Annotated in this window: 53 protein-coding genes (1 of these 53 cut by a window edge); 40 read left to right on the top strand and 13 right to left on the bottom strand. The window is 57.7% G+C overall.

Translation table 11 applies throughout. The features are described from left to right. The 3 genes in view from dxs to ACIGG6_RS10865 are tightly spaced (at most 3 nt apart) and all read right to left on the bottom strand, a layout consistent with a single transcriptional unit that may run on beyond the window. A protein-coding gene (gene dxs / locus ACIGG6_RS10875; RefSeq protein ID WP_399844448.1) for a 1-deoxy-D-xylulose-5-phosphate synthase crosses the window boundary here: on the bottom strand, positions 1-1,865 show its 5' portion. Its footprint begins 52 nt before the window's first position; only the first 1,865 of its 1,917 coding nucleotides appear in the window; the start codon lies at positions 1,863-1,865; the stop codon falls past the left edge of the window. Between the two features lie 3 nt (positions 1,866-1,868). After that, positions 1,869-2,762 (bottom strand): (2E,6E)-farnesyl diphosphate synthase, encoded by an 894-nt coding sequence (ispA, locus tag ACIGG6_RS10870; protein WP_399844447.1) that lies wholly within the window; start codon positions 2,760-2,762, stop codon positions 1,869-1,871. Beyond that, positions 2,756-3,031, bottom strand: a complete 276-nt coding sequence (locus ACIGG6_RS10865) for an exodeoxyribonuclease VII small subunit (protein WP_399844445.1) — start codon at positions 3,029-3,031, stop codon at positions 2,756-2,758. The genes ispA and ACIGG6_RS10865 overlap by 7 nt, the downstream gene beginning before the upstream one ends. Before the next feature lie 277 nt (positions 3,032-3,308). On the opposite strand from ACIGG6_RS10865, the gene serA reads away from it, so the two are divergent. Beyond that, the gene (serA, locus tag ACIGG6_RS10860) at positions 3,309-4,553 is read left to right on the top strand and encodes a phosphoglycerate dehydrogenase (RefSeq protein ID WP_253503211.1); all 1,245 of its coding nucleotides are present in this window, start codon (positions 3,309-3,311) and stop codon (positions 4,551-4,553) included. A gap of 81 nt (positions 4,554-4,634) precedes the next feature. On the opposite strand, the gene ACIGG6_RS10855 is transcribed toward serA, so the two are convergent. Then, positions 4,635-5,324, bottom strand: coding sequence for a pirin family protein (locus tag ACIGG6_RS10855; RefSeq protein ID WP_399844444.1), 690 nt, complete (start codon positions 5,322-5,324; stop codon positions 4,635-4,637). Between the two features lie 224 nt (positions 5,325-5,548). On the opposite strand from ACIGG6_RS10855, the gene trhO reads away from it, so the two are divergent. The 5 genes from trhO (at position 5,549) to ybiO (ending at position 11,350) form a co-directional block, all read left to right on the top strand. Then, positions 5,549-6,505: an oxygen-dependent tRNA uridine(34) hydroxylase TrhO gene (trhO, locus tag ACIGG6_RS10850; RefSeq protein ID WP_399844442.1), complete on the top strand. Its 957-nt coding sequence runs from the start codon at positions 5,549-5,551 to the stop codon at positions 6,503-6,505. A gap of 106 nt (positions 6,506-6,611) precedes the next feature. After that, the gene (locus tag ACIGG6_RS10845; RefSeq protein ID WP_399844440.1) at positions 6,612-7,412 is read left to right on the top strand and encodes an enoyl-CoA hydratase; all 801 of its coding nucleotides are present in this window, start codon (positions 6,612-6,614) and stop codon (positions 7,410-7,412) included. Between the two features lie 102 nt (positions 7,413-7,514). Beyond that, a complete protein-coding gene (locus ACIGG6_RS10840; RefSeq protein WP_058579788.1) occupies positions 7,515-8,339 on the top strand; it encodes an IclR family transcriptional regulator domain-containing protein in 825 nt (274 codons plus the stop codon). A 19-nt stretch (positions 8,340-8,358) separates the two neighbouring features. Then, positions 8,359-8,790 carry a YqaA family protein gene (locus ACIGG6_RS10835; RefSeq protein WP_058579789.1) on the top strand — a complete coding sequence of 144 codons (432 nt, stop codon included), beginning with the start codon at positions 8,359-8,361 and terminating at the stop codon, positions 8,788-8,790. Positions 8,791-8,986: 196 nt separating this feature from the next. Beyond that, complete coding sequence (ybiO, locus tag ACIGG6_RS10830) at positions 8,987-11,350, top strand: mechanosensitive channel protein (RefSeq protein WP_253503220.1); 2,364 nt, start codon at positions 8,987-8,989, stop codon at positions 11,348-11,350. A gap of 55 nt (positions 11,351-11,405) precedes the next feature. On the opposite strand, the gene ACIGG6_RS10825 is transcribed toward ybiO, so the two are convergent. After that, positions 11,406-12,164, bottom strand: coding sequence for an SDR family oxidoreductase (locus tag ACIGG6_RS10825; protein ID WP_399844437.1), 759 nt, complete (start codon positions 12,162-12,164; stop codon positions 11,406-11,408). A gap of 231 nt (positions 12,165-12,395) precedes the next feature. Between ACIGG6_RS10825 and folK the strand changes: the two genes are divergently transcribed. Both folK and ACIGG6_RS10815 read left to right on the top strand, forming a co-directional pair. Then, complete coding sequence (gene folK / locus ACIGG6_RS10820) at positions 12,396-12,836, top strand: 2-amino-4-hydroxy-6-hydroxymethyldihydropteridine diphosphokinase (RefSeq protein ID WP_273423638.1); 441 nt, start codon at positions 12,396-12,398, stop codon at positions 12,834-12,836. A 112-nt stretch (positions 12,837-12,948) separates the two neighbouring features. Beyond that, positions 12,949-13,770, top strand: a complete 822-nt coding sequence (locus ACIGG6_RS10815; RefSeq protein WP_399844435.1) for a flagellin N-terminal helical domain-containing protein — start codon at positions 12,949-12,951, stop codon at positions 13,768-13,770. Positions 13,771-13,790: 20 nt separating this feature from the next. Here ACIGG6_RS10815 and ACIGG6_RS10810 read toward each other — a convergent pair whose 3' ends face one another. After that, positions 13,791-15,344 carry a BCCT family transporter gene (locus ACIGG6_RS10810; protein ID WP_399844434.1) on the bottom strand — a complete coding sequence of 518 codons (1,554 nt, stop codon included), beginning with the start codon at positions 15,342-15,344 and terminating at the stop codon, positions 13,791-13,793. Between the two features lie 397 nt (positions 15,345-15,741). Here ACIGG6_RS10810 and ACIGG6_RS10805 point away from each other — a divergent pair, with 397 nt between their 5' ends. From ACIGG6_RS10805 to ACIGG6_RS10790, 4 genes are all read left to right on the top strand, one after another. Then, positions 15,742-16,797 carry an ABC transporter substrate-binding protein gene (locus ACIGG6_RS10805; RefSeq protein ID WP_062359196.1) on the top strand — a complete coding sequence of 352 codons (1,056 nt, stop codon included), beginning with the start codon at positions 15,742-15,744 and terminating at the stop codon, positions 16,795-16,797. After that, positions 16,797-17,579 (top strand): ABC transporter ATP-binding protein, encoded by a 783-nt coding sequence (locus ACIGG6_RS10800; protein WP_253503227.1) that lies wholly within the window; start codon positions 16,797-16,799, stop codon positions 17,577-17,579. Before ACIGG6_RS10805 ends, ACIGG6_RS10800 begins: the two co-directional genes overlap by 1 nt. A gap of 40 nt (positions 17,580-17,619) precedes the next feature. After that, positions 17,620-18,381, top strand: coding sequence for an ABC transporter permease (locus ACIGG6_RS10795; protein WP_399844431.1), 762 nt, complete (start codon positions 17,620-17,622; stop codon positions 18,379-18,381). An 85-nt stretch (positions 18,382-18,466) separates the two neighbouring features. Continuing rightward, positions 18,467-19,213 carry an outer membrane protein OmpK gene (locus tag ACIGG6_RS10790; RefSeq protein WP_083022995.1) on the top strand — a complete coding sequence of 249 codons (747 nt, stop codon included), beginning with the start codon at positions 18,467-18,469 and terminating at the stop codon, positions 19,211-19,213. A gap of 26 nt (positions 19,214-19,239) precedes the next feature. Here the strand turns inward: ACIGG6_RS10790 and ACIGG6_RS10785 are convergent, their stop codons facing one another. Beyond that, the gene (locus ACIGG6_RS10785; RefSeq protein WP_399844477.1) at positions 19,240-19,977 is read right to left on the bottom strand and encodes a YdiY family protein; all 738 of its coding nucleotides are present in this window, start codon (positions 19,975-19,977) and stop codon (positions 19,240-19,242) included. A gap of 137 nt (positions 19,978-20,114) precedes the next feature. Between ACIGG6_RS10785 and ACIGG6_RS10780 the strand changes: the two genes are divergently transcribed. From ACIGG6_RS10780 to urtE, 10 genes are all read left to right on the top strand, one after another. After that, on the top strand, positions 20,115-21,809 hold the full coding sequence (locus ACIGG6_RS10780; RefSeq protein ID WP_399844430.1) for an ATP-binding protein: 1,695 nt from the start codon (positions 20,115-20,117) through the stop codon (positions 21,807-21,809). A 42-nt stretch (positions 21,810-21,851) separates the two neighbouring features. Next, complete coding sequence (locus ACIGG6_RS10775; protein ID WP_399844428.1) at positions 21,852-22,583, top strand: response regulator; 732 nt, start codon at positions 21,852-21,854, stop codon at positions 22,581-22,583. A 230-nt stretch (positions 22,584-22,813) separates the two neighbouring features. Continuing rightward, complete coding sequence (locus ACIGG6_RS10770; protein ID WP_399844426.1) at positions 22,814-23,809, top strand: Bug family tripartite tricarboxylate transporter substrate binding protein; 996 nt, start codon at positions 22,814-22,816, stop codon at positions 23,807-23,809. A gap of 107 nt (positions 23,810-23,916) precedes the next feature. Next, positions 23,917-24,399 carry a tripartite tricarboxylate transporter TctB family protein gene (locus tag ACIGG6_RS10765; RefSeq protein WP_054644893.1) on the top strand — a complete coding sequence of 161 codons (483 nt, stop codon included), beginning with the start codon at positions 23,917-23,919 and terminating at the stop codon, positions 24,397-24,399. Between the two features lie 49 nt (positions 24,400-24,448). Then, positions 24,449-25,948, top strand: a complete 1,500-nt coding sequence (locus ACIGG6_RS10760; RefSeq protein WP_399844425.1) for a tripartite tricarboxylate transporter permease — start codon at positions 24,449-24,451, stop codon at positions 25,946-25,948. A gap of 381 nt (positions 25,949-26,329) precedes the next feature. Next, positions 26,330-27,682 (top strand): urea ABC transporter substrate-binding protein, encoded by a 1,353-nt coding sequence (urtA, locus tag ACIGG6_RS10755; RefSeq protein ID WP_305947328.1) that lies wholly within the window; start codon positions 26,330-26,332, stop codon positions 27,680-27,682. 83 nt (positions 27,683-27,765) lie between these two features. Beyond that, complete coding sequence (gene urtB, locus ACIGG6_RS10750) at positions 27,766-29,376, top strand: urea ABC transporter permease subunit UrtB (protein ID WP_399844423.1); 1,611 nt, start codon at positions 27,766-27,768, stop codon at positions 29,374-29,376. 3 nt (positions 29,377-29,379) lie between these two features. Next, entirely contained in the window at positions 29,380-30,525 is a 1,146-nt protein-coding gene (urtC, locus tag ACIGG6_RS10745; protein ID WP_399844421.1) for an urea ABC transporter permease subunit UrtC, read from the top strand. Continuing rightward, complete coding sequence (gene urtD, locus ACIGG6_RS10740) at positions 30,522-31,358, top strand: urea ABC transporter ATP-binding protein UrtD (RefSeq protein WP_159343467.1); 837 nt, start codon at positions 30,522-30,524, stop codon at positions 31,356-31,358. The genes urtC and urtD overlap by 4 nt, the downstream gene beginning before the upstream one ends. Continuing rightward, positions 31,358-32,065, top strand: coding sequence for an urea ABC transporter ATP-binding subunit UrtE (gene urtE, locus ACIGG6_RS10735; protein ID WP_139525965.1), 708 nt, complete (start codon positions 31,358-31,360; stop codon positions 32,063-32,065). Before urtD ends, urtE begins: the two co-directional genes overlap by 1 nt. A 16-nt stretch (positions 32,066-32,081) precedes the next feature. Here the strand turns inward: urtE and ACIGG6_RS10730 are convergent, their stop codons facing one another. Together ACIGG6_RS10730 and parS are read right to left on the bottom strand one after the other, a co-directional pair. Continuing rightward, positions 32,082-32,546, bottom strand: a complete 465-nt coding sequence (locus ACIGG6_RS10730) for an RES family NAD+ phosphorylase (RefSeq protein WP_399844419.1) — start codon at positions 32,544-32,546, stop codon at positions 32,082-32,084. Further along, complete coding sequence (gene parS, locus ACIGG6_RS10725) at positions 32,543-32,992, bottom strand: type II RES/Xre toxin-antitoxin system antitoxin (RefSeq protein ID WP_399844418.1); 450 nt, start codon at positions 32,990-32,992, stop codon at positions 32,543-32,545. The genes ACIGG6_RS10730 and parS overlap by 4 nt, the downstream gene beginning before the upstream one ends. Positions 32,993-33,252: 260 nt before the next feature. Here parS and ACIGG6_RS10720 point away from each other — a divergent pair, with 260 nt between their 5' ends. Together ACIGG6_RS10720 and ACIGG6_RS10715 are read left to right on the top strand one after the other, a co-directional pair. Next, complete coding sequence (locus ACIGG6_RS10720) at positions 33,253-34,626, top strand: diguanylate cyclase (RefSeq protein ID WP_399844417.1); 1,374 nt, start codon at positions 33,253-33,255, stop codon at positions 34,624-34,626. A 48-nt stretch (positions 34,627-34,674) separates the two neighbouring features. Next, positions 34,675-35,199: a copper chaperone PCu(A)C gene (locus ACIGG6_RS10715; RefSeq protein WP_399844415.1), complete on the top strand. Its 525-nt coding sequence runs from the start codon at positions 34,675-34,677 to the stop codon at positions 35,197-35,199. 17 nt (positions 35,200-35,216) lie between these two features. On the opposite strand, the gene ACIGG6_RS10710 is transcribed toward ACIGG6_RS10715, so the two are convergent. Then, entirely contained in the window at positions 35,217-36,572 is a 1,356-nt protein-coding gene (locus ACIGG6_RS10710; protein WP_399844413.1) for a PepSY-associated TM helix domain-containing protein, read from the bottom strand. A gap of 290 nt (positions 36,573-36,862) precedes the next feature. Here ACIGG6_RS10710 and ACIGG6_RS10705 point away from each other — a divergent pair, with 290 nt between their 5' ends. The 8 genes from ACIGG6_RS10705 (at position 36,863) to ACIGG6_RS10670 (ending at position 44,470) form a co-directional block, all read left to right on the top strand. Next, positions 36,863-37,747 carry an urease accessory protein UreD gene (locus ACIGG6_RS10705; RefSeq protein WP_399844412.1) on the top strand — a complete coding sequence of 295 codons (885 nt, stop codon included), beginning with the start codon at positions 36,863-36,865 and terminating at the stop codon, positions 37,745-37,747. Positions 37,748-37,780: 33 nt separating this feature from the next. Further along, on the top strand, positions 37,781-38,083 hold the full coding sequence (ureA, locus tag ACIGG6_RS10700; protein ID WP_016915359.1) for an urease subunit gamma: 303 nt from the start codon (positions 37,781-37,783) through the stop codon (positions 38,081-38,083). 24 nt (positions 38,084-38,107) lie between these two features. Beyond that, positions 38,108-38,416: an urease subunit beta gene (locus tag ACIGG6_RS10695; RefSeq protein ID WP_089674735.1), complete on the top strand. Its 309-nt coding sequence runs from the start codon at positions 38,108-38,110 to the stop codon at positions 38,414-38,416. Between the two features lie 161 nt (positions 38,417-38,577). After that, on the top strand, positions 38,578-40,293 hold the full coding sequence (ureC, locus tag ACIGG6_RS10690; protein ID WP_213262662.1) for an urease subunit alpha: 1,716 nt from the start codon (positions 38,578-38,580) through the stop codon (positions 40,291-40,293). A 157-nt stretch (positions 40,294-40,450) separates the two neighbouring features. After that, positions 40,451-41,014: an urease accessory protein UreE gene (gene ureE, locus ACIGG6_RS10685; RefSeq protein ID WP_339117905.1), complete on the top strand. Its 564-nt coding sequence runs from the start codon at positions 40,451-40,453 to the stop codon at positions 41,012-41,014. Next, a complete protein-coding gene (locus ACIGG6_RS10680) occupies positions 40,992-41,717 on the top strand; it encodes an urease accessory protein UreF (RefSeq protein WP_399844410.1) in 726 nt (241 codons plus the stop codon). Before ureE ends, ACIGG6_RS10680 begins: the two co-directional genes overlap by 23 nt. A 26-nt stretch (positions 41,718-41,743) precedes the next feature. Next, a complete protein-coding gene (gene ureG, locus ACIGG6_RS10675; RefSeq protein WP_399844409.1) occupies positions 41,744-42,376 on the top strand; it encodes an urease accessory protein UreG in 633 nt (210 codons plus the stop codon). A gap of 309 nt (positions 42,377-42,685) precedes the next feature. Continuing rightward, positions 42,686-44,470, top strand: a complete 1,785-nt coding sequence (locus ACIGG6_RS10670; protein ID WP_399844476.1) for a methyl-accepting chemotaxis protein — start codon at positions 42,686-42,688, stop codon at positions 44,468-44,470. Here the strand turns inward: ACIGG6_RS10670 and ACIGG6_RS10665 are convergent. Genes ACIGG6_RS10665 through ACIGG6_RS10655 form a run of 3 tightly spaced genes read right to left on the bottom strand, consistent with a single transcriptional unit; the run spans position 44,467 to position 48,608 of the window. Then, on the bottom strand, positions 44,467-46,431 hold the full coding sequence (locus tag ACIGG6_RS10665) for an aconitate hydratase (protein ID WP_399844408.1): 1,965 nt from the start codon (positions 46,429-46,431) through the stop codon (positions 44,467-44,469). The two genes, ACIGG6_RS10670 and ACIGG6_RS10665, sit on opposite strands and share 4 nt — an antisense overlap. A gap of 59 nt (positions 46,432-46,490) precedes the next feature. Further along, positions 46,491-47,399: a hydroxymethylglutaryl-CoA lyase gene (locus ACIGG6_RS10660; protein WP_399844407.1), complete on the bottom strand. Its 909-nt coding sequence runs from the start codon at positions 47,397-47,399 to the stop codon at positions 46,491-46,493. Between the two features lie 12 nt (positions 47,400-47,411). Continuing rightward, positions 47,412-48,608: a CaiB/BaiF CoA transferase family protein gene (locus ACIGG6_RS10655; RefSeq protein WP_253506243.1), complete on the bottom strand. Its 1,197-nt coding sequence runs from the start codon at positions 48,606-48,608 to the stop codon at positions 47,412-47,414. Positions 48,609-48,801: 193 nt separating this feature from the next. On the opposite strand from ACIGG6_RS10655, the gene ACIGG6_RS10650 reads away from it, so the two are divergent. From ACIGG6_RS10650 to ACIGG6_RS10615, 8 genes are all read left to right on the top strand, one after another. Next, complete coding sequence (locus ACIGG6_RS10650; protein ID WP_399844405.1) at positions 48,802-49,713, top strand: LysR family transcriptional regulator; 912 nt, start codon at positions 48,802-48,804, stop codon at positions 49,711-49,713. Then, on the top strand, positions 49,710-50,432 hold the full coding sequence (locus ACIGG6_RS10645) for a haloacid dehalogenase type II (RefSeq protein ID WP_253506241.1): 723 nt from the start codon (positions 49,710-49,712) through the stop codon (positions 50,430-50,432). Before ACIGG6_RS10650 ends, ACIGG6_RS10645 begins: the two co-directional genes overlap by 4 nt. After that, positions 50,429-51,385: a LysR family transcriptional regulator gene (locus ACIGG6_RS10640; protein WP_399844404.1), complete on the top strand. Its 957-nt coding sequence runs from the start codon at positions 50,429-50,431 to the stop codon at positions 51,383-51,385. Before ACIGG6_RS10645 ends, ACIGG6_RS10640 begins: the two co-directional genes overlap by 4 nt. A gap of 319 nt (positions 51,386-51,704) precedes the next feature. Next, a complete protein-coding gene (gene dctP, locus ACIGG6_RS10635) occupies positions 51,705-52,715 on the top strand; it encodes a TRAP transporter substrate-binding protein DctP (RefSeq protein ID WP_399844402.1) in 1,011 nt (336 codons plus the stop codon). Between the two features lie 15 nt (positions 52,716-52,730). Further along, on the top strand, positions 52,731-53,363 hold the full coding sequence (locus tag ACIGG6_RS10630) for an isochorismatase family protein (protein ID WP_399844401.1): 633 nt from the start codon (positions 52,731-52,733) through the stop codon (positions 53,361-53,363). 12 nt (positions 53,364-53,375) lie between these two features. Then, a complete protein-coding gene (dctP, locus tag ACIGG6_RS10625) occupies positions 53,376-54,389 on the top strand; it encodes a TRAP transporter substrate-binding protein DctP (protein ID WP_399844400.1) in 1,014 nt (337 codons plus the stop codon). A 46-nt stretch (positions 54,390-54,435) separates the two neighbouring features. Beyond that, complete coding sequence (locus ACIGG6_RS10620) at positions 54,436-54,924, top strand: TRAP transporter small permease (protein WP_399844398.1); 489 nt, start codon at positions 54,436-54,438, stop codon at positions 54,922-54,924. Positions 54,925-54,934: 10 nt separating this feature from the next. Next, entirely contained in the window at positions 54,935-56,236 is a 1,302-nt protein-coding gene (locus ACIGG6_RS10615) for a TRAP transporter large permease (RefSeq protein WP_399844397.1), read from the top strand. The last annotated feature ends 600 nt before the right edge of the window (positions 56,237-56,836 follow it).

The following is a 56,836-nucleotide window of genomic DNA, read 5'->3' as shown; positions in this document are numbered from 1 at the left end:
CAGTCGCGCAATAGCTCGGCGGGGGTGCCGTGTTCCACAAAGGCGTCCGGCAGGCCTAAGTTCAGCACTTCCACCTGAACGCCTTCCGCGTTGAGCAGCTCGTTCACCGCGCTACCCGCGCCGCCCGCAATGACGTTCTCTTCCAGGGTGACCAGCAGCTCATGCTCGTCCGCTGCGTGGAGCACAGCATCGCGGTCCAGTGGTTTCACCGAACGCATGTTGATGTGGGTGGCGTTGAGCTTCTCAGCCACTTCGGCGGCGGCGCTATTGACGCTACCAAACGCCAGCAGGGCAATGCGCACACCGTCGCTGGTGCTCTCGCGGCGCACCTGGGCTTCGCCAATGGTCAGCGGCTCCAGGTGCTCAGGAATGGCGACGCCGGGGCCGGTGCCACGGGGGTAGCGCACGGCAGCCGGGCCAGAATGGTGGTAGGCAGCGCTGAGCATGGCGCGGCATTCGGCTTCATCCGATGGAGCGAGAATCACCATGCCCGGCACACAGCGCAGGAACGAAAGATCCATGCTGCCGTGGTGGGTGGGACCGTCTTCGCCCACTAGGCCTGCCCGGTCGATGGCGAAGGTGACATCTAACTCCTGTACCGCCACGTCGTGAATCAACTGGTCGTAGCCGCGCTGCAAGAAGGTGGAGTAGATCGCCACCACTGGCTTCATGCCTTCACAGGCCATACCGGCGGCCAGGGTGACCGCGTGCTGCTCGGCAATGGCGACGTCGAAGTAGCGCTCGGGATAGGTTTGCGAGAAGCGAATCAGATCCGAGCCTTCGCCCATGGCGGGGGTAATGCCCATTAGCCGTGGGTCGGCGGCGGCCATATCGCATAGCCAGTCGCCAAACACGTTGCAATACTTCTTTTTTGGGACACTGGCAGGTTTCTTCACCAGCGGTGCGCTTACCGTGACGCTGGTTTTTTCCAGCTTAGTAATCGCGTGGTAGCCAATCTGGTCGGCTTCGGCGGGCAGGAAGCCTTTCCCTTTGACCGTTTTGATATGCAGGAACTGCGGGCCTTTCTGGTCGCGCAGGTTACGCAGCGTTTGAGTCAGCGCCTCTAAGTCGTGGCCGTCGATGGGACCAACGTAGTGAAAGCCCATCTCCTCAAACAGCGTGGCGGGGCTGACCATGCCCTTCATGTGCTCTTCGGTACGCTTGGCAAGCTCCAGGGCGCCGGGCAGGTGGGAGAGCACCTTTTTGCCCTCTTCACGCATTTTTAGGTAGGGCTGGCTGGAGAGCACCCGTGCTAAATACGTAGCAATACCGCCGACGTTTTCGGAGATCGACATCTCGTTGTCGTTCAGCACTACCAGCATATTGGCGTTGACGTGGCCCGCGTGGGCCAGCGCTTCAAACGCCATCCCTGCGGTGAGCGCGCCGTCGCCAATAATGGCGCAGACCTTGCGCGGGTCGTTTTGTGCTTGCGCAGCCAGGGCCATGCCTAGCGCCGCAGAGATGGAAGTGCTGGAGTGGCCAACGCCAAAGGTGTCGTATTCGGACTCTGCCCGGCGGGGAAACGCCGCCAAGCCGCCGTGCTGGCGAATGCTGAGCATGGCATCGCGCCGCCCGGTGAGGATTTTATGCGGGTAGGCTTGATGACCCACGTCCCACACCAAGCGGTCTTTCGGCGTGTGAAAGGCGTGGTGCAGCGCGACACTGAGCTCAACAACGCCCAGGCCTGCGCCAAAGTGGCCGCCCGTCACGCCAACGCTGTAGAGCAGGTAGGCGCGCAGCTCATCCGCTAGCTGGGCGAGCTGTTTAGCATTCATGGCCCGCAGCGCGGCGGGATGATCAAAAGAGTCGAGCAGTGGCGTCGCCGGGCGCTCGCGGGGTATCTCGTCGAACAGCTTCATAGGCATGTGTTAGTGGTCGCGCTCGATCATATAGTGGGCAAGATCGGCCAGGGGTGCGGCCTGCTCGCCTAACGGGGCGAGGGCGGCAATGGCCTCGTCAATAAGCGTGTTCGCTTTGCACTGCGCCTCCGCCAGCCCCAGTAAGCTTGGGTAAGTAGGCTTGGCACGGGCGGCGTCAGCACCGGAAATTTTGCCCAGCGTGGCGGTGTCACCCGTCACATCCAGGATGTCGTCATGAATCTGGAAGGCTAGACCAATGGCGCGGGCGTAGCGAATTAGCGCTGCCAGACGCGGGTCGTCCTCTTCCACCGCGACCAGGCCGCCCAAACGCACGGCCGCCACGATCAGCGCGCCGGTTTTATGGGCGTGCATGTGTGCCATTGCCTCGGCATCTGGATGTCCGCCCACGGCGGCTAAATCCAGCGCCTGGCCAGCCACCATACCGTCGCGGCCAGAGGCGACCGCCAGCGTGGTGACTAGCTGGCCCAAGCGAGGGTAAGGGTGACTGGCCAGCACTTCGAACGCTAGCGCCTGCAGGGCGTCGCCCGCCAAGATGGCGGTGGCCTCGTCAAAGGCTTTATGCACCGTAGGCTGGCCGCGCCGCAGGTCGTCGTCGTCCATGGCGGGCAGGTCATCGTGAATCAGCGAGTAGGCGTGAATCAGCTCGATGGCCGCCGCCGGAGCATCCAGGTCGTCGTCACTCGCCCCGAGTGCTTGACCCGCTAAATAGACCAGCAGCGGGCGCAAACGTTTTCCGCCGACCAAAAGCCCGTGGCGCATGGCCGCTTCTAAACGCTCATCTACCGCTGGGCGTGCATCGAACAGCGCGGCTAGCGTGGCATCTACTCGGGTGCTGCTGGCATGGCGCAGCGTGGCTAGTCGGGAGGCGTGGGCGCTCACCATGGCGGCGTCTCCTCGCTGTCATTGCCAGCATCCGGGGCACCTGCGAACGGGGCGACTTCCAGTTTGCCGTCGGGGTCTTCGCTCAGTGCCCGTACTTTTAGCTCAGCCCTATCGAGACGCTGCTGGGCATCGCGGGTCAGTCGAACGCCCTGTTCAAAAGCGGTCAGCGCATCTTCCAATGAGAGTTCGCCGGACTCCAGGCGTTCCACAATGGTTTCTAGCTGGGCAACCGTTGCGGCAAAATCTTGTGGGGGTGTGGTGTCGCTCATTGGGCAATGCCTACCGTTTTCCGGGCGCCCTGGTATCAGCAAGGGCGACGAGTGTGGCTGCGGATGCTGTTAAATAAACGCACAGTATACACCGAGGCGAGGGGGTGGCGTCTGCCCTCCCTATGGGTTGATTGTTCGTCTTGCACTCAGTTCATCTTGAAAGCGCACACTTTTCATCACGCCAAGCCACCGAGAGCGCAAGTGGCTGTGCTACCATACGGGCCTCCCGTGAACCGATACACGGCGCATGCCGCCGACCATAGAGGTTGATTCAGCCATGGCCAAAACGTCCCTGGAAAAGAGCAAGATCAAGATCCTGCTACTCGAGGGCGTCCACCAAAGCGCGGTGGACAATTTTCACAACGCAGGTTACGAGAACATCGAACATCTGCCGACTTCGCTAGATGAAGAGTCGCTGATCGAGAAGATTCGCGATGTTCACTTTATCGGCATCCGTTCCCGTACTCAGCTAACTGAGCGCGTGTTTGAGGCGGCCGAGAAGTTAGTAAGCGTTGGCTGTTTCTGTATCGGTACCAACCAAGTTGACCTGGATGCGGCGCTCAAGCGCGGTATCGCGGTATTTAATGCGCCTTACTCCAACACCCGCTCGGTGGCGGAGCTGGTACTGGCAGAAGCCATTATGCTGCTGCGCGGTATTCCCGAAAAGAACGCCCGTGCGCACCAGGGCGGCTGGCTGAAGTCGGCGAAAAACTCCCACGAAGCGCGTGGTAAAACCCTCGGTATCGTGGGCTACGGCAGCATCGGCGCGCAGCTCTCTGTCTTGGCGGAATCACTCGGCTTCAACGTGATTTACTACGATGTGATCACCAAGCTGGGCATGGGGAACGCCAACCAGGTCAGCAGCCTGGAGGAGTTGTTGGGCCGCGCGGATGTGGTCAGCCTGCACGTACCGGATATGGCCTCTACCCGCTGGATGATTGGCGCGAAAGAGATCGCCGCCATGAAGGATGGCGCTATCCTGATCAACGCCGCCCGTGGCAGCGTGGTGGAAATCGAGCCGCTAGCGGATGCCATTAAAGCGGGCAAGCTGAACGGCGCTGCTATTGATGTCTTCCCGGTCGAGCCGAAAGGCAACGATGAAGAGTTCCAAAGCCCGCTGCGCGGCCTGGATAACGTGATTCTGACGCCGCATATCGGTGGTTCTACCCTGGAAGCCCAGGAGAACATCGGTATCGAGGTATCCGAGAAGCTAATCACTTATTCAGACAACGGCACCACGGTCACGTCGGTCAACTTCCCCGAAGTGGCGCTTCCCGCGCACCCGGACAAGCACCGTTTGCTGCATATTCACGACAACGTGCCCGGCGTGCTTTCTCAGATCAACCGCGTGCTGTCTGAAAACGGCATCAACATTTCGGGCCAGTATCTGCAGACCAACGATAAGGTCGGCTACGTGGTGATCGATGTCGACAAAGCCTACGGCCCGCAGGCGCTGGAAGCGCTGAAGCAAGTAGAGCACACGCTGAAGATTCGCGTGCTCTACTCGGCGCAGAATAGCTAAGCAAATAGCTAGCCAGCGCTTGTTACCAAAACGGCCCCAACGGGGCCGTTTTGCGTTATATCACTTGCTAGTTAGGTGCTGTTAGGCCAAATCAAACAGCAGCACTTCGCTGGCGTCGTGGCTAGTCAGCTCAACGTGCTCGTCCGGCGTAAAAGCGGCGGCATCGCCAGTGGCGAGCGCCTCACCGTTGACCTCGACAGCCCCCTTCACCACATGCAGCCATGCATAGCGAGAAGGCGGAGCCGTCACCTGATCACCTGCACCCAGCAGGCTGGCGTAAAGATTGACATCCTGATTCACGCTCACCGAGCCATCGCGGCCATCTGGGGAGAGCACCAAGCGCCACTGGCCCTGCCGCTCGGCAGTGGGGAAGTGCTTCTGCTCGTAGCTGGGCTGAATGCCACGCTGGGCGGTTTCGATCCAGATTTGCAGAAAGTGCAGCCCGTTCTCTTGGGAGTGGTTGAACTCGCTGTGCAGTACGCCCGTGCCTGCGGACATGCGCTGCACATCGCCTGGGCGCATCACTTCGCCATTGCCCATGTTGTCCTTGTGCTCCATCTCTCCATCGAGCACGTAGGAGATGATCTCCATATCCCGGTGGGGGTGGGCGCCAAAGCCGTGGCCGGGGGCCACGCGGTCTTCGTTGATCACCCGCAGCGCGCGGAAGCCCATATGGTTGGGATCCATGTAATTGGCGAACGAAAACGTGTGGTAAGAGCGCAGCCAGCCGTGGTCCGCGTAGCCCCGCTCGTTGGAACGACGAATCTTCATGAAAGGCACCTCATCACTGAGTTAAGTTGCCGCCTACTATACGACCGAGTGCGCTCAACGTGGGGTGAAGCTTTCTCAATGATGTCGTCGAAATAATCGACGATTGGCGCCCCTTTGATCTGCGTCAAACGCGCCGAGATGCACCGAGGGCGCGCTTTTTGCTATCATGCGCGCCTTTATTGACCCGGTCCGCCCTTTGCGAGGGCGACTACCAGGAGCACTCCATGACCCCGACCCCAACACCGCCCATCGTGGTGGCGGCGCTGTACAAATTTGTCACCCTGAACGATTTCGAAGCGCTGCGCGAGCCGCTGCGCCAAACCATGCTGGATAACGGCGTGAAAGGCACGCTGCTGCTGGCCAAAGAGGGCATCAACGGCACCGTGGCCGGTAGCCGCGAAGGTATCGACGCGCTGCTGGCTTGGCTCACCGCCGACCCGCGTTTGGCCGATATCGACCACAAAGAGTCATTTTGCGACGAGCCGCCGTTCTACCGCACCAAGGTCAAACTGAAAAAAGAGATCGTCACGCTGGGCGTGCCGGGCATCGACCCCAACGACACCGTGGGCACCTACGTAGAGCCAGAGAATTGGAACGACGTGATCTCCGACCCCGAAGTGCTGGTGATCGATACTCGCAATGACTACGAAGTGGCGATTGGCAGCTTTGAAGGCGCGGTGGACCCGAAAACCACCACCTTCCGGGAGTTTCCAGAGTACGTGCGCGAGCACTACAACCCGGAGCAGCATAAAAAAGTCGCCATGTTCTGTACCGGCGGCATCCGCTGCGAGAAAGCCTCCAGCTTTATGCTGAAAGAGGGCTTTGAAGAGGTGTACCACCTAAAGGGTGGCGTGCTGAACTACCTGGAAAAAGTGCCAGAAGAGAAGTCGCTGTGGCGCGGCGAGTGCTTCGTGTTTGATAACCGGGTCACCGTGCGCCACGACCTTACCGAAGGCGAGCACGAGCAGTGCCACGCCTGCCGAATGCCGATCTCCCAGGAAGATATGCAGTCGTCGGCTTATGAACCAGGTATCAGCTGCCCCCACTGCATCGACTCACTGCCTGAGAAAACCCGCGCCGCCGCCCGCGAGCGTCAGCGCCAGATTGAGCTGGCCAAAGCCCGTGGTGAGCCTCATCCGCTGGGCTATAACCATCGCCAAGGCACTCGCGAGAAAGCGTAATCATCAGTGGCCTTCTGTTTTGCAGGAGGCCACTTTGGTCTTAGCTTGCGCTCAATGTGCCAAGCAAGCGCTAGACTGGGTAGCAACGTCTGCTCAGGAGCCTGCCATGTCGTCCCCTCATGCGTCCCCTTCCCACGACTGCCTGCTGCGCACCGCGCAGGGGGGCGTCGTGACGCTTACTCTCAATCAGCCCGAGCGCTTCAATGCGCTGTCGGAAACGATGTTGGAAGCGCTGCAAGCTGCGTTGGATAACATTATCCAAGATGAGCACGTGCGCTGCGTGGTTTTGGCAGCCAACGGTAAAGCCTTCTGCGCAGGCCACGACTTAAAGCAGATGCGCGCGAACCCGGATAAAGCCTACTACCAAGCGCTGTTCGCGCGCTGCGGCAAGGTGATGCAAAGCCTCGTCCATTTTCCCGTGCCGGTGATTGCCAAGGTGCAGGGCATTGCCACCGCTGCGGGCTGCCAGCTCGTCGCTAGCTGCGATTTGGCCGTGGCCGCCAGCAGCGCCCGCTTTGCGGTCTCTGGTATTAACGTGGGCCTGTTTTGCTCGACCCCGGCCGTGGCGCTTTCGCGCAACGTGCCCCGAAAGCGGGCCATGGAGATGCTGTTGACCGGCGAGTTTATCAGCGCAGACACCGCCGCCGAGTGGGGGCTGATCAATCGTGTCGCCGCAGAAGGCGAGCTTGATGCCGAGGTTGAAGCGCTCACCGCGAGCCTCTGCGCGAAAAGCGCGGTGGCCGTGCGTACCGGCAAAGCCATGTTTGCCCGTCAGTTGGCGATGCCACTGGATGAGGCCTACGTCTTTGCTGGCGACACCATGGCGTGCAACATGCTGGCCGACGACGTGGCCGAAGGGATCGATGCGTTTATCGAGAAACGCCCGCCCCAGTGGCAACACCGCTAGCCATCCAATGGTGGAATTTGTTTCCGTAAACGCGACAGCGCCCGCGCAGCGCGTTATCCTGCTGGCTTTTTACGTCATTCAGCGCCTTCAGGAGAGTCTCAGGTGAGTGAAGCCAAGCGCAGGTCAGTCGGACGTCCGGCAGGAGCCACCAAAGCCAGCGGTGGGCATAGCCAATCGTTAGTACGCGGCCTCACGCTACTCGAGTATTTGTCCGCCAGCCCCCTGGGCCTTGCGCTTTCAGAGCTGGCGGAGATGGCCGACCTTGCCCCTTCCACCACCCACCGCCTGCTTCAGGCGCTGCAAAGCCAGGGCTTTGTCACCCAAGAGAGCGAACAGGGCCTGTGGCGCATCGACGTCAAAACCTTCCGCATTGGTAACAGTTTCCTTGAAGCTCGCGACGTGGTGGCCAAAAGCCGCCCGTTTTTGCGCCGCTTAACCGCAGAAACCGGCGAAACGGCGAACCTGGGTATCCGCGATGGCGCCACGGCGGTCTTCCTGGCGCAAAACGAATCCCCGCAGATGATGCGCATGATCACGCGGCTGGGGTCTCGTGCGCCGCTTCACGCCTCCGGCGTGGGCAAGGCGCTGCTGGCGTGGATGAGCGAGGAGGAGCGCAGCGCGCTGTTAGAAGGCGGCTACGAGCTGGCCCGTGTCACTGAAAATACCCTCTATCAAACGGATTCACTGCAGGCGGAAATGGCCGCCATTCGCGCCCAAGGCTTTGCCTGCGACCGAGAAGAGCATGCCATTGGCCTGCACTGCGTGGCGGCCTGCATTTTCGACGAGCACGCCACGCCGTTGGCGGCTATTTCCGTCTCGGGCCCCATGGCGCGTATTCCCGAAGAGCGCCTGCTGGTACTGGGGGCGCTGGTGCGTCAAATAGCCGACGAAATTACCCAGCAGCTCGGTGGCCAGTTGCCCCGTTAAACGTTAGAGGGCGCGTATCGTGTTCAGCCTGTTTTGGGTGGCGCTAGCCAGCGCCACCCTGCTGCCTGGTGGCTCGGAAGTGTGGCTGGCGCGGCTATGGTGTGTTGGTGAGCCTGCGCTGGTGCTGTGGGTTGTGGCGACGGCTGGCAACACGCTGGGCAGTTTGATCAACGTGGCTCTTGGTCGCTACGCTCGCCAATTTCAACATCGCCGCTGGTTTCCTGCATCTCCCCAAGGACTTGCCCGTGCCGAGCGCTGGTATCACCGCTTTGGCGAGGCGAGCCTATTACTCTCCTGGTTACCTGTGATTGGCGACCCGCTCACCGTGCTGGCTGGGGTGATGCGCCTTGCCTGGTGGCGGGCGCTACTGTGGATTGTGCTGGCAAAAGGTGCCCGCTATGGGCTGCTGATTGCGCTGGCCCATCAATGGTTGGCGCCTTACTGCCAATAAGTGGCGGCTGTTTTCATTGGTGCGCAAAAAACGGGTGCGTTAACGTCTCTTTCATTGAGGCATGTTACGCTAGCCAACGTTATACAAAGCTTGCACTCTTAGCGGATGCACTATTCTGTGTTTAACTTTAATACGTTAGATCTTAGCGTTAGCGAGTCGCAGGATTGCAAATATTCACCCAAAGGGAGGTTATGGTGTGTCGTCACTACGTTTACTACCCTGGCTAAGCGTCTGGATGCTGACGCTGTTCGCCATGCTGGCAGGGCCAGCCATGGCGCAAACCACGCTGGGCGCTGAGAGTGAAGCGCCTGCCACGGAAGAGCAGCCCTCTTATACGGCACTGGCGGATCTGCTGGAAGATGAGCAGGCCCGCCAGGAGCTGATTGAGCTGTTGCGCAATCAGGCCTCAGAACTGCCAGCTGGCGTTGCTGCCGAGCTCTCGCCGGAAGCGGCCGCAGCAGGTGGCAATGTGGCCCCGGAAGATGTCTCGTTGCCCCGACAGTTGGCTGAGCTTACCAGCCGTGTCGTCGGTGATGTGGGCGGCCAGATTGAGCAGGCAGCGGCGATTGTCGGCAACATGTTCACTGGCCAGGGCACAGGCAGCAGCTTTGATATGGCAGCGTTTATCAGTGCTGCCATTAATCTTGGCATCGTGATTGTGGCCACCTTTGCGCTCTTTATGGTGTTCCGCCGCTTGGCGAAGTCGCTGTTTACCAAGATTAGCAGCTGGTCGCAGCAGGGCAGTGGCTTAACGCCGGTGCTGCGTTTAGTGCTCTGCGTGGCGATTGCCGCGGTGCTGGACGTGCTGCTGGTGGCGCTGGCATACGTAGGCGGTAACCTGATTGCGACCTTTGCGGTGGGAGAGACCGGTGAGCTATCCACCCGCGCATCGCTGTTTTTAAATGCTTTCCTGATCATTGAGCTATTGAAAGCTGGCGTGCGGATGCTATTCTCTTCGCGCTATGAAGGCCTGCGCCTGCTGCCGATCTCGGCCCAAGAAGCCTCCTACTGGAACCGCTGGCTGGCACGCCTAATTGGTATGGTGGGCTATGGCCTGATGGTGGTGGTGCCATTGGTCAACTTCTATATCGCGGCCTCTCTGGGGCAAGCGGTCGGCACGCTGATTATGCTGCTGGCGTTTATTTATGCGGTGGGCGTGGTGCTCAAAAACCGTGTGCGGCTGCGCGATAACCTGAATCAGATGGGCACGCGCTCTACGCTGACCGCCAGCCGTGTATCGCTGCAGCTGTTTGCCCGCACGTGGCACCTGTTCGCGCTGATCTATTTCTTAATGGTGTTTGTGCTGACGCTTACCCGTCCGGGTGATGCGCTGCCCTTTGTCCTCTTTGCGACGTTGAAGACGCTCGGCGCCGTGGTCGTGGGCCTGCTGCTGTCTGCGTTCCTGACACAGACCATTGGTCGTCGTATTCAACTCTCCGATGACCTGCGCCGTAAGCTGCCGCTGCTGGAAGTCCGGTTGAACAGCTACGTGCCCAACGCGCTTCGCGTGCTGCGCACGGTGATCGTCGTTGCGGTGATCATGGTGGTGCTGGATGCTTGGGGCGCCTTTGACCTGGCCGCCTGGTACGCCTCCGAGCGCGGTGCCAATCTGGTGGGTAACCTGATCAGCGTAGCAGTGATCCTGATTGTGTCGCTGGGCATATGGCTGGGCTTGGCAAGCCTGATCGAGCACAAGCTCAACCCGGAAACCGGTCACGGCGAACCCTCTGCCCGTGCCAAAACGCTGCTGAGCCTGTTCCGTAATGCGCTGGCCATTGCCATGGTGACCATCACCGGCATGATCGTGCTCTCGGAAATCGGCATCAATATTGGGCCGCTAATTGCTGGTGCCGGTGTGCTGGGTCTGGCGATTGGTTTTGGTGCCCAGAAGCTGGTGCAGGATGTGATTACCGGGGTATTCATTCAGGTGGAAAACGCGATGAATACCGGCGATGTGGTGACCGTAGGGGGTATTACCGGTACCGCAGAGCGCTTGAGTATTCGCTCGGTGGGTATCCGCGACCTCTCCGGTACTTATCACATTGTGCCGTTCTCCAGTGTGGATACCGTCTCTAACTACATGCGCGAGTACGGTAACCATGTAGGCGAGTATGGCATTGGCTACAACGAGAGCATCGATGATGCCATCGAGCAGCTGCAGCTCGCCTTTGAAGATCTCAAGGCCAGTGAAGAGCATGGCAAACAGCTGCTGGCAGATCTGACCGTGGCAGGGGTTACCGCCCTGGCCGACAGCTCGGTGAACATTCGTGTGGTCATTAAAACCACGCCGGGCGACCAGTGGGCTGTAGGCCGTGCCTACAACCGCCTAGTGAAACTGCGCTTTGACGCGGCGGGTATCGAGATTCCGTTCCCGCATACCACGCTCTACTTTGGCGAAACCAAAGGCGGCAAGACACCGCCTGCCAACGTGCGCATTCTGGAAGCGAAAGCCGAACGGAAGCGTACCGACACGGCACCGCTTGCAGAGCGTAGCGAAGCCTCGCTTGAGCATGAACCGGATCACCATAAGCCGGACCATGATGATGTGGATGAAACCTAAGCGTACGCTTAGGTAAGCCAATGAGGCCGCCTTCGGGCGGCCTCATTGCGTTGGGTCAGTCGCGCCGCTCGCCAGGGTAGTTTTCGGAGTGGCGACCCTCTAGGTTGATCGATTCGCCGCCGTCTACAAATAGCACTTGCCCGGCCACAAAGGCATTATCCAGCAAATAGTGCAATGCTTGTACAAGGTGTGCTGGGTTGCCCTGGTGATTGACCGGAATGCCTTCGATGCGCCACTGGATATAGTCGCTGGTACGCTGGGAGGCGGGCAGCACTACCCCGGGGGCGATACCGTTAATCCGTAGGCGCGGAGCAAACTCCAGCGCTGCCATACGGGTCATCTCAGCTAGGCTTTTCTTGGAGAGCAGGTACGCCGCATACGGATATTGGTGATAGGCCACTTTGTTGTCGATGATGTTGATCACCTGACCGTGCTCTACCGCCTCGGCAAAATGGCGTGTGAGTAGCAGCGGGGTGAACATATTGACTCGGAACTGAGTCTCCAGCATGGCCATATCGGTACGGGCGATCGGCGCTGGTTCATAAGCTGAGGCGCTATTGAGCAGCACGTTCAACCCAGGAAAACGCGTTTTAGCTTGGGTGATTAATTCTTCTAGCGAATCCTCTAAAAAGTTGCAGGGCAGAATCTCGCACTCACGATCCTTGCCGCGAATTGCGTCTGCCACTTCCTCTGCTTCCCCCCGGGAGCTATTCACGTGTAGCGCGATATCAAAGCCCTTATCGGCTAGCGCTTCAGCAAAATAGCGGCCCAGGCGCGTGGCGCCGCCGGTTACAAGTGCAGCAGGTGTATCCATTGCTTTATCCCTCGCAGCAGGTAGTGTTTGTTAACTAACGTTGTCATGGTAATCAAAAAGACTTTCTGCGTGAGCGCAGCGTTTGTCAATAACTTGTACAGAGCTTGAACAGAATGGTTAACCGTCTACTCTATTGGGGCGCCGATTGATTCCTATACGCTAAAACGGTGTGGGCTAGGTCATCGGCTCACCAGCCGTTAGTCATCCAGCCTCTTATATTGGGATATAGTTATGTCATTAAGGTCGTCACCCGTAACGTCAACTCCCTCGCCCGCGTCGGCTCAACACGAGTGCGTTATCTCGCTAGGAACCAATATTGAGCCAGAGCATCACTTTGCCAAAGCCCTTGAGATTTTGAGCAGTGAGTGCGAACTGCTGGCCCGCTCCGAAGCGGTGCGCACTGCCCCGGTAGGCTTTCAGCAGCAGCCAGACTTCTTAAATGCCGCCCTGGTGGTGCGCACTACGCTTGAGCTGGGCGACTTTAAAGCCTACCTAAAAGAGGTTGAGCATCGCTTAGGCCGTGTTCGCGGGCCGATCAAATCTGGCCCCCGGACCATGGACTTAGACATTGTGGCCTGGGATGGCGAGGTGGTCGACGATGGCTACTTTCATCACGACTATGTTCGGGGGCCGGTGGACGAAGTGCTAGCCGTACTGAAGAGACCGAACTGAAAAAATAGTAGCGACTGGGAAAGTTTTACGGGGCAGGGCTCACGTTTTCTAAAGATAGGCCGATATTCACGCTACCTCCGCACTGTTTGCGTTCACTTCCGAGGTCACGCCCGTGATCAGCCTTGCGACTAATATCACGTCGCTACTGGTGATGAATAATCTACGCAGTAGCCAGCAAGCAATGCAGACCTCCATGGAGCGTCTGTCGTCTGGGCTGCGTATTAATAGCGCCAAGGATGATCCGGCAGGCCAGGCGATTGCCAATCGCATGGGCGCACAAATTCGCGGTATGAACCAGGCGATCCGCAATACCAACGACGGTATCTCTATGGTGCAAACCGCAGAAGGCTCGTTGGACCTGATCAACGATAGCCTTCAGCGCATCCGCGAACTCAGCGTTCAGGCGCTCAACGGCACCAATTCCTCAGAAGATCGGGCGTCTATTCAGTTAGAGATCGACCAATGGCTGGAAGAGATTGACCGCGTCGCTGAGCAGAGCAACTTTAACGGCATTAAGCTGATCGAGAGCGATAAAACGCTCAATATTCAGGTAGGGGCCAACGCCGGTGATGTGATTGGCGTGAGCTTTTCGGCGATGGGGCGTCAGGCGCTGGGGTTGGATAATTTCAGCGTATTAGATAATGGCTCGGCCACGCCCAAACCAATGGATGTTGTGGATGAAGCCATTAAACAGGTCGACCGCCAGCGCAGCTATTTAGGGGCGGTGCAGAACCGCTTCGAGAGCGTCATTGACGGGCTTAACACCAACATCATTAACACCTCCGCTGCCCAGTCGCGTATTCAAGACGCCGACTACGCGCAAGAAGTCTCCAACCTTATTCGCGCCCAACTGCTTCAGCAGGTGGGTATCGCGATGCTGACCCGGGTGAACCAACAGCCGCAGATGATTCTGCGGCTGTTGGAAGGGCTGTAGTTAGAAGTGGCCGATCACCGTTAGTCGATGATGCCCTGTTCACGCGCCATGGCGTAAGCCGCCTGCGGGCCGTTCCACAGCGAGGGCAGCAGAATCAGCGACACTGGGATCGCAGTAATCACGATAAACTGCTGCAGCGCGCCAATTTGACCTGCACCCATATACAGCAGCACGGCCGCCATCAGAGCCATCGCAATGCCCCAAAAAGCGCGCATGTAAGGGCTAGGGTCATCATGGCCTGCGCCGACAACGGCAATCGCGTAGCTCATGGAGTCGCCGGTGGTGGCCACAAAAATCGTGGTCAGCAGCAGAATCGCCAGCGCCATCCAGGTTCCGCCGGGCAGCGCTTGCGCCACCGTGAGGGTCGCCACGTCAAACTGGAAATTGTTGAGCGCTTCGGTCAGGTCAATTACCCCGGTCAACTGGTAGTAAATGCCGGAGCCGCCCAGTAGCGTAAACCATACGGTGGTGGCAATCGGGGCGAGTACGGCAACCGCCAGAATCATTTCACGAATGCTGCGGCCCCGTGAAATGCGCGCCACGAAAATCGCCATCAGCGGTGCATAGCCGATAAACCAAGCAAAGAAGAACACCGTCCACCACTGCATCCACCACGCCGGGGCGGTTTCAGCGGTCATCGTGGCCATGGTGAAAAACTCGCTGACATACGCGCCCATGCTGGAAACGTAGGTGTTCACCAAAAACAGCGTGGGGCCGAACACGATAATCACGGCGCCGATCGCTAACGCCAGCAGTACGTTGAAACGGCTCAGCAGTTGGATGCCTTTATGCACCCCGCTCATCGAAGAGAGCACATAAATAGTGCCCAGTACGGCCAGAATCATCAGTTGCCCGGTGTAGCCTTCCGGCAGGCCAAACAGCTCATGCAGGCCAAAGCTCACCTGAGTTGCCAAAAAGCCGATGGGGCCTACCGTGCCTGCCACTAAGGCAATCACGCAGCAGGCATCCACTAAGCCGCCCAGCGGGCCACGCATCAAGCGTTCACCAAAAATCGGGTAGAGCAATGTGCGCGGCTGCAGCGGTTGGCCTTTCACGTAGTGCGCATGTGCCAGCACCACGGCGGTGAGCGAGCCCAGCACCGCCCAGGCCATAAAGCCCCAGTGCATAAACGACTGCGCCAGCGCGCCGGATACCGCTTCAGCGGTGCCCGCTTCGGTATCAAAGGTGGGTGGGGTGACCACAAAGTGGTACACCGGCTCGCCTGCGGCAAAAAACACCCCACCACCGGCTAACAGCGTACATAGAATGATCGAGAGCCACTTAAAGGTGCTTATTTCTGGTGCATCGAGATTGCCGATCTTAGCTTTTGCCGCAGGCGTTAACGCCACGCCAATGGCGATAAAAAACGTCAGCAGAAGCAGCAGCTGAAAGTAGCTACCCAGCACCAGCGCGGTCCAGGCAAAGCCTGCGCTGATAGAGTTGGCGACCAGATCAATGTCGTAAAACGAAAGCGCCAGAAACGCCACAATGAAGCCGATGCTAAGCACCAGCACAATAGGGTCACCGAGGGAAAACCGCGAGGGCCCCTCGGCGCGTTGGGCAGGTTGGTTCATGAAGAGTACCTATTTGGAATGGGAGGTTGCAGGAAAGAGCGGGAGCAGAACCTTTAGCTTAATAAACCCAAGAGGGAGCCGACTTAACGCCGCTGGCCACAGGTTTTCAAAGCAAAAAAAAGCGCCATTCAATGAATGGCGCGAGGACAGGAAACTGCGCATAGTATACGTGGTGTATAGACGAAAGTCTAAAAAAGTTGCTATTTGGTGCATATGGTTATGTCTACGCACCTTCACAAGGCATGTTGGCTTGGGAAGATAAGGCGATAGACGGCGATATCTTCCTAAGTATTATCTATCAATGCTTATTAACGTATTGATATAATTATGGTTGTAAAAGATTGGCAGCATTCATGCTTGGTATGTAGCACAATTTTGTATACAAGGTGTGCTTGCTATGAATGCTTCAACAGCGGTTTTTCCGGGATTAAAACGCGTTGCATTAGTGGGGGCGACGGCTCTTTTATGGCTGCCTGGGGTCGGTCAGGCGGAAGAGACAACCATTCGCTTCCAGTTAGATTGGCGCTTTGAAGGGCCTTCCGCCCCCTTTCTGTTGGCTGAATCCCGCGGCTACTTTGCTGAAGAAGGCCTTGATGTACAAATTGATTCCGGCAGCGGGTCAGCAGGCGCGATTAACCGAGTGGCCTCGGGTGCCTATGAGATGGGCTTTGGTGACCTTAATGCGCTAGTGGAATTCCTAGCCGAGAACCCCGATGGCCCCGGTATTAGCGGCGTCTATATTGTATACGATGGTACGCCTGCCGCCGTTTTTGCTCGTAAGGATAGCGGGATTGAGACGCCCGCTGACTTAGCAGGCAAAACCATCGCTGCCCCTGCCTTTGATACCGGCTACCGCGCTTGGGGTATTTTTGCAGCGGCCAATGATCTAGCGGCCGATGCGGTGGAGTGGCAAAACGTCGACCCTACGCTGCGCGAAACACTGCTTACCCGAGGTGATGTAGATGCTATTACCGGTTTCTACTTCACCAGCCTGCTGAACCTGGAAGAGCGGGGCATGAGCGAAGAGGAGCTCACCATCATGCCGTTCCCCGAGTATGGGGTCCCGCTTTACGGCAATGCCATCATTGTTAGCGAGTCCTTCGCCAACGAGAACCCTGAGGCTGTGCAAGGCTTTTTGCGGGCGTTTAACCGCGCCCTGGGCGACACCCTGGATGATCCCGAAGCGGCGATTGAGTACGTGCGCGAGCGCGATAGCTTGATTGACGTTGAAATGGAAACCCGCCGTCTGAAGCTGGCCCTGGAAAGCGTGGTAGACACCCCAGATGCCCGCGAGTATGGCGTGGGGGGAGTGGACGATGAGCGCCTACGGGATGCTGTTGCGCTAGTGGCTAAGGCCTACGACCTACCCACACTGCCATCACCCAGCCAAGTCTTCGACTCCCGTTTCTTACCGCCCGTCGATGAGCGCATGCTGCTGCCGGAGGCTGAGTAATGTCGGCAGCGTTTGTCCGCTTTGATGATGTGAGCCTGGCCTATGACGGCACAGGCAACGCCATTGAGGATATTAATCTCTCCATCCGCGAGGGCGAGTTTGTCGCCTTCGTGGGGCCATCCGGGTGCGGTAAATCCACCTTTATGAAGTTATGCACAGGCCTGCACGCACCTACCCAAGGGAGTGTCAGCGTGGATGGCGCGCCGGTCACCGGACCACTGAAAATCTCCGGTATGGCGTTTCAGAATGCCAACCTGCTGCCCTGGCGTACCACGCTGGATAACGTGCTGCTGCCGCTGGAAATTGTTGAGCCCTACCGTCGGCAGTTTCGTAAGCGTCGCGAGGAGTTTGTGGGCTGGGCGCGCTCACTGCTGAAAACCGTCGGGCTCGCCGAGCATGAGAATAAATACCCTTGGCAGCTCTCCGGCGGTATGCAGCAGCGGGCGTCCATTTGCCGGGCGCTGATCCACCAGCCGCGTCTGCTGATGTTGGATGAACCGTTTGGCGCGCTGGATGCGTTTACACGCGAAGAGCTGTGGTGCGTACTGCGGGATTTATGGGAAGCCCAGCGATTTACCGTTGTGCTGGTGACCCATGACCTTCGTGAAGCGGCCTTCTTAGCCGATACGGTGTATGTGATGAGCCGCCGCCCTGGTCGCGTTATTGAGCGCCGCACCATTGAGCTGCCTCGCCCCCGAGCGTTGGAGACCACCTACGAAAAACCCTTTATTGATCTGGTGCAGGAACTACGCGCCCAGATTGGCGAAGTGCGTAGCACCTGATCGATGACTCTCTGCGTCGGCACCATTAAGGCATTTTTTTATGACCGTAAATAGCAAACTGATTGAACGTCTGGCGCCCTGGATCGCGGTGGTGGTACTGGTGATTATCTGGGAAGTCACGGTGCGGCTATTTAACGTACCGAGCTTTATCTTCCCCAGCGCCTTGGAAACCGCGCAGGCGTTGATTACCTATGCAGGCCCCATTGGTCAGCACTCTTGGCAAACCTTCTGGACCACGCTGATCGGCTTTGGGTTGGGAGTGGCGGTCGGGTTAGTGCTGGGCTTTATCATCGGCTCGTCGCGCTTTTTGTATAACGCCTGCTACCCGCTGCTGGTGGGGTTTAATGCCATTCCTAAAGTGGCCTTTGTGCCAATTCTGGTGGTCTGGTTTGGTATCGGTTCGGTACCTGCGATTCTCACTGCCTTTTTAATCTGCTTTTTTCCCATTGTCGTGAATGTGGCCACAGGGCTGGCAACCCTGGAGCCAGAAATGGAAGACGTGCTGCGAGTACTGGGTGCGCGGCGCATGGATGTGCTTTTGAAAGTAGGGCTGCCGCGTTCGCTGCCGTACTTTTTTGCCTCGTTGAAAATCGCCATCACCCTAGCGTTTGTGGGCACCGTCGTATCGGAAACCGTCGCCTCTAACCAGGGCATCGGCTACCTGATGATGAGCGCTGGTTCGCAAATGCGTATGGGGCTGGTATTTGCCGGGCTGCTGGTGATCAGCGCGATGGCCATGGTGATGTACGAACTGTTTGCCCAATTAGAAAAGCGTATGACTGCCTGGGCACACCGTAGTTGAGAAAAGAAACGCCGTAGCGGCGAAGTACCGCTGCGGTTTAACTGAATTTGCTGGCATAGCCAGTGTTGAACAATAAGGGGACCCAATGAAATATTTACCCATCGCTAGTTTAGCCGCTGCCATGTTGATATCACCGCTTGCCTCGGCTGAAAAATTATTTTCAGACTCAAGTATCTCGCTGCTATATAGCGATCAGTACCAAGCGTTTGGGCGTAATGAGCGCACCGATACCTATGTCACCTTTGAAAACGTGACGGCACACGACTGGGGCGGCACTTTTTTGTTTGTGGATCGTAACCAAGGGCGAGGTAAAGCCGATGGTGACGACGATCTGTATGGCGAATTCTCCCCAACGCTCAGCCTTGGCTGGCTAAGTGGCGTCGATTTGCAGCGGGGCGCGCTTAAAGATGTGTCGCTAGCAGGAACCTATGAATTTGGCGGCGGCACCAATGCTACCAACATTCTGACAGGCGTGAGCTTCGCCTGGGACGTGCCAGGCACAACGTACTTCAACAGCACGTTCTACTACGTCAATAACAGTGAAATCGCCGATGATCTGCAAATGACGCTCACCTGGGGTGCGCCGTTTGAGGTGGGTGCATCGCGTTTTCTGTTTGATGGCTATATCGACTACTCAACGTCGGCATCGGACCATGACGCAGAGTTTCATTTCAACCCACAGCTAAAATTAGACTTAGGGCACTACCGTGGCCGTCCAGGGGTGCTCTACGCAGGGATTGAGTACTCCTACTGGCACCATAAATATGGCCTTTCCGACAGCGTTATGGATACGGAAAGCGCGGTGAGTGCACTGGTTAAATTTCACTTCTAATCGGCGTGGGTAGCACCATGATGGTGCTACCAGCGATACAGCAGCGAGGCGCTGGTCGTGGTATCAGTGCGCTCGCTGGCATCCTCCGGGGGTTGTGAGTTGTGCTTCACTTCATAAGAGAGGCGCAGCGACAGCCTAGCGTTAAGACGGGCGGTAAGCGCCGTTAGCGAACGGCCGGTGGTGTTTGCATCGGTGTACTCTACCGACATCTCCTGGGCAATATCAGCGTAATCAGAGAATCGGTAGCGGTAGTCCAGCGCGGTATAGGCCACGGCCAACTGTTGGTTATCTTCTTTTCGCAGGCGATCATTGCGGTAACCCGGGCCTGCTTCCAGCGAGAGCGTGTGCTGCTTATTCTCTAACAACTGCCGTCCATAGCCACCAATTACCGAAAGCTGTTGGTCGTACCCGGCAAAACGGTCCTTCTCCCAGCGGGCAAAACCAAATAAATAGTGCGGCCCGCTGAAGTCGTAGCGCTCGCGCCCGGCCAATAAATACTGCTCGGCGCTGGTTTCGCCATCCTTACTCACATTACGCACTTCACCGCGTAGCGAATGGGTCAACTGCCCCGTTAGCCAGGTCAGGCGGGTCTTGCCGATCAGGGTTTGGCTGTCGGTGTTGCCAGAAAGATGGGTAAAACCAAGCTCCGCATCGCCGCTAAATTCGGGGGTGTCCTCTTTCGGAGGCGGCGGCGCATAGAACGGCGAGGCCGCAACGCCGGTCGCCCAAAGTGCGCTGCTAGTGAATACCAGTGAGCGTAGCAAATGTCGCACGACACTCCTCCTTGAGCTTGGGTTCAGTAAGTGGCTGCTATATAAGCAAAGTGAGGTGAAAGCGCAACGACTAACGCCGCTTGGCGCTGCGTGCCATAATGACGCTGTCGCGCATTGTGAGTTCCGTTATGACCGCCCCCCGCCCTAGAACGCTGGCCGAATTACAGCGCTGGCGCCGCACCCGCGCCAAGCGCCGCTGGTATAAGCGCAGTTTTCGCCTACAGGTAATGATGCTGGTGGGGCTACTGTTATCGGGCATGTTGCTGGCCCAGGGCACCTATTTGAACCACCGCAAAGCCGAGATCATCACCCACCAAATGGGCGAGCGGGCACTGGCTGTGGCCAAAACCGTGGCCGGGATGCCGCAGATTGTAAACGCTTTTTCCTCTCCTGACCCCTCCTCCATTATTCAGCCCCTTGCCGAACGAGTGCGCCAGGAGACCGGTGCGCGCTACGTGGTGGTGGGTAATGCCCAATCGATCCGCTACTCCCACCCTGTGCCCGAGCGTATCGGCCAGCCCATGGTGGGCGGCGATAACGACCAGGCGCTGATCTATGGCCAGTCGTATGTCTCCGAAGCCACCGGCACGCTGGGTACGGCCATGCGCGGCAAAACGCCGGTGTGGGATGAGGAGGGCAATATCATCGGGGTGGTCTCGGTGGGCTTTATGCTCGATCGCGTCGATATGGACGTGGCCCGCTACACCAGCCTCGGCTGGGCGCTGGTGGCGCTGATGATTATGCTGGGGTTCGCCGGTGCTTACTGGCTGTCGCAGCACTTGAAAAAGATCATTTTAGGGCTGGAGCCTTACGAAATCGCCCGCTTGGCGATGGAGAAAGAGGCCATCCTGCAATCGATTCACGAAGGCATTCTCGCGGTGAACCGGGATGGCCATATCACCCTGGTGAACCAGCAGGCGCGGCGCTTTTTAGAACTGCCCGACGAGCATGTGTTGCTCGGCCAGCCGATCCGTGAAGTGGTGCCCAACTCGCGGCTGTTGGAAGTATTAAAGCGCGGTGAGCAGGAGTTCGACCAGGAGATGTGGCTGGGGGATCATCCGGTGGTGGTCAACCGCGTGCCGATTCTGCATGAAGGGGAAATAGAAGGGGCTGTGGCCACTTTTCGTAGCCGCCGAGAAATTATCGACCTCTCCCAAGCACTCACCCAAGCCAGTCGCGATGTGGATATGCTGCGCGCCCAGGCCCACGAGTTCTCCAACAAGCTCTACACCATCTCCGGCCTGTTGCAGTTGCAGCGTATCGACGAAGCGCTGGCGCTGATTCATCAGGAAACCGAGCGCGCCCAGGCGCAAATGAGCTTTTTAATGCGCCACGTGGCGGATGCGGTATTGAGCGGCACGCTGCTGGGCAAACTCACCCGCGCCCGCGAGCTGGGCGTTACGTTAGAAATCGACGAGCAGAGCTCGCTCTCCTGCCCGCTAACGCCCACCGGCCAAGAGGTCATGATGAGCGTGGTGGGTAACTTACTGGATAACGCCTGCCACGCCGCGCTCAACGGCCCTCACGGCGACCAGCCCACTGTGCGGCTGTTTTTCACCGACCTGGGCGAGCAGCTACTTATTGAAGTGGAAGATAACGGTGCCGGGGTGCCCGCCGAGCATGCGGAGTCGATTTTTGCCGAAGGATTTTCCACCAAAACCGGCAAGCATCGGGGCATAGGGCTGGCCCTGGTGGCGCGGCTGTGCCGCCAGCACGGGGGCGCAGTGACGCTGGAAGAGAGCGAACTGGGCGGCGCATGCTTTATTGCCGTGCTGGACCGCTCGCTATGCGCCGAGGCCGCCACCGAGCCTGCGCCCTCATAACGACACGAATAATGACGACGCTAATAAATAAGAGGAAACACCATGTCTGCGACGCAATACGGCATTTTGGTCGTCGAAGACGATTTTCGCATCGCCGATATCCACCGCGCCTTTATTGAGCAGAGCGACGGGTTTTATGTGGTCGGCATGGCGCGCAACGGCAGTGAAGCCAAGGCGCTGATGGCCCAGCACGCCGCCGAAATTCAACTGATTTTGCTGGATGCCTACCTGCCGGATGTTGAAGGGCTGGAGCTACTGTGGGCCATTCGCCGCGACTACGTGCATGTGGATATTGTGATGGTGACCGCCGCCAAGGAGGTGGAGACCATTAGCGAGGCGCTGCGCGGCGGCATATTCGATTATCTGATCAAACCCATTGAAGCGGCCCGCATGAACCAGATGTTGACCCGCTTCCGCCGCGAGCGTGAAGTGCTGGCGAACCGTGCCGAGATGAGCCAGGACGAGTTGGATCACGTGTTGGCCCGGGTTACCCCGAGCGAACCCACACGCTCCGACAGCCGAGCGCTACCCAAGGGCATCGACCGCTTAACGCTGCGCCGGGTGGTGGATGCGCTGGCTGCCGCGCCCGACTCGCTCACCGCGATGCAGGTAGCACGCACCATGGGCGCCAGCCGCTCAACCGCGCGGCGCTATTTGGAGTTTTTAGTCGCTGAACAGGCGGTGAGCGCTGAGCTAGGGTATGGCGATGTGGGCCGCCCCGAACGGCGCTATCGGCTGCTAGGCGCCGCTAAGGGGTGGCTAGAAACGTTATAAGCATGTCTGCGTGAACAAAATGAACAAAACGCACAAAAAGAACAATTTGTCGTTTATGGTCATAAGCTTGCCGCTAGGGGTGGCGCTCTTCTAACGTTCGCTGCGTAACCACACAAAGTTAATAGCCGAGTGCCCGGCGCCGTTTATTAACTCTGCGTATGAAGAAGCTTGGTTAACAATAAGCCAACGTTAATAACAACACTGTTTAAATAACAATGTGGAGAACGCCAATGACGACGCTACCCCTAAAGCGCATCGCCGTGCTTGCCCTGCCGATGGCTGCCCTGGCCATGACGATATCTGCCCAAGCGCAAGAATGGACCCCGAGCCGTTCTATCGAATTTATTGCGCCGGCTAACCCCGGTGGCGGCTGGGACACCCTGGTACGCACCATGTCCCGCGTGATTCAGCAAGAGTCCCTGGCGGATGAGAGTTTTGCAGCGATCAACGTACCTGGCGGCGGCGGTGCCGTGGCGTGGGCCCAGGTCGCCCGCGATAGCGGCAACCCCCACAAACTGTTTGCCACCAGCCCGCCGATGATTCTGGTGCCGCTGGCAGGCGCTTCCCGCTACGACCACACCAACTTCACGCCGATTGCGCGTATCAACACCGACTACTCGATTATTCTGGTCGCGGCGGATTCCGAATACCAAACCCTGGATGACCTGTTTGAAGCGCTCAAAGCCAACCCCGGCCTGAGTGTGGGCGGCGGCAGTGCGCCAGGCTCCATGGACCACATCTCGATGGCGGGCTTGGCGTCGGCGGCGGGAATGGAGCCCTCGGCAGTGAACTATATCCCGTTCTCTGGCGGCGGCGATGCCATGACCAACCTGATGGGCGGCCACATTGAAGCGGTGATCGGTGGTGCTGGTGAAGCCGTGGGCCAGCTTGGCGAAGGCAGCCAGCTGCACGCTCTGGGCGTCTCTTCTGAAGAGCGTCTGGGCGGCGGTTTGGCCGAAGTGCCCACCTACCAAGAGCAGGGCTTAGATTACACCTTCGATATCTGGCGTGGCGTGATGGGCGCGCCGGAAATGCCGGAAGAAGCGGTGGAGTACTACGAAACGCTATTCGCTGAAATGCTCGAAACCGACGCATGGCGCGAAGCCAGCGACCAGCTGGGCTGGATCGATGCCTACCAGGATAGCGAAACGTTTGGTGCCTTCCTGGACGATCAGCAAGAGCAGTTCAGCAGCGTGCTGACCGATCTGGGCCTGCTGCGCCAGTAAGCGCCAGCGCCCGTTAGAGATTCCCCGGTGGCGCCACGCCGCTGGGATCTTCTGTCTGTTACCGCGAGGGCCAGCGCATCCGCGTTGGCTCCTTCGGAGAAATCCCAATGACCCGATTGAATACTAACCAGTGGCTAGCGCTTGTACTGGCACTGGTGGCGGCTGCTTATTTAGCCATGGCTTGGCAAATCCCGACGTTCCCCTTACCGCGCCCGGTGGATTCCGACCTGTTCCCCAAAGTATTGGGTGTGTCTCTGCTGCTGCTGGCGGCGCTGCTGTTTTTTGAAAAGCCGAGCGCTATTGCCGGGGCCGATGAGATCGACCATGAGGCCACCAACGGCCCGCTGCTGTTCACTCCTTGGGCGCGTGTCATCGTGACCTCGCTAGCCATTGCCGCCTATGCGTTTTTGCTGGTGCCGCTGGGCTTTGTCTTGGCCTCCACGCTCTTAAGCGTTGGTTTAACCGCCTACTACGGCTATCGCCGCCACGGCGTCAACCTGGCGGCATCGCTGGGTGTGGTACTGGCCCTTTACCTGACCATGACGCGGGTAATGGATGTTTACCTGCCCACCGGCGTACTGCCGTTCTAAGCAGGGCGTGCTGACGCACGCTTAGCGGGTTTTAACGAGAGACACTCCCATGGATGCCTTAAACAATCTGATGTATGGCTTTGGCATCGCGCTTGAGCCAATCAATATCGCTTACGTTTTCGCCGGTGTGTTTGCCGGTACCATTATCGGTATGCTGCCGGGCCTGGGGCCGATCAGCGCGCTGGCGCTGATGATTCCGATTACCTTTGCCATGGAGCCCTCCTCCGGTTTGATTCTGATGGCAGGGGTCTATTACGGCGCTATTTTCGGCGGCTCGACCTCATCCATTCTGCTCAACGCCCCCGGCGTGGCGGGCACGGTGGCAACCTCCTTTGACGGCTACCCGATGGCCAAGCAGGGCATGGCGGGTAAGGCACTGGCCATTGCGGCGTATGCCTCCTTTATCGGCGGTACGGTATCGGTGATCTTTTTGATGCTGGTGGCACCGCTGCTCTCCAAAGTGGCGGTAAGCTTTGGCCCTGCTGAGTACTTTGCACTGATGGTGCTGGGCTTAACGGCGGTGGTGTCACTGTCGGATAAATCCTTGGTAAAAGGCCTGATTGCGGCGGTAGTGGGTGTGATGATCTCGATTGTGGGGATCGACACGCAAACCGGTACTGAACGCTTTACCTTCAACTCGATTCAACTGCTCGACGGTATCGACTTTCTGGTGGTGGCGCTGGGTATCTTCGCCCTGGCGGAAGTGTTCTACATGCTGCTGCGTGGCGGCGGCGGTAAAGAGGTGCCGCGCAATGTGATTGGCTCGCTGAAACTGAGCCGTGGCGAAGTGAAGAAAATTGCTGGCCCGATTGGCCGCAGCTCCGTACTTGGTTTCTTCACCGGCGTACTGCCGGGGGCGGGCGCCACTATTGGCTCCTTCCTGGGCTACAGCATGGAGAAGCGCCTGGCGAAAGATGGCGACACCTTTGGCCAGGGCAACATTAAGGGCGTGGCCGCGCCGGAAGCGGCGAACAACGCCGCCTGTACCGGCTCTTTCGTGCCGCTTTTAACCCTAGGTGTACCGGGTTCCGGCACCACGGCGGTACTGCTGGGCGCGCTGCTGGTAATGGGCGTCACCCCTGGCCCGATGATGCTGGAGCAACGTCCGGATGTGTTTTGGGGCGTGATTGCCAGTATGTATATCGGCAACATCTTCCTGCTGGTACTGAACCTGCCGCTGATCCCGCTGATCGCTAAAATCCTCGACCTACCGCGCCCGCTGCTGCTGTCGATGATTCTGATCTTCTGCATGATCGGCGTTTACGGCATGAGCTTTAGCGTCTTCGACCTGCTGCTGCTGTTGGGCTTTGGCCTGTTGGGCTTGGGCATGCGCCTGTTTGGCTTCCCCACCGCGCCGCTGATTCTGGCGCTGATCCTGGGTAACATTATGGAAGAGTCCATGCGCCGGGCGCTGCAGATCTCTGGTGGCGACTGGACCACCTTTATCGATAAGCCGATCTCGCTGGCGCTACTGGTCATCGCGGTGCTCTCCCTGGGCCTGCCGCTGCTTAAAAAGCGGCGTAGCAAGGCGGCTGCGGCGGCTAACTAAACGCCAACGCTTTACTCCTCGGCGCTCTAGGTCTCCTAGGGCGCTTTTTTATTGGCGGTGACAATACCCTCTTGTGGTGCAAGGCATCCTATTGGTGCATAACAAGCGTGCATGACGGCTTACTAATTGCGTCATATTTGTGCACGCGGCATAAAACAGTGTTTTTTGAAAACTGCTAAGTATTTGATTCTATTTTTATTAATAGTCTTTGCTTTAATCTGGCGCACCCCTTGCAGCATGAATAGCGACGTGTGAATAACGAGCCATGGCTCGCTACCCACGAGTGGACGCACCAAGTGCCCCGTCGCCTCAATAACGACAACGCTTGGTCGCGGTACCCCAAACACGAGCCCCAACCATAAGGGGCGCAAGGAGGTTCAAGTGACCACACTGCAGCGCAAGACACACCCACGTACCCTTAGCCGTTTCGCCACTGCCCTGATCACCGCCGCTGTGATGGGCGCCAGCGCGCAAGCGGTGGCCCAAGACGACGACCCGATCAAAGTCGGTATTTTGCACTCGCTCTCTGGCACCATGGCTATCAGTGAATCGACCCTGAAAGACACCGTGGAAATGCTTATTGAGCAGCAGAACGAAGCCGGTGGCCTGCTGGGCCGTCAGCTAGAAGCCGTGGTGGTCGACCCCGCGTCTAACTGGCCGCTGTTTGCCGAGCGCGCCCGCGAGCTGCTGGCCCAGGAAGAAGTGGATGTGATCTTCGGCAACTGGACCTCCGTTTCCCGTAAAGCGGTGCTGCCAGTGGTAGAAGAGCTCAACGGCCTGCTGTTCTACCCGGTGCAGTACGAAGGCGAAGAGTCGTCTGAAAACGTCTTCTACACCGGTGCCGCCCCTAACCAGCAGGCCATTCCTGCCGTTGAGTATTTGATCAACGAAGTGGGTATCGAGCGCTTCGCGCTGATCGGCACCGACTACGTCTACCCGCGCACCACCAACCGCATCTTGGAAGCGTTCCTGAAAGATGAGCACGGTGTGGCCGAAGAAGACATCATGGTCAACTACACGCCGTTTGGTCACTCGGACTGGCAGAACATCGTCTCCGAAATCCGCCGCTTTGGCGAAGAGGGCAAGCCCACCGCCGTGATCTCTACCATTAACGGCGACGCCAACGTGCCGTTCTACCGCGAGCTGGCTAACCAGGGCATCGATGCCGCCGACATTCCGGTCATCGCCTTCTCGGTGGGTGAGCAGGAGCTTTCCGGTATCGACACCGCGCCGCTAGTGGGCCACCTGGCCGCCTGGAACTACTTCATGAGCGTGGATACCGACGCCAACTACGACTTTATCGACGCCTGGATCGAGCACACCGGTGACGAGATGTCGGTGACCAACGACCCCATGGAAGCGCACTACATCGGCTTCAACATGTGGGCCGAAGCCGTGCGTAAAGCGGGTACCACCGACGTGGATACGGTGAAAGACGCGATTATCGGCGTGACCGTGCCGAACCTCTCCGGCGGTTACGCGGCGATGATGCCTAACCACCACATCACCAAGCCGGTGCTGATCGGCGAAGTTCAGGATAACGGTCAGTTCGATATCGTCTGGCAAACGCCCTCTACCGTGGCCGGTGATGCGTGGTCGGATTACCTGCCGGGCTCCCGTGACCTGATCTCTGATTGGCGCAAGCCCATGGAGTGCGGCAACTTTAACGTTGTGAACGGTTCCTGTGGTGGCAGCACCGCAGCAGAAGAAGCCGAAGCAGCGCTCGCCGAGTAACTTTCGTCCCCTACTGCGCCAGCGCAATGGCGCAGTAGGGGAGCACGCTACCTCTCCCATTTGATCACCAAAGGAAGAACCCCATGAGGCGTTTCCTTTCCTTGGGGCTACTGTGCCTGATGCTACTCGGCACCGCCGTGTCGGCGCAGGCACAAAGCAGCTCCTCGAACCCCGATGACCAAGCCGCACTCGCGCTGTTGACCGCGCTGGATGTGGACTCCTACCGCGATAAAGGCGAAGCCATTACCGCTATTCTACAAAGCGACGATGAGCGCGCCCGCGACTGGCTGCAGGCACTGTTGGATGGCCGCCTTCAGCGCACCGACGATGGCCGCTTCGTGCTGGTGCTCGAGAACCGTGGCCGTGACTGGCCGGTGGCCGATGCGCTGACTAACGAGCCGCTGGGCGAAATGTCCCGCCGCGACCTGGACCGTATCGGCATCAACAATGCGCTGCGTAACCAGCTACGTAGCGCCATTGCCGTGGTGGACCTCTACTCGCCTAACGTAGAGCGCCGCCGTACCTCCGCCGACCGTCTGCTGGGCGAAGTGGACGGCGAGCTGGCCGAGACGCTGACGCCGGTGATTGCCGACGCGGAAGATGAGTACGTTCGCACGCGCTTAGCTCAGGCGGTGGCGATTTACCGCGCCGAGCAGGGCGAGATGGCGGGTGTCGAGGCGCTCACTGGCAGCCTTCACCCGCGTGCTCGCGTGGCGTTAGGCCGTGCGGCTAATAGCGACGACCCTGTTATTGCCGAGGCAGCAGCCACGGCGCTGGCAGGCATTGAGCAGCAGCTCAAGATTAACCGCGGCCTGGAAACGCTCTATTTCGGCTTGAGCTTGGGCTCGGTGCTGGTGCTGGCAGCGATTGGCTTAGCGATTACCTTTGGCGTGATGGGCGTGATCAACATGGCCCACGGCGAGCTAATGATGTTAGGCGCCTACACCACCTGGATGATGCAGCAGCTGCTGCCGGGCCAGCCGGGGCTGGCGCTGATTCTGTCTATCCCCGCAGGCTTTATGGTGGCCGCGCTGGTGGGCATTGCCATTGAGCGGGGTGTGATCCAGTTCCTCAAAGGCCGCCCGCTGGAAACCCTGCTGGCAACCTTCGGTATCAGCCTGATTCTGCAGCAGCTGGTGCGTACGGTGATTTCACCGCTCAACCGCACCGTGGTGACGCCGGAGTGGATGAGCGGCTCGCTGGTGATCAACGACGCGCTTTCGCTCACGCTCAACCGGATGTTTGTGCTGGGCTTTGCGCTGGTAGTGTTCGCTGCGCTGATGCTGATTATGCGTCGCACCCGCTTAGGGCTTGAAGTGCGTGCCGTTACCCAAAACCGCGCCATGGCGCGCTCTATGGGTATTCGCGCCACCCGCGTGGATATCATGACCTTTGCGCTGGGTTCCGGCGTGGCGGGCTTGGCGGGCGTGGCGCTCTCCCAGCTCACCAACGTAGGCCCCAACCTCGGACAAAACTACATCATCGACTCGTTCATGGTGGTGGTGTTCGGCGGCGTGGGTAATCTGTGGGGCACGCTAGTGGCGGGGCTCTCGCTGGGGGTGATCAACCAGGTGCTGGAACCTTGGGCGGGCGCGGTGCTGGCCAAGATTATCGTGCTGGTCTTCATCATTCTGTTTATTCAAAAACGCCCGCGTGGACTCTTCCCGCAGAAGGGCCGGGCTGCGGAGGGCTAACCCATGATGACGCAAGCAACATCCAGCCAGTTTTGGTTGACGCGCCCGTTCGGTGAGCGGGCCACTCAGACCTTTCTAGGCGTGCTGTTGGCCGCGCTGCTGCTGGTCACCGTGCTGCATCTGGCGGTGCCCCAGGGGCACCCGCTGCATGTGAACGCTTACACCGTCAACCTGTTCGGTAAGTACCTGAGCTACGCGCTGCTCGCCGTCGCGGTAGATTTAGTATGGGGTTACCTGGGCATCTTGAGCCTGGGGCACGGGGCGTTTTTCGCCATTGGCGGCTACGCCATGGGCATGTACCTGATGCGCCAAATCGGTGACCGTGGCACCTACGGCCACCCGGTACTGCCGGACTTTATGGTGTTCCTGAACTGGGACAGCCTGCCCTGGTACTGGCACGGCTTCGATATGGCCTGGTTTGCCTTTGCCATGGTGCTACTGGCACCGGGGCTGCTGGCGCTGGTGTTCGGCTTTTTGGCCTTCCGCTCGCGGGTCACCGGGGTGTATCTCTCGATTATTACCCAGGCTCTCACGTTTGCCCTGATGCTGGCCTTCTTCCGTAACGAGATGGGTTTTGGCGGCAATAACGGCTTGACCGACTTCCGCGAACTGCTGGGCTTTAACCTGCGTAGCGATGCCACGCGCTTGGGGCTGTTTATTGCCACCGGCGTAGCGCTGGCGCTGGGCTATATCCTCTGCCGGGCAATCGTAACCAGCAAGCTGGGCCGGGTATGTGTGGCCACGCGGGACGCCGAGGCGCGCACGCGCTTTATTGGCTACCGCGTCGAGCGCTTCCAGCTGTTTGTCTTCGTGGTCTCGGCCATGCTGGCGGGCCTTGCCGGGGCGCTCTATGTGCCGCAAGTGGGCATTATTAACCCCAGCGAATTCTCGCCGCTGTTCTCGATTGAAATTGTATTGTGGGTGGCGCTGGGTGGCCGGGCCACGCTGTACGGCGCGGTGATCGGCGCAATTTTGGTCAACTACGCCAAAACCATCTTCACCGGCATTATGCCCGACGCCTGGTTGTTCGCTCTGGGCGCGCTATTCGTGCTGGTCACGGTGCTACTGCCCAAAGGTGTAGCGGGGCTGTTAGGCCACCTAAAGCGCCGTAAAGAGGATAGCCACCCACCCAAGGAGGCCGCCGCATGAGCCTATTACAATCTCTAAAAGCGCGGGATCGGGTGTTTGATTTTATGGCCACCGAGGCCTCGCCGGTCGACGTGCGCCACGGCCCGATTCTGTATATGGAAGATGTCACCGTCAGCTTTGATGGCTTCAAGGCGATCAATAACCTGAACCTGACCATCGACGACGGCGAGCTGCGCTGCATTATCGGCCCCAACGGGGCCGGTAAAACCACCATGATGGATATCATCACCGGCAAAACCCGCCCCACCGAAGGCAGCGTGTGGTTCGGCAGCCGCCATAACCTGCTACAGATGAACGAGCCGGAAATCGCCAGCCTCGGCATTGGCCGCAAGTTCCAGAAGCCCACAGTGTTCGAAGCGCTCAGCGTATTCGAGAATCTGGAATTGGCGATGGCCGCCGACAAGCGCATCTTCCCTACGCTGACTGCCCGCATGACCGGGGAGATTAAAGACCGCATTGACGACGTGCTGGAAACCATCGGCCTGACTGCGCTGCGCTTTCAGCCTGCCGGTATTCTCTCCCACGGCCAAAAACAGTGGCTGGAGATTGGCATGCTGCTGATGCAGCGCCCGCGCCTGCTGCTGGTGGATGAGCCGGTGGCCGGGATGACCGAGCAGGAGATGGAGCGCACCGCCGAGCTGCTCACCGGCCTTGCTGGCAAGCAGTCGGTGGTGGTGGTAGAGCACGACATGGGCTTTGTACGCTCGATTGCGCGCAAGGTGACCGTGCTGCACCAGGGCAGCGTGCTGGCCGAAGGCAGCATGGATCAGGTCTCCAACGACCCCAAAGTGGTCGAGGTGTATTTAGGGTCGGATGAAGAGGAGAGCGCCTGATGTTAGCCATTGAAAAGCTCAACCAGTTCTACGGCGAGAGCCATACGCTGTGGGACTTAGACCTAGACGTGCCCGCCGGGCAGTGCACCTGCGTGATGGGCCGCAACGGGGTGGGTAAAACCACCCTGATGAAAGCCATCATGGGCGAAGTCGCGGTGAAAAGCGGCCAGCTGCGCTACCAGGGCGATGGCAGCGAGATCGAACTCACCAAAAAAGCCGTGGAAGCGCGTTCGCGACTGGGCATCGGTTTTGTGCCCCAGGGGCGGCAGATCTTCCCGCTGCTCACGGTGGAGGAGAACCTGCGCACCGGGCTGGCCGCGCGAGGCGACGGGCTGAAAAAAATCCCGGAGCGTATCTACGAGCTGTTTCCGGTGCTCAAAGAGATGAAGCACCGCCGGGGCGGCGATTTATCCGGCGGGCAACAGCAGCAGCTCGCCATTGGCCGCGCGCTGGTGATTGAGCCTAAGCTGCTAATTCTTGATGAGCCGGGAGAGGGCATTCAGCCCAATATTGTCGCTCAAATCGGCCAGGTGATTCGCCAACTAATCAAAGAGGATGGTTTAACGGTGCTGCTGGTGGAACAAAAGCTGCCCTTCGCCCGTAAATATGCCGACCGCTTCGTGATTATGGATCGCGGCCGCCCGGTGGCCAAAGGCGAGATCAGCGAACTCTCTAACGAGCTGATTAAGCAGCATTTGACGGTTTAAGTTATCCACACCCGGTTTACAGCCGTGGATCGGGTTGGAACGGCAGTACCTCGGCGCTGGCAATGGCTTGCTCGAATAAGGGGTGGGCCGGGTTGAGCATGTAATTAAGCTCTCTCGGCACCACCACGCTGGGGAGCGCCAGTGCCAAACTCTGGCCGGTTGCCAGCCAGCCATCGCCTAGGTCGGCGGTTTCCGCAGGTGCTGGCGCTTCCTGCCAGTGGTCCGGTAGGTCTTCGACGCCAACGCGTAAAATACTCTCTGCGGGCAGCGTCAGGCGCAGCAGCGCATAGGCGTTGAGCAGCCGATAGCTTTCCAGATGCACCATGATTTCCAGCAGCGCCAACGACTCTGAGCTTGCCACATACACACAGGCATTGCCTGGGCTGTTCCAGCGCCCGCCGTAAAGCCGTGCGCCCTCGCCATCAAACGCTGTCTCCTGAAACTTGCGCTTCACCAGCCGGTAAGCGGTGACCTCGCTCATACCGAGACCCCGTGCTCCAACCGCCCAATCAGGTTCAGTACCGTTTGGTACTCCGCCGAGGTAGCGCTCATTTCGACGGGGCGACGCCCGCCTAGCCCGGCATTGGGCTTGAGCAGCCAGGCACGGGCACCCTCCGCGTCACCCTCGAACAGATCCAGCGCCGCCTTGAAAAGCTCGGCAAAGCGATATAACCGGTCGCTTTCCGCCATCTTGAAACGGCCCGACTTGGCGCGGCGGCTCAGCGTGGCAGAAGGGATATCCACATAGCGTGCCAGCGCTTTCTGCTCAATACCTGACACCTTGGCAAGTTGGGGATAGACACGATATTCCACGCCTGCATGTAGCAGCTCATGCAGCTTACGGCCCCGGGCAGGCAAGCCGATCTGCTGCCAGAATCCGGAAGCGACCGCTTTGGGGGGCTGGTATTGAGAAAAGTGAATATCCATGACGCCATACTCGTTTGATAATTCAATGATGTATCAATTGATATACAGCGGGCTTGGTGTTCCGTCAAGGGTAATGAACGGTAAAACGCTTGTATAAAAATAGGCTTTATTCGTCAGGTTGGATTATCCACACTCACTCTGTCCGCTTATGTAGGCTTTAAAAAAGTGGGGGGTTGTTTAAAACCCTGAGTTGCGTCCGTATTGGCTATCCTGTTTTATGTGTAACATGGCGGGTTTCAACAATAACCATCGGGTGGGGTATGCGTTATAAAGATAAACATCAGCTCGCCGCTGAGTGGCAAGCACTCCTTGAGCGTACGCCTGTGGCGCTTCGCCAAGCAGTGGAGACGCTGGTGGAGTCCCGCCGTGACTATTTTGCTGATCACTTCTATCAGGTGATGATGGAGGATCCCCACGCCTCGCTGTTTCTCTCCCATGACCAAGTGAAAAATCGCCTGCATCCCTCTATGCAGCGCTGGTTGAGCGCTATGTTTGCCGTCGAGCACGCCGATTTTGAATCCTTGGTCGAGCAGCAGGAAAAAGTCGGCCAGGTGCATGCGCGTATCGATATCCCGGTGAACTTGGTACTTAATGGCGCACGTCAGTTAAAGCAGGCGCTTTATGAGCACATTAATAGCACCTTTAGCGCTGAACTCTCTTCCGGTGATGCAGCGGTTTACGTGTCTGATCATATTGATATGGCCATGGAAATAATGAGCCATGCCTATTCAGTGGCGAATAATCGTAATACCCGTATGGAAGAAGCCTATAAGCTTTTCTCTTTAACCCAGAGTATTGGTGATGAGCGCGAGCGCCAGCGCTCCGCACTGCTTAATTGGGAGAACGCGCTCATGTTTGCTGTGGCCGCGCAGCAGGCGACCAGCGCCTTGCCCCGATTAGCCAGCTCTGAGTTTGGGCTTTGGTATCACCATAAAGCGTGCCACGCCTTTGAGGGCGCGCCGGAAATCACCACCATTTCCCGGCATATTCGCCTTGTGGATGAGCAGTGGCTCGCTCAGCTAGGCGACCCAGACAGCCAGCTTCGTTTGGCCGCGTTGAGTAACATTCGTGATGCGGCGCGCACAATTTTGATGCTGCTAGACGATATTCTGGATCGCGCCTCGGGGCTTGAGGCGGGCCGGGATAGCCTAACGCGCCTGCTGAATCGTAAGTTTCTCCCGGTGGTGCTGAACCGTGAAATTGAACTTGCCCGGCGCTCGGAGAAGTGTTTTGCGCTGCTCATGGTGGATATTGATCACTTCAAATCAATTAATGACACCCATGGCCATGATGCTGGCGATAACGTACTGCAGCAGGTGGCCAGTATCCTTGACCGCTCGACCCGAGGCGGCGACTACGTGTTTCGTATGGGCGGTGAAGAGTTTCTGATTGTGCTGGTGGATACGGATCAAGACGGCAGCCGTCTGTTTGCCGAACGGCTGCGCCATGCGGTGGCCAAAGAGCCGATGTTAGCCGCTGCCGATACGCTACTGAACGTCACGGTGAGCGTCGGGGTTACGCTTCATGATGGCCACCCAGACTACCAACGCTCGATGCAGCGCGCCGACCAAGCGTTGTACCAAGCGAAGCGCAACGGGCGTGATCGGGTGGTGGTGACCGCTGTCACTGAGTAATATCGCGGTAAGCGCTAGGTTTTGGCGATGTTACCCACGGAGAACACTATGTTGATGCGCCGTTTTACGCTGTTAACCGCAATGCTGCTCATGAGCGCGCCGCTGATGGCGGCTCATCATGGCAGCGACCACTCGGATGCCATGGAAGGCCACTCCTCTATTGAAGTGGCGCAACCCTGGACCCGTGCAACGCCGCCGGGAGCCGGGGCGGGCGGTGGCTTTGTCACCCTCACCAATCATGGCGATGGCGATGACATGCTGCTAGGGGCGACCAGCCCGCTCACCGAGCGTGTCGAGATTCATATTATGGAGATGGACGGCGATGTGATGCGCATGGCACCCCTGCCCGGTGGCATTGAGATACCGGCAGGAGGGAGTGTCACGCTAGCGCCGGGCGGTTTGCACTTAATGTTGATGGAACTGGGCTCACCCATCGTGGAGGGTGAACCCGTCCCTGTGACGCTTGAATTCCAGCACGCCGAGCCGATGGAAATTGAGCTTCAGGTGCTACCCGTCGGGGCATCACCAGACGGTGACCACCACGAAGGCAGCCACGGTGACGCGTCGCACTAATCAGCCTTGCCGCCCTGTTAACCTCGGCGAATGGGGTGGCGTTGCTGGAATGGCCGCACGATCAGCCAGTCGATGACCAGCATCACGATCAAAGACGCCCCAACGAGCGGGAACAGCACGCCGCCAATCACAAGAAGAGCGATTAGCCCACGAAACACGCGTTTATCAGCGGGCAAGGGCGGCACGCCCATGGCCCCTGATGGGCGACGCTTCCACCACATCACGCCTGCAGCAACGCACATCACGATGATGGCGATGCATACCGCCAGCAGGAAGAGCTGATTGATAAGCCCAAACTCCTGCCCCAAGTGAACGTTAATCCCAAACTCCAGCCAGCGGCCTAGCGGGCCATAGTTGGCGTAGCTCATATCGAGCAGCGGCTCACCGCTATATTGATCAAGGTGAATCACCCGCTGCTGGGTTAAGTCATCGGGATAAATCGAACCGGTATACACCCCGGCAGCCGTGTTGGGCAGATTGACCGTGTAGCCCTGCTGTAGGCCCAGCGCATCTAACCGAGCCACGGCGTTGTTCAACCCAATGCGCGGAGCAGGCACGGCAGGCTGTATGGATTCAGGCACTCGCGCCTGCTCCAGCGACCAGCTGGTGCTGCCTTGGTCGCTTAAATAGGCGCTAGACATCGGTACGTCCACCCGAATGCCAGCCGGATAGCCAAAGTTATTGCCGTTGGCCCATTCGTTTACCTGTGCGCCCCAAACGCCCGACCACGGCATGCCGGTAAGGGCCAAAAACACAATGAACCCACCAATAAAGATACCCAGCACCGCGTGCAGGTCGCGCCAGAACACTCGGCTTTTGGGTTTGCCGCGCACGCTCACCACGCCGCCCCTACCGTTGCGCGGCCACCAGAGATAAATGCCGGTGGCGACCAACAAAATCGACCAGCCCGCGGCAATCTCAATCAGCTTGCGCGGGGGTTGCCCGAAGAACTTGAAGCTATGCAGGTAGCGAACGGTCCACATCACCGTGCCCCGGTCATCCAACGAACCAAGCACCTCAGCCGTATAGGGATTGACGTACACGGCCAGCCGTTCGCCGGTTAGTGAGTTAACGGTCACTTCCGCTGAACTTCCCGGGGTGGTGGGCGAGGTGTATGTCACCGCCGTGCCGGGGTAATCCTGCAGTGCCGAGCTAACGAGTGAGGCGGCAGGCTGGGTGGTCTGCTGAACTTCCACGCGCTTGAGATCTGAATGAATCAGCGCATCCAGCTCGTCATCGAATAAATACAGCGCCCCGGTCAGCGAGAGCGCGATTAAAAAAGGCAGGATTAACAGGCCTGCATAAAAATGCCAGCGCCAAACGGCGCGATACAAGTCGAGCGACGCAAGGCGTCTTGATGGAGAGGCAGGCATGATCATTCCTATCTAGGTCGCGAGCGGGCCCGCTTGAAAAGCAGTAGAGGGTAGCGGAAGGGGGAAAAACGTAAAGAGCTACCGAGAGTGACATGGTGTCACTGCCATAAGCGCTAATTAGGTGCATTGTGATGGCTGTATGCACATATTTGGTGCGCTGGAGGGCTGGGCAAGAGGGTTGAGGCTCAAAAAAAGGTCTTTATGAAGGTAAAAAAGCGCCTTTCACCATTTTGGCGCATTCTTTGCATTTATAAGGCAATGATGAATCCACCAGAAAGCGACAGCGCCCCATGATGTTAAGCGAACTTGCCCCACCCGCTGCTGGTTCCGGCCACCGCTTTGACGCCGAGCGCCGCTGGGCCGCCTCGCTGACCCTGCGTTTTGCCAACCGCGATGGCGTGACCCGGTTAGTGCAAGCGCGCCACCAAGGTCCGTTACGGGTACAGCGCCCCTTCTACCCAGAAGGCAGCCAGGAAGCGTGCCACGTTTACGTATTGCACCCGCCCGGCGGGCTCGTGAGCGGTGATGCGCTGACCATCCGTGCTCATATCGAGCGCGAAGCCCATGCGCTGCTCACCACACCCGCTGCCAATAAGCTCTACAAAGCCGACAGCCAAGGCGTGGCCTGGACACAGCACACCGAGCTGACGGTAGAAGAGGGCGGCACCTTAGAGTGGCTACCCCAGGAAACCATCGCGTTTAACGGCTCAAAGGGCACTCAACGCACCCATATTGCGCTGCAGGGCAATGCTCGCTGCCTAGGCTGGGAAGTGATGGCACTCGGCCGCCCGGCCAGTGATCTGCCCTATGTCACGGGGCGCATCGAACAGCACTTTCGCTTAACCCTGGATGGCAAGCCGCTGTGGCTTGAACGCCAGCCGCTGGACCCCGCACACCCACGCTTTGCGGGCCGCTGGGGGCAGGGTGGCGCCACGGTGCAGGCCACGCTCTGGGCGGTGGGTATTGACGATGCCGCTGCGGCCATTGAAGCACTGCGCGAAGCGCTGCCGGATAACCCCCGCTGGGCGGTAACCGTACGCCACGGCGTACTGCTGCTGCGCTATCTAGGCACTTCTCGTAACGAAGCCTGGGCGCTGTGTGAGCAGGCCTGGCACCTGCTACGGCCGCGCTGGATCGAGCGCGAAGCGCACACGCCGCGCATTTGGCTAACTTAATTGGCAACACGCTGATAACGCTGGAGACACTCCATGGAACTGACCCCACGAGACAAAGACAAGCTGATGCTGTTTACCGCCGCCCAGCTTGCCGAGCGCCGCAAAGCGCGTGGTTTAAAACTGAATTACCCCGAAGCGGTAGCGCTGATCAGCTTTGAGATTATGGAAGGCGCGCGAGATGGCCGCAGCGTGGCGGATTTAATGAGCTACGGCCGCGAAATCCTCACCCGAGACGACGTGATGGAAGGCGTGGCGGAGATGGTCGATGAAGTACAGGTGGAAGCCACCTTCCCCGACGGCACCAAGCTGGTCACCGTTCACACGCCGATCAACTAATTCATCCACCGTTAGGAGAGCGCCATGATTCCAGGACAGTATCAGTTACAAGAGGGTGATATCGAGCTGTGCGCGGGTCGCGAGCGTATCACCGTGGAGGTGGCCAACACCGGCGACCGCCCCATTCAGCTTGGCTCCCACTACCACTTTGCTGAAGCCAACCCCGCGCTGGTGTTTGACCGCGATAAAACCCGTGGCTACCGCCTGGACGTCGCCGCCGGAACCGCTATCCGTTTCGAACCCGGCCAAACCCGCGAAGTCACGCTGATTCCGTTTGTCGGCAAGCGGGAAATCTACGGCTTCCGTGGCGATGTGATGGGGCCGCTCGATTAGCCAACGGATTAATAAAGAACAACCGACGGTAGGGCGGGCATCGGCTGGGTGACTGTCTGCGCCATGGATGGCGCAGTCAAGCTTACAGGGATGTATTCACAGCGTGTCACACAGACGATGGCCGCCCAGCACTGGACTCAACGCTTGAGGCAGAGGCAAATATGAAACCGGTAAACAAGATCAGTCGGCAAGCCTATGCCGATATGTACGGCCCCACCGTAGGCGACCGCGTGCGCCTGGGTGACACCGAGCTGTGGATCCAAGTCGAAAAAGACGCCACCCACTACGGTGAAGAAGTAAAGTTCGGCGGCGGCAAAGTTATCCGCGATGGTATGGGCCAAAGTCAGCGCCAGGACGCCTCGGTGATGGACACCGTGATCACCAACGCGCTGATTTTAGACTGGTGGGGCATCGTCAAAGCCGATGTAGGGCTGCAAAACGGCCGCATCGCCGCCATCGGCAAAGCAGGCAACCCCGATACCCAGCCCGATGTGGAGATTGTGATTGGCCCCGGCACCGAAGTGATTGCGGGCGAAGGCAAAATCCTCACCGCAGGCGGCATCGACGCCCACATCCACTTCATCTGCCCCCAGCAGGTCGAAGAAGCGCTGATGAGCGGTGTTACCACCATGCTGGGCGGCGGCACCGGCCCCGCCACCGGCTCCAACGCCACCACCTGCACCCCCGGCGAGTGGCACATTGGCAAAATGCTTCAAGCGGTAGATGACCTGCCCATGAACATCGGCCTGCTCGGCAAAGGCAACGCCAGCCTGCCGGAAGGGCTCGAAGCGCAGTTGGAAGCGGGCGCGATGGGCCTCAAGCTGCATGAAGACTGGGGCACCACCCCCGCCTCGATTGATACCTGCTTAAGCGTGGCGGAAAAGTACGATGTGCAGATCGCCATTCACACCGATACGCTCAACGAATCCGGCTTCGTGGAAGACACCCTAGCGGCGTTTAAAGAGCGCGGCATTCACACCTACCACACCGAAGGCGCAGGCGGCGGCCACGCCCCGGATATCCTCACCGCCTGCTCCAAAGAGTACGTGCTGCCGTCCTCCACCAACCCCACGCGGCCCTACACGGTGAACACCATCGACGAGCATCTCGACATGCTCATGGTCTGCCACCACCTGGACCCCAATATCCCCGAAGATGTCGCCTTTGCGGATTCACGTATTCGCCGCGAAACCATCGCCGCCGAGGATATTTTGCACGACCTGGGCGTGATCTCGATGATCGCCTCCGACTCCCAGGCCATGGGCCGCGTGGGTGAAGTGGTCTGCCGCACCTGGCAAACCGCCCACAAAATGAAAGTGCAGCGCGGCCTGTTGCCGGAAGATGAAGCGCTGGGGGCCGATAACCTGCGTGCTAAACGCTATATCGCCAAGTACACCATTAACCCCGCCATTACCCACGGCATTGCCCATGAAGTCGGCTCGATTGAAGTCGGCAAGCTGGCGGATTTGGTGCTGTGGAAGCCTGCTTTCTTTGGCGTCAAACCCGCGCTGATTCTGAAAGGCGGCATGATTGCCGGTGCGCCCATGGGCGACCCCAACGCCTCGATTCCCACGCCGCAGCCGGTGCACTACCGCCCTATGTTCGGCACCTTTGGCCGCGCCGCCAGCCAGACACGGCTCAACTTTGTCAGCCAAGCGGCAATAGACGCAGGCATCAAAGAGCGCCTTGGCTTACAAAGCACGCTTTCCGCCTGTAAAAACGTGCGCGGCGTGCGTAAAAAAGACATGAAGCTCAACGATGCCTGCCCAGAACTCACCGTCGACCCGCAAACCTACGAAGTGCGCTGCGACGGCGAACTGCTTACCTGCGAGCCCGCGACCGAGCTACCGCTGGCGCAGCGGTATCACTTGTTTTGAATGTAGGGTATACCCCACGTGACACGAGAGCCGGGAGCAGCCCGTAGAGAGGGTCTTTTGCCATGGATGGCAAAAGTAGCGTACAGGGATGTATTCACAGCGCCCTCTCGTAGGGCTGCTCTCGGCGAGCCTCAAAGGCTATACCAGGACGATATCGATGTTGAAACTGATTGAACGCCTCGGCCCCATAGATGAGGGCACCGCCAGCGACACGCTGACACTGCCCTTCGAGCTACGCATTCGCGGCCGCTTAAAAGCCGAAAGCGACAGCGGCCAGCCGCTAGGGCTGTTTCTGGATCGCGGCCCCGTGCTGCGCGATGGCGAAGGCCTGAAAGCCGAAAATGGCGAGATCGTGCGCATTTGCGCCGCGATCGAACCCGTGGTGACCGCGCGAGTGAGTACTGGCTTACCGCTGGCCCGGCTGGCTTACCACCTCGGCAATCGCCATGTGCAGCTCGCGCTAGGCGAAGACGAGCAAGGCGGATGGGTGCGCTTCCCGCCCGACCATGTCCTCGAAGAGCTGGCTGAGCTGCTGGGTGCCACGCTTGAGCACCACAACGCCACCTTCGACCCCGAACCGGGCGCTTACAACCAAGTGGGCGGTGGGCATTCGCACAGCCATTCGCACGGTCATGGCCACGCTCATTCCCACGACCACGACCACGACCACGACCACGACCACGACCACGACCACGCGCATGAGCACCACCATGCCCACTGAACAGCCCTCAGACCTCGCCCTGCTAGGGCTGATGCAGCTCGTCAGCCCCGCGCTGCCCATTGGTGCCTTCGCCTTTTCCCAAGGGCTGGAGAGCGCTTTTGAGTTGGGCTGGGTGAGTGATGAACCCAGCCTCTCTCATTGGCTATCCGGCGTGTTAGAGGATGGCCTGAGCCGCTGCGAGCTGCCGCTGATCGAGCGACTGTATCGCGCTTTCGAGCACCAAGATGGCGCTGCGGTGGCAGAGTGGGACGACTGGCTGGCCGCCACCCGTGAAACCGCTGAACTCGCCGCTGAAGACAGCCGCTTGGGTGCATCGCTGAAGCGGCTACTGGGCAGTCTCGACCTATTACCCAAACATGAAGGGCTGCCCAGTGAAGACTCACTCACGCCCTTGCTACCGGTGCAGGCAGGCTATGTGACCCTATTTGCCTGGGCGGCCTACCAGCGCGGTATCCCTGTGCGTCAAGCGCAGCTCGGCTTTAGCTGGGCGTGGCTGGAGAACCAGCTCGCGGTGGCCTGTAAAGCGCTGCCGCTGGGCCACACTGCTGCCCAGCGCATTATCGAACAGTTACGTGGCGAACTGGTGAATGCCGTCGAGAAGGCCCAGCGGCTAGACGATGACGAGCTTGGCCCTGCGCTTCCCGGCGTCGCGCTGGCCAGCGCCCTACACGAAACCCAATATTCCCGTTTGTTTAGAAGCTAACGAGCGTTGTTATTTAGGAGAAAACCATGACTCACTGTTTACGCGTTGGCGTGGGTGGCCCGGTTGGTTCAGGTAAAACCGCCCTGCTCAAGCAGCTCTGTACCGCGCTGCGAGACCACTATGACATTGCCGTCGTCACCAACGATATCTATACCCGCGAAGACGCCGATTTCCTGCTAAAGCACGATGCGCTGCCCGCCGACCGTATTCTCGGCGTAGAAACCGGCGGCTGCCCGCATACGGCGATTCGGGAAGATGCCTCCATGAACCTAGCGGCGATTGACGAGCTACACGCCCGTCATCCCAAGCTGGAACTGGTGCTGGTGGAGTCCGGCGGTGACAACCTTTCCGCCACGTTTAGCCCCGAGCTTTCTGATCTGACGCTCTACGTGATCGACGTGTCGGCAGGCGACAAAATACCCCGCAAAGGTGGGCCTGGCATCACCAAGTCGGACCTGCTGATTATCAACAAAATCGATATTGCTGAGCAGGTTCACGCCTCACTGGAGGTGATGGAGCGCGACTCAAAAAAAATGCGCGGCGAGCGCCCGTTCGTGTTCACCAACCTCTACGATGGCGTCGGGCTTGAAGAGATCATCCGCTTCATCCTCGATAAAGGCATGCTGGACGAGCGTCGCCCACAGGCGGCGTTAGCGTAAGGTTGTTCTTCTCTAACTGAGCAGCAAAAAAAGCTGCCCAGCTCCTGAATTAAGGGAGCTGGGCAGCGTTGTTTCATGGCTATCAGCGTGCTGAAACGGGCCATCCCTGGCCTCCACAGTTCTACAATGAACTGATAGGTTGTTGATATCCTTAACTTATGTTATGAAAATCTGTTTTGTCGCATTAATTTATTGTTCATAAAGTAAAAAATCATGAGAAGTGACTAAAGCTGACACACTTTGTGCCGATAAACAAAACACCGATTACAACGCATATTTCCCACTTGATTAGGCTAGAACTCGAACATGATGGCTACTTCTGAGAAGAGAAGTCGTTGGGCCTTGGGTTTGCATACCAAGGTGCTGATGCTGGTATTACTCCCCTTGCTGTTGGTCACCGTTGTCTTGGTCTGCTTTGAAGCGTATCGCAGTGCCAAGGACACCCACGAGGCTCTAGTAGGGCAGCGCGAGCTGTTAATTGAAGAGCGTCGTGCCGCAGTGCGCGATATCGTGCAGATGGCAACAACGGCTATCGCCCCGATTTATGAAAACGCCGGTGCCAATGACCGTGAAGCAAAGGAGCGCGCTGCTGAAATGCTGCGCTCCATGCGCTTTGAAGGCGAAAACTATATTTTCGTATATGGGTACGACGGTACCAACATCGTATTGCCTCACTCTCCGGAGCGTGAGGGTCAAAACCTGAGAGACCTGCAAGCACCTGATGGCACCTATATCGTGCGGGATTTCATTCGAGTTGGCCAAGATGGCGGTGGTTTTTACGAATACCCGTGGGAATACCCCGGTACCAATGAGACTAAGCCCAAGCACTCCTACATTGATCGTTTAGAAAAATGGGGCTGGATTGTAGGCGCTGGTGTGTATGTAACAGATGTTGATGAAGCAATGGCCGAGTTAGAGGCTGCTGCCGCTGCCGACCTACGAAATGCGATTATATTCGCAACGCTGTTGGGCGCTGCACTATTTGCAGCTATTGCTCTGCTGGCCTTTGGCTTTGTGCGTCGTATTGTCGGGCCGATAAAGCGTACCGCTGATGCGATGAGGGATATTGCGCAAGGCCGGGGGGATCTCACCAGCCGCCTAGCGGTGGAAGGCAATGATGAAATCGGTAACCTCGCCGTACAGTTCAACGCGTTTGTAGCGCGTATGCAGGATACCTTGCGTGATGTTCGCCGCAGTACCACCAGCGTTTTCTACTCAGCCGAGGAAATTTCCCGAAGCTCAGAAGATCTAGCCACACGTACCGAGCAGGCTGCCGCCAACCTGCAGCAAACCTCGGCCTCTATGGAAGAGATTACGTCCACTGTGAGCCACAGTGCTGACAATGCCCAACAGGCCAACAAGCTGGTGCAGTCCACTGCGGAAGTGGCCCACCAGGGTGAAGAGGCCATGGGGCAGGTAGAAAACACGATGCGCGATATCAACGACTCGGCTACGCGCATCAGTGAAATCATCACCATGATTGATGCGATTGCCTTCCAGACCAACATTCTGGCGCTAAACGCCTCGGTGGAAGCTGCCCGTGCGGGTGAGCATGGCCGTGGCTTTGCGGTGGTTGCTCAAGAAGTACGCACCCTGGCTAGCCGTTCTAGTAATGCCTCTAAAGAGATCCGCGCGCTGATCGATGCCTCGGTGCAGCACACCCACACCGGTGCGGAGCTGGTGCGTAACGCGGGTGCCACTATGCGTGAAATTGTGGAAAGCGTCTCGAAGGTCACCGATGTGATTGGCGAGATTAGTGCAGGCGCCAAAGAGCAGAGCAGCGGTATTGGCCAGATCAACACCGCCGTGGCCGAAATGGATACCATGACCCAGCAAAACGCTGCCATGGTGCAAGAGTCCACTACGGCCGCTGCGGATATGCGCCGCCACGCTGAGCACCTTAATGAGCTAGTCAACTCCTTCGTATTAGGGGAAGACGACTCACAAAGCCAGACAACATCCCAGTTGAAAGGCCAGTCGCGCCAAGCGCTGCCTGCCAGCCGGTCCGGGACCAGCCAAGAGCTCAAGCGCCCGGCACTCTCCTCTAAACCTGCACCCACTAAAGCTGGTGGAGACGACTGGGAAGAGTTTTAAGCGTTACGTTTGCGAAGGTGGTTGATGACGCCCCCCTGGGTAATCAGTTCTCGCTGGCGGGGGCTGAGCCCATGATGCAGCGTCATCTCACCTTTACCGGGGATATGCGCCGTTAGCGTCTCTCCGCTTTCCAACTGCGCGTAGACATCCTTGATCACTATGCGGTCACCTTGCGCTAGCTGAGCGATGTCTTCCTCGCGGGTAAAGGTTAGCGGCAGCGCACCAAAGCAGATCAAATTTTGCCAGTGAATACGCGCAAAACTCTTCGCCACCACCACCTGCAGCCCTAAGTAACGCGGCACCAGCGCGGCATTTTCTCGGCTGGAGCCTTGCCCATAGTTGGCCCCCCCAATAATCACGTGCCCGCCCTGAGTACGGGTGCTTTCTGCGCGCTCGGCATAATCCGGGTCGACCGCTTCAAACGTGAACGGTGCCGAAGCATACACGCTGCTCCAATACGGGAGCACCCGCTGCCCGGCAGGCATAATGTCGTCGGTGGAGATGTTGTCGCCCGCCACCAGCAGCACGGGTACATCCAAACGATTAGGCAGAGGGCTAAGCTCTGGTAGGGCCGGGGTGTTTTCGGTTTTTTGCAGTGCTTTAAGCTTTGCCTCATGGGGTGGCAGCGGCGCATTAAACAGCGCGCGGTTTACTTCGATTTGGGCGGGCTCCTTGGGGCGCGGGTAGGGCATATCGAGAGTGCGCGGGTCGGTAATTACCCCCGCCAGCGCTGAAGCCGCCGCGGTTTCTGGGCTGCACAAAAACACGCTGTCTTCCCGCGTGCCGGAGCGCCCTGGGAAGTTGCGCGGCACGGTGCGCAGGCTATTGAGCCCCACCGCCGGGGCCTGGCCCATACCAATACAGCCATTGCAGCCTGCTTGGTGCAGGCGGGCACCGCTGGCGACTAAGTCGGCTAAATAGCCCTGCTCAATCAGCGTGGTCAGCACTTGGCGGGAAGAGGGATTGATGTCCAGCGAGACGCCATCGGCCACCTGCTTGCCCCGCACGATTTCGGCCACCACGGCAAAGTCACGAAAGCCCGGGTTGCCTGACGAACCGATGTAAGCCTGATGCAGTGGTTTGCCCGCTGCTTCCCGCACGGTGACGACGTTATCGGGGCTGGAAGGCAGCGCAATCATTGGCTCCAGCTTGCTAAGGTCAAGCGTTTCGTTCAGGTCGTAGTGGCAGCCGGGTTCGGCGGACAGCGCGACCCAATCGTTTTCTCGCCCTCGGGAGGCTAGAAAGCGCCGGGTCTCGTCATCACTGGGGAACACCGTGGCCGTTGCCCCCATTTCGGTGCCCATGTTGGCGAGCACATGGCGGTCCATGGCGGACAGGTGCTTTAGCCCCGGCCCGTAATACTCAATCATGGTGTTTTTGCCGCCTGCCACGCCGTGGCGGCGCAAAAGTTCCAGCACAATATCTTTCGCTGAGACCCAGTCAGGCAGTTGCCCTTCGAGCTTAATGCCCCAGATTTTCGGCATGGTGATATACAGCGGCTCGCCCGCCATCGCCATCGCCACTTCAATACCGCCTGCGCCAATCGCCAGCATGCCGAGCGCGCCTGCTGCCGTGGTGTGGCTATCGCAACCCACAATGGATTCACCGGGCACCCCAAAATTTTCCATATGCACCGGGTGGCTAATGCCGTTGCCGGGGCCGGAGTACCACACCCCAAAGCGCTCGCAGGCGCTCTTTAAAAACAGGTAGGTTTCGGCATTTAGGTTATCGGCCTGCACCAGGCCGTGGTCGATGTACTGCACGCTGGGCTCAGTGTGTACCCGGTCAAGCCCCATGGCTTCTAGCTCTAGCATCACGAGAGTGCCTAACACATCTTGCAGCAGGGCTTGGTTAATGTGCAGGGCGATTTCACTGCCGGGGGTTAGCTCACCGCTGATTAAATGGCGCTGAATCAACTGCTGGGCAAGGTTTAACGGCTGAACAGGGGAGGAGTCGGACATTGTTTTTCACCAAATTGTCGTTGTTATCAATTATTCAGGGATGCAAGGAAGAAACGCGGTCAGGGAAGGGGGTAACAGCGATCAGCACTGCCCGCTTTCACCACTTGCCCCGGCGTCTCATGGCCGATCAGCTCGGGCAGAGTGGCGGAAATGTCCAGCAGCGCGGGTAGGTTCACGCCGGTGGCAACGCCCATTTGTTCGAACATATGCACTAAGTCTTCAGTGCACACATTGCCTGTGGCACCGGGGGCAAACGGGCAGCCGCCTAAGCCACCTAGCGAAGCATCAAACCGAGTAATGCCCGCTTGCCACGCCGCTAGGGCATTTGCCAAGCCCATGCCTCGGGTATTGTGGAAGTGAAGCGTAAACGGCACGCCGGGAAAGCGTTCCAGCACTTGGCGGCACAGTGCCGCTACCTGGGCGGGGTTCGCCACGCCGGTGGTATCGCACAGCGTGATGCCTTCTACCCCCAGCGCCAGTTGCTGCTCAATAAGAGTGAACACGCGCGCCTCCGGCACCTGCCCTTCAAACGGGCAGCCAAAGGTGGTGGAGAGCGAGGCATTGATGAAGACACCGCTACCGCGCACCGCCTGAATAATGGCGGCAAACTGTGTCAGCGACTCCTCCGGCGTCATGCGCAGATTTGCGCGGCCGTGGGCATTGCTGGCCGACATTACCAGATTGATCTCATCCACGCCGCAGGCCAGCGCCCGCTCGGCACCTTTTAGATTGGGTACCAGTACCGTGACGTCCACACCTTCGCGGCGCTGAATAGCACTCACCACATCGGCGGCGTCGCGCAGGTTGGGAATGGCTTTGGGAGAGACAAACGAGGTCGCTTCGATACGGGCAATGCCGGTGGTCGTTAACGCATCAATCAGCGCGATTTTCTGCTCGGTGGGGATAAAGCGCTCCTCGCTCTGAAAGCCATCGCGTGGTGCTACTTCGTTAATTTGTAACGTCGTCATGGGGTTCTCCACTTAAATAATGCCTGCCTGACGCAGCTTGTCCCGCGTAGCGGCATCAATGCCCAGCTCCTCGAGCACGTCATCGGTGTGCGCGCCCAGCTTTGGCCCGCCTTGCCCCAGCCTGCCGGGGGTGGCGCTCAGTTTGGGCAGCACGCCCGGCACCTTGAGCGGGCGACCATCGGCGCGGGTAACGGTTTGAATCATCTCGCGGGCGAGGTAGTGGGGGTCGTTGGCAATATCGGCGGCGGTGTAGGGGTAACCTGCCGGTACGCGGGCATCATCTAAAGCGCTAAGAATATCGTCCCGGTGGCGGGTTTGGGTCCAGGCCTCAATGGCAGCGTCGATCTCACTGGCGTGTTGGCTGCGGCCATCGTTGTGGGCCATGGCGGGGTGGTTGGCTAAATCCTCCCGGCCAATCACTCCCATTAAGCGCTTGAAGATGCTATCGCCGTTACCGGCAATCAACACGTACTCGCCCTCGCGGGTGCGGTAAGCGTTTGAGGGCGTGATGCCTGGAAGCGCGCTGCCGCTGGGCTCGCGCACGTGGCCGGTGGCATCAAACTCCGGCAGTAGGCTCTCCATCATGGCGAATACGGATTCGTATAACGCGACATCAATCTCTTGCCCTAAGCCGCTGCGCTGGCGCTCTTGCAGGGCCAGCAGCGTGCCGATCACCGCGTAGAGTGCCGAGAGCGAATCGCCAATGCTGACCCCTACGCGCACTGAAGGCTCGCCCGCGTGGCCGGTTAAATAGCGCAGCCCACCCATGGCTTCACCAATCACTCCAAACCCTGGCTTGTTGCGATAGGGGCCGGTTTGGCCAAAGCCTGACACGTGCACCATGATCAGCTTGGGGTTAATCGCCGCCAGCGCCTCATAGCCCAGCCCCCAGTTTTCCAGAGTGCCAGGGCGGAAATTTTCGACCACCACATCGGCTTCGGCGGCCAAGCGGCGCACCACGTCTTGACCCTCTTGGCTGCGAAGATCAAGCGTCACCGAGCGTTTTGTGCGACTTTGTACATGCCACCACAGCGAGGTGCCCTCTTCGAGAATACGCCATTTGCGAAGCGGATCACCGGCTCCGGGTGGCTCCACCTTAATCACGTCGGCACCAAATTCACCCAGTAGTTTGGTGGCAAAGGGGCCGGCAATCAGTTGACCAAGCTCTACGACTTTAAGGCCATCGAGGGGAAGCTGGCGGGTGGTCATAATAAAAGCTCCTGGTAACGCTTAGCAGCCAAGCGCGTGCTGAAGTAGCGAGTCTTAATGTCTTGTTGTCGGTTAAGCATCTGTGAGCCTGCTGAGCATCACAATTAGGCAATCAGGAACCAGGCGTTCGCCAGCGACGAACCCTACAACCGGCGACCAATGCGGCCCATTTAATAACAACGTGGTAAACGTGATGCTGCGATTTGATTTTGTAACGCTGAAACTGTTTGTGGCGATTGCCGATGAAGGGCGTTTAACCGCGGCTGCCGAGCGTGAGCATTTGGCGCTAGCAGCGGTGAGCAAACGGGTGAGCGATTTAGAAACGCTGGTGGGTACCGAGCTTTTGTATCGGCGGCCGCGAGGCGTAGAGCTGACTCCGGCGGGGCGCGCTTTTTTGCACCATGCCCGGCGCATTCTGGAAGACGTGGCACGGTTACAGGCGGAGCTCAGTGAGTATGGGGAAGGGGTTCGAGGGCATGTGCGCATTCACTCCAATACCTCGGCCATTATTGCGTTTTTGCCGCAAGATTTAAGCGCCTTTGCCATCGAGTACCCGCAAATCAAAATCGATTTGCAGGAGCGCACCAGCAGCGAAGCGATCACCGCTGTGCGCGATGGCGTGGCAGATATCGGCATCTTTGCCAGCCACGTCGCTGCCGATGATTTAGAAGTACGCCCCTACCGGCGCGACCAGCTGGTATTGGTCACGCCGCAAGATCACCCGCTGGCGGTGCATGACAAGCTCTATTTGCATCAGGCGGCCGAGTACGACTTTGTCGGTTTACAGCAGGATGCCTCGCTGCAATCACTGCTCCATGAGCAGGCAAGCCAAGCGGGCCGGACCCTGCGCATGCGCATTCAAGTGCGTAGTTTCGACGCCATTTGCCGCATGATTCATTACGGTATGGGCATCGGTGTGCTGCCCCAGCGCACGCTGTACCGCGACCTTAACGACCTCAAACTACGCATGATCCCGCTCGCTGACGAGTGGGCCACCCGCGAACTGGTGATTGGTATGCGCCACTACGCGGCGCTGCCCGTGGTATCCCGCCACTTGGTCGACCACTTGCTAACCCTCACAGACTCCACAGGAGAGACTCCATGACAACAGGCATTGCCCACGAAATAAAAGCGCTCACCTTTGATGTGTTTGGCACGGTAGTGGACTGGCGCAGCAGCGTGATTCGCGAAGGCGAACAGCTGAACCAAGCCAAAGGGCTGAACGTCGATTGGGCAAGGTTTGCCGACGAGTGGCGGGCAGGCTATGCCCCGGCGATGAACCGTGTGCGCCAGGGGGAACTGCCCTGGACCAAGCTGGATGACTTGCACCGGATGACCCTCGACCAGCTGCTGATTGCCTTTGGTATTGCCGACCAGCTAGATGAGGATGAAAAAGCGCACCTGAACCGCGTGTGGCACCGCTTAACGCCCTGGCCTGACAGCGTGGAAGGCCTATTGCAGTTAAAACAGCGATTTATATTAGCGACACTCTCCAACGGTAACGTCTCGCTGCTGGTGAACATGGCTCGCCATGCCGGGCTGCCCTGGGACTGCGTGCTCTCCTCTGAGCTTGCTGGGCACTACAAGCGCGACCCGGAGGTGTACCACATGGCGGCCAATCTCCTGAGCCTAAACCCCTCGCAAATCCTGATGGTGGCCGCTCATCAAGATGATTTACAGGCTGCCCACCGGGAAGGCATGCGCACCGCCTTTGTGAAGCGCCCGCTGGAGTTTGGGCCAGATGCCACGCCGGATTTAAGTATCGACCCCTGCTTTGATTTCGTTGCAGAAGACTTCCTCGACTTGGCGCGGCAGCTCTCATGAAACTCGACCCGACCTCTCTCAAGCTGTTCGTGAAAGTGGCCGAGCTAGGTACTATTACCGGGGCAGCCGATGCCTCTTTTATGGCCACCTCGGCCGTGAGTAAACGCCTCAGCGAGCTGGAGGCGTACTTCAATACGCCGTTGCTGAAGCGCAATAATCGAGGCATCGAACTGACGCCTGCGGGGAGTGCGCTGCTAAATCTCTCTCGAGGCGTGCTGCACAATTTAGAAGACCTCGACCTGCAAATGCGCGACTACGCCAGCGGCCAGCGGGGCATTGTACGGGTGTTTGCCAATATGTCGGCGATTACCCAATACCTACCCCAGGAGATGCGCGCTTTTTTTGAGCTGCACCCGGATATCGGTGTGCAGCTTGAAGAGAAGGTCAGCCCGATCATTACCCGCGAAGTGATGAACAATAACGCCGACATCGGCGTGTGCGCGCAGATGCTGCACGGCTATGACCTGATCGAGTTCCCTTACCACGTGGATGACCTAGTGTTGGTGGTGCCACAGCAGCACCCGCTGGCGCAACGGGAGAAGGTGTTTTTCCGCGAGTGTTTGGACTACCCCCATGTAGGGCTGCACACCGCCAGCGCTATTAATTTAGAAATCATGCGGGCGGCCAGCATGGCTAACAAAACCCTGCGAATTCGTATTCAGGTGACCAGCTACGATGCGCTGTGCTTGATGGTCCAGGCAGGGCTGGGCGTGGGTGCCCCGTGGGGCGATTCGTCAGTACGTGGATGGGCTCAATGTGAATGTGCTGTCGATACAAGACGACTGGGCGCGGCGCAAACTGAGTATTTATGTCAGAGATTTAGACCGGCTTTCTATGGCGGCAAGGGTGCTGGTGGAGCATTTTATTCAGGCCGCCAGCGGCGCTTCTCCACCGCCTTAAAGGGAAATCGACGGCGCTGCTTTCGCGATTGGAGAAGGCAGGTTCATCAATGACCAATATACACACCTATGGTTTAGCGTTATCAATCTACACACCAATAAGCTAATTCCACTTGCTTACTTGGTTCTCGGGAGAGGTACGGCAAAGGCCTCCCACAGCACACAACATCACAACATGCTTCCCGACGCGTTGAGGACTAATAATGACTAAATTAACACTACGCCACTTGCTTCCTGCTTCTCTTAGTAATCAACCATGTCCAAGGCAAAAGGATGAAATTCATTAGCATAAGCTATATCGAAGGCTTGAAAACTAATCCAAAAAGTTAAAATTGAACGTTATTGCTAACAATCAACAACAGTAGGTATAACAATGAATAAATTAGCAGCGATTTCTAGTATCCCTGTAACAGCACTGGCTCTGGGAGCTTTCTCGTTCAATGTGAAAGCATCTGAGGAAGTTTACGAACTGATATTCTCTACCTATCTACCGCCTTCATATGAGTATATCTACACACCTGCGGAAAACTTCGTCAATAAGATACAAGAGCGAAGTGACGGTAGATTAAAGGTCGATATTTTCCATTCCGCACAGCTTTTTGAGGGACACGATGAACTCTCAGCACTTTCAAGAGGCGACATCGATATTACTAATATGACGGGTACTTACCCAAGCGCTAGTGTGCCCAGCCTTGGCATTTTTGCATTACCTTTCATGTTCGATGATATCTCTCACCTGGAAAGAGCCATGGAAGCCGGTTTGCTTGATGCCGGTCTTCGTTCCGAGTTGGAAGACGACCACGATACCGTGATTCTTGGGGTGGCTCCCTTGGATCCATACGAACTCTACAGCCGACAAGACCCGATTACTGAGAAGGAAGATTTTTCCGAGAAAGTATGGGCAACCACCGGGGCCACCGATGCAAAAGCCATCCAGCTACTAGGCGGGTCCCCGACAGGCATGTCATCTTCGGAACTCTACCTCGCCTTTGATCGCGGTGTCGTTGATGCTACGCCTCGTCCATTGATTACCGGGCTTGGCCGCAGCCTTGATGAAGTGGTTAACCACATCACACTGACCTCCTTCTTGATAGATACCTCCATCCTGGCCATTAACCGTGATTCTTGGGGTAGGCTGCCCGAGGACCTTCAGACAATCATCCGTGAAGCGGCCGCTGAGCGCGATGCTGAACAGTACGCAATGGTGGAAGACTTCATTTCCAGTACGATCGAATACTACGAGAAGAATGGTGTGGAAATACACCAGCTGCCTGAAAAGACAATTGCTCAACTTCGTGAAGCCACGGCACCGGTCATTAAAGAGTGGTCAGCCAGCGTCGAAAATGGTGAGCGGTATCTCGAAATTATTGAAGAAACACGCTAACAAGGACAAAACATCATGACGGATACTGCCAATATAAAAAGCGGTTTTGGTGGTTCACTTACCATAGGTCAACGCCCCGCCCTGCTTATCGTCGACTTTCAGCGAGGTTTTACCGAACCTGAAATTAGCCCTCTGGCCTCGGATTGCTCGAAGTCGATTGCCGCCGTCAATCAGCTGATTCGGGCGATTCGGCCTCATGGGCCCGTTATATTCACTGTCTGCAGCTATGCTCCAAATCTCATCGATGCTGGCATATGGAGCCAAAAATGCCCCACCCTTTCGACCTTGCTGAGAGGATCTACTGCCTGCGAACTTGATCCTACCATAGAGGCTACCGAGGACGATCTGGTCATCGAAAAGACACAGGCCTCTGCCTTCTTTGGTACGCCGGTCGCCGGAATCCTCAGCGCTATGAAAGTCGACACCCTCTATCTCGCTGGCTGTACTACCAGCGGCTGCATTCGAGCCTCGGTCGTCGATGCCCTACAACATGGATTCCCACCGTTCGTGGTCGAGGAGGCCTGTGCCGATCGCTCGCCTCAACAGCACGCGAGCAACCTCATTGACATGCAAAACAAGTACGCGGAAGTCATCAACCTACCTACGGCGCTATCGCAGCTGAGCCGTATGTCTATCACTAACAATTAAGTAGGTGACACTATGAATATCTCAACATTTGCGACACGTACCGTAACCCCCGTTTTCGGCATGCTGTTTATGCTCTCCTCTGCGCAGCTACAGGCGCAGGAAACCTTTGAGCTAACATTCTCCACCTACCTGCCTCCAGCATACGAATACGTATGGGAACCTATCGAGGCGTTCATAGAGCATGTTGAGACAGAATCAGAAGGTACGGTAAAGATCAATGTCTTCCACTCAGGGCAGCTTTTCGGCGCCTATGAAGAGCTGCCCGCCCTATCGCGAGGCGATATTGACATCACTAACATGACTGGCACCTATCCTGGCGGTACGGTCGAGGCACTTACGCTGTTCACCATGCCATTCATTTTTGATGACGTGAATCACATGCGGCGCGCCCTGAAGCAAGGGCTGCTGGATTTGGGCATGCGCCAGGAACTCGAGGAACAGCATGATACCCATGTGCTGGGGGTAGCCCCATGGGATCCGTATGAGTTCTACACGAACGGTTTTGCCATTGATTCCGTGGATGACTTCGCTGATAAGACCTGGGCAACCACCGGTGCGACCGATGCAAGGGCATTGCAACTACTTGGAGCCGCGCCCACCGCCATGTCTTCGTCGGAACTCTATCTCTCCTTCGAGCGCGGCGTAATCGACGGCACGCCTAGACCTCTATTGACCGGGATGGGCCGCAGCCTCTACGAAGTGACTGACCACCTTACCCTGGCCAACTTCGCTATCGATACTTCTATCTTGGCCGTCAATGCTGAGACCTGGAATGCCCTTCCAGAAAATATCCAATTGATCCTAGAAGAAGCCGCCGCTATTCGAGACGAACGTCAGTTCGAAATGGTCAACGAATTTATCGACAGTGCGGTAGCAGAGTATGAAACACTTGGCATGACCGTCACCACTCTTGATGACGAGACTATCGCTCAGCTGGCTTCACGTACTCAGACTTCCATTGATGAATGGGTCGAATCCGTTCCCAATGGAGAAAAGTATATCGAACTCATCGAAGCTACGCGCTAAACAGCCTGAGGGAAATGGACTTCCCACTTTTCTCATTGAGGCCACTATGAAGTTTTCAATAAAGTTCTTATCGAAGCTGGGATTTCAATCGGGAAGGGGCGGTATCGTCATTGCCGAGTTAGCCCTTGTCGGACTAATGCTGCTGACCGTCTATGCCGTTTTGGCACGCTATGTGTTTCGGAGCCCTAGTATTCATGCCCTGGAGGTCAGCCAGTACCTATTGCTAGTAATCTCCTGGATGTCGATTGGCTGGGTATTAATAGTGGGACGGCACGTCCGAATGGAAGCGCTCTATAACGTGTTACCGCGAACGCTCAAACTTTCCGCAAACTTGATTAGCAAATTGGCCATTATCCTATTTTCTGGTGTGCTGATTTGGGCGGGTAGCGTCAATGTCATGACAGCGCTGGAAAAAGGCTATCGCTCGTCTTCGCTATTGAGTTTTCCAATGTGGGTGCCCTACCTCCTGATTCCCCTCGGGGGCATCCTGTTGCTCCTAGCAGCGCTATCCATCTCTCCAAAAGAGACAGAATAAGGACAACATGATGGACTCCACTTCTATATTCCTCTGGTTATTAGGCGCTTTTGGCTTCTTGCTAGCTATCGGCGCGCCAGTATTCGCTGCACTAGGTGTCTCCAGCATCTTGGGCATGTACTTCATCGGCGGATCGTCGTCACTTATGACGATCCCTTCCATCCTCTATCGAGGTATGACTAGTTATTCGCTGATCGCTATTCCCCTGTTTATCCTCATGGGAGAGGTCATAGCGAGAACCAACCTGGGAGGCAGGCTCTTTACGCTTTTCTATCTCTGGCTCCATAGGCTACCTGGGAGCCTCGCCATGGCTAGCGTAGGCAGTTCAGCCGTCTTCGGTGCCATGAGCGGTGTCAGCGTTGCCGGTGCCGCAACTATTGGCCGTTTCGCTATCCCCGAAATGATCAAGCGCAATTACTCCCCAAGCCTAGCGGGTGGCTCGGTTGCCGCTGCCGGTGCTTTAGCTCTACTGATCCCTCCCAGTATAGGTTTCATTCTCTACGGTGAGATCGCCAACCAATCCATTGGACGCTTATTTATCGCGGCTATAATACCCGGAATCATGGTGGCCATATTAATGGTGATCTATATTGGCCTTCTAGCGATTATCCATCCCGCCTCTGCGCCGCGGATCAAGGTTCAAGTGACCTGGACTCAGCGCTTCAAAGCGCTTAAGGATATTTGGGCAGCCATGGTGTTGGTGCTTCTGGTACTTGGGAGCATCTATCTCGGCGTGGCCACACCCACAGAGGCAGCTGGTCTAGGGGCCATCGGTGCATTCGCGATAGCGGCCCTATATCGCCAGCTTGAACTACCGACCTTCTTCGACATCATCCGTTCTACAGCGGTTACCAGTGGAATGATCTTACTGATTCTCGCGGCTGCTTTGCTGTTTGGCTGGGTCATTACCCGATTGATGATTCCACAAGAATTGGTGATGTGGATCAGCGGTATGGATGTTCCTGCTTGGACAATTTTCTTAATGATTCTGCTGTTCCTCTTAGTGATCGGCATGTTTCTTGATATTGTATCGATCATCTTGATCGCCACACCTATCGTATTGCCGGTCATCGAACAACTAGGTTTTAGCCCGATCTGGTTCGGAGTGGTAATGATCATTACCTGTGAAATGGCCGTGATCACTCCTCCTATAGGGCTGAATCTTTATGTGATCAAAGGAGTGGCTCCGAATATCTCGCTGGCAGATATCATCAATGGAGCCTTGCCGTTCGTGTTAGTAGAAGCCTTTGCAATCCTGCTGCTAATTCTGTTCCCGTCTATTGCGCTCTGGCTTCCTAATTTCATGTGGTAGTAGGCCAATCCTACATATATCACGTCTTTCTCATGAAGTTGATCTTAAAATAGTGGATAGAAATCTCTGTACTAATCAGTTTTTACGTAAATTAAATGATTCTAAGAGGTCATCCACTATGAATAATAGATTGCCGCCTTGTCACTATCTGGTAAATAAGCCATTTACGTTCATTTGAACAATGATTACCACTGCGGATAATGGCGGCCTTGAGCTTCTCTAAACCCTCTATATCCAATGGGTTTTAAGGTCAGCTGGTCGATATACATGACCCATTTCGCGTACACTTTTCGCAGGCAAGGTAGCTACGTATCATTATCTTGCAAAGCGCCATAAGCTGGGCATATCTGAATGATATCGCCTAGCTCAATAGCGATTCGCTATTTATGTGTTTATAAACGTACCGAATTTTTTTGTTGATGGCTGTGAAAGCTTCTTTTTGTTAAAATAATAAGTTGAGAATTTTTGGCGAGTATTTAGATGGTGACTAATAAACGGTCGTTTATTAGGGAAGGTCTGAATAATTACCGATATTCGTCAACGCTCACTTGAGCTGATAAAAAATTGCAAATTTAGGCACTATTTTCCCGTTCTTTGTGC

The organism is Vreelandella lionensis (assembly GCF_044543515.1).
In the GTDB taxonomy this organism is placed as follows: Bacteria; Pseudomonadota; Gammaproteobacteria; order Pseudomonadales; family Halomonadaceae; genus Vreelandella; species Vreelandella lionensis.
The sequence above is the reverse complement of the archived record's forward strand: the minus strand, read 5'-3'. Positions and strand labels throughout refer to the sequence as shown.

Coding starts and splice junctions, on each gene's coding strand:
- ispA (WP_399844447.1), bottom strand. CDS start 2,762: ATGGTGAGCGCCCACGCCTCCCGACTAGCCACGCTGCGCCATGCCAGC.
- ACIGG6_RS10865 (WP_399844445.1), bottom strand. CDS start 3,031: ATGAGCGACACCACACCCCCACAAGATTTTGCCGCAACGGTTGCCCAG.
- serA (WP_253503211.1), top strand. CDS start 3,309: ATGGCCAAAACGTCCCTGGAAAAGAGCAAGATCAAGATCCTGCTACTC.
- ACIGG6_RS10855 (WP_399844444.1), bottom strand. CDS start 5,324: ATGAAGATTCGTCGTTCCAACGAGCGGGGCTACGCGGACCACGGCTGG.
- trhO (WP_399844442.1), top strand. CDS start 5,549: ATGACCCCGACCCCAACACCGCCCATCGTGGTGGCGGCGCTGTACAAA.
- ACIGG6_RS10845 (WP_399844440.1), top strand. CDS start 6,612: ATGTCGTCCCCTCATGCGTCCCCTTCCCACGACTGCCTGCTGCGCACC.
- ACIGG6_RS10825 (WP_399844437.1), bottom strand. CDS start 12,164: ATGGATACACCTGCTGCACTTGTAACCGGCGGCGCCACGCGCCTGGGC.
- folK (WP_273423638.1), top strand. CDS start 12,396: ATGTCATTAAGGTCGTCACCCGTAACGTCAACTCCCTCGCCCGCGTCG.
- ACIGG6_RS10810 (WP_399844434.1), bottom strand. CDS start 15,344: ATGAACCAACCTGCCCAACGCGCCGAGGGGCCCTCGCGGTTTTCCCTC.
- ACIGG6_RS10805 (WP_062359196.1), top strand. CDS start 15,742: ATGAATGCTTCAACAGCGGTTTTTCCGGGATTAAAACGCGTTGCATTA.
- ACIGG6_RS10800 (WP_253503227.1), top strand. CDS start 16,797: ATGTCGGCAGCGTTTGTCCGCTTTGATGATGTGAGCCTGGCCTATGAC.
- ACIGG6_RS10795 (WP_399844431.1), top strand. CDS start 17,620: ATGACCGTAAATAGCAAACTGATTGAACGTCTGGCGCCCTGGATCGCG.
- ACIGG6_RS10790 (WP_083022995.1), top strand. CDS start 18,467: ATGAAATATTTACCCATCGCTAGTTTAGCCGCTGCCATGTTGATATCA.
- ACIGG6_RS10780 (WP_399844430.1), top strand. CDS start 20,115: ATGACCGCCCCCCGCCCTAGAACGCTGGCCGAATTACAGCGCTGGCGC.
- ACIGG6_RS10775 (WP_399844428.1), top strand. CDS start 21,852: ATGTCTGCGACGCAATACGGCATTTTGGTCGTCGAAGACGATTTTCGC.
- ACIGG6_RS10770 (WP_399844426.1), top strand. CDS start 22,814: ATGACGACGCTACCCCTAAAGCGCATCGCCGTGCTTGCCCTGCCGATG.
- ACIGG6_RS10765 (WP_054644893.1), top strand. CDS start 23,917: ATGACCCGATTGAATACTAACCAGTGGCTAGCGCTTGTACTGGCACTG.
- ACIGG6_RS10760 (WP_399844425.1), top strand. CDS start 24,449: ATGGATGCCTTAAACAATCTGATGTATGGCTTTGGCATCGCGCTTGAG.
- urtB (WP_399844423.1), top strand. CDS start 27,766: ATGAGGCGTTTCCTTTCCTTGGGGCTACTGTGCCTGATGCTACTCGGC.
- urtC (WP_399844421.1), top strand. CDS start 29,380: ATGATGACGCAAGCAACATCCAGCCAGTTTTGGTTGACGCGCCCGTTC.
- urtD (WP_159343467.1), top strand. CDS start 30,522: ATGAGCCTATTACAATCTCTAAAAGCGCGGGATCGGGTGTTTGATTTT.
- urtE (WP_139525965.1), top strand. CDS start 31,358: ATGTTAGCCATTGAAAAGCTCAACCAGTTCTACGGCGAGAGCCATACG.
- ACIGG6_RS10730 (WP_399844419.1), bottom strand. CDS start 32,546: ATGAGCGAGGTCACCGCTTACCGGCTGGTGAAGCGCAAGTTTCAGGAG.
- parS (WP_399844418.1), bottom strand. CDS start 32,992: ATGGATATTCACTTTTCTCAATACCAGCCCCCCAAAGCGGTCGCTTCC.
- ACIGG6_RS10720 (WP_399844417.1), top strand. CDS start 33,253: ATGCGTTATAAAGATAAACATCAGCTCGCCGCTGAGTGGCAAGCACTC.
- ACIGG6_RS10715 (WP_399844415.1), top strand. CDS start 34,675: ATGTTGATGCGCCGTTTTACGCTGTTAACCGCAATGCTGCTCATGAGC.
- ACIGG6_RS10710 (WP_399844413.1), bottom strand. CDS start 36,572: ATGCCTGCCTCTCCATCAAGACGCCTTGCGTCGCTCGACTTGTATCGC.
- ACIGG6_RS10705 (WP_399844412.1), top strand. CDS start 36,863: ATGATGTTAAGCGAACTTGCCCCACCCGCTGCTGGTTCCGGCCACCGC.
- ureA (WP_016915359.1), top strand. CDS start 37,781: ATGGAACTGACCCCACGAGACAAAGACAAGCTGATGCTGTTTACCGCC.
- ACIGG6_RS10695 (WP_089674735.1), top strand. CDS start 38,108: ATGATTCCAGGACAGTATCAGTTACAAGAGGGTGATATCGAGCTGTGC.
- ureC (WP_213262662.1), top strand. CDS start 38,578: ATGAAACCGGTAAACAAGATCAGTCGGCAAGCCTATGCCGATATGTAC.
- ureE (WP_339117905.1), top strand. CDS start 40,451: ATGTTGAAACTGATTGAACGCCTCGGCCCCATAGATGAGGGCACCGCC.
- ACIGG6_RS10680 (WP_399844410.1), top strand. CDS start 40,992: ATGAGCACCACCATGCCCACTGAACAGCCCTCAGACCTCGCCCTGCTA.
- ureG (WP_399844409.1), top strand. CDS start 41,744: ATGACTCACTGTTTACGCGTTGGCGTGGGTGGCCCGGTTGGTTCAGGT.
- ACIGG6_RS10670 (WP_399844476.1), top strand. CDS start 42,686: ATGGCTACTTCTGAGAAGAGAAGTCGTTGGGCCTTGGGTTTGCATACC.
- ACIGG6_RS10665 (WP_399844408.1), bottom strand. CDS start 46,431: ATGTCCGACTCCTCCCCTGTTCAGCCGTTAAACCTTGCCCAGCAGTTG.
- ACIGG6_RS10660 (WP_399844407.1), bottom strand. CDS start 47,399: ATGACGACGTTACAAATTAACGAAGTAGCACCACGCGATGGCTTTCAG.
- ACIGG6_RS10655 (WP_253506243.1), bottom strand. CDS start 48,608: ATGACCACCCGCCAGCTTCCCCTCGATGGCCTTAAAGTCGTAGAGCTT.
- ACIGG6_RS10650 (WP_399844405.1), top strand. CDS start 48,802: ATGCTGCGATTTGATTTTGTAACGCTGAAACTGTTTGTGGCGATTGCC.
- ACIGG6_RS10645 (WP_253506241.1), top strand. CDS start 49,710: ATGACAACAGGCATTGCCCACGAAATAAAAGCGCTCACCTTTGATGTG.
- ACIGG6_RS10640 (WP_399844404.1), top strand. CDS start 50,429: ATGAAACTCGACCCGACCTCTCTCAAGCTGTTCGTGAAAGTGGCCGAG.
- dctP (WP_399844402.1), top strand. CDS start 51,705: ATGAATAAATTAGCAGCGATTTCTAGTATCCCTGTAACAGCACTGGCT.
- ACIGG6_RS10630 (WP_399844401.1), top strand. CDS start 52,731: ATGACGGATACTGCCAATATAAAAAGCGGTTTTGGTGGTTCACTTACC.
- dctP (WP_399844400.1), top strand. CDS start 53,376: ATGAATATCTCAACATTTGCGACACGTACCGTAACCCCCGTTTTCGGC.
- ACIGG6_RS10620 (WP_399844398.1), top strand. CDS start 54,436: ATGAAGTTTTCAATAAAGTTCTTATCGAAGCTGGGATTTCAATCGGGA.
- ACIGG6_RS10615 (WP_399844397.1), top strand. CDS start 54,935: ATGGACTCCACTTCTATATTCCTCTGGTTATTAGGCGCTTTTGGCTTC.